We start from the raw sequence: 47152 nt of genomic DNA on the forward strand, positions 1-47152 counted from the left end.
TACCCCCCCCCCTCCCCCCCCTCCCCCCCCCCCCCCCCCCCCCCCCCCCCCTCCCCCCCCCCCCGCGCCCGCAGGGCGCCCGCCGCCGCAGGCGGTAAAACCGGCCCGCGGCCAAGGTCCCGCCGACGAGGCGAGCGGCGGCAAGACGGCCCGCGGGCGAAGGACCGCCGGAGGCACCGGCACCGCCGGGGCGGGTCGCTTCAGATCCAGCCCCGCTCGCGGGCCAGCAGCGCCGCGTGCGGCCGACTGGTCGCATCGAGGATCTTCAACAGGTCGGCGACGTGCCGACGGTACGTCCGCACGGAGATCCCCAGGTCACGGGCGCCGATCTCGTCCTTGCCGACCTTGCACATCGATTCGAGCACCTGCTGCTCGATCTCCGAGAGCCCGCCCTCGCCGTCGCCCGTCGCCTCGCCGTCCACCAGCGTGGCGAGATCCGTCGCCTCGTTCCAGATCTTCTCGAAGAGCGCCAGGATGTTGGCGACCAGGCCCTCCTCCTGGGCGACCAGCGCGCCGCGCGAGGTGTCCGCCGGATCGACGGGGACCAGCGCCGTACGCCGGTCGTAGACGAGGATCCGCTCGGAGATGTCGTCCGCCACTCTGATCATGGCCCCCTGCGCGGCGAGTTCGAGGAGATAGCGGACGGTCGGCGGATCGGTGAGCGCCTCCTTCAGCACGACGCTGCGCACCCGCACACCGCGTCGGAGACACCGCCGGTCGAGCGGCCGGGCGTGCTCGATGTTCGCCGGGGCGAGCGCGGCGTACGGCTCGACCGACAGGATCTCCTCCCGCGCGAAGAACGCGAGGTCGTCGATGCGGTCCCGGATCTCGGCGACGTTCTCCATCCGCTCCACCCCCTGCGGGGTCAGCGTTCTGGTGCCCTGTTCCGCGCGCAGGTCCGCGATCACGGTCCGGGACCGGGTGACTTCCTGGAGCTGGCAGTACAGCTCCGCCATCCGCGCCTCGGTGAGCCGGTCCACGGCCACTTCCGGGTCGGCGGGGGCGATGGTTCCGCGTTCCGTGCGGCGCAGCACGCCGAGGTCGGAGAGCCGGGTCACGGCTGCCTGAGCCTGGTCCTGTTCGACGTGCAGACGTAGATGGATATCGTCGGGCGCCGTATCAGGATTGCGCAGGAAATGTCGGTAAAGACTTTCCTCCATTGCCGAGATCCCGAATACGGCCAGACTGATGCCGCACATGTCCGCCCTCCCCCTTGTTGAGCACCGTGCGCGCGGGTCAGGCGGGCACGACATGAGTAACCGCTGGTTCCGGTCACCTCAAGGATGGTAATGCCGGGGCAAAGCCCCAGGTCAGAGGCGGAAGTATGGTTGTGACGCGGTTGTGACGCATGATCATTCGGCCAATTGCGGATGCGCGTCGTGACGGACGTTGATTGGTGGTTGATCGCTTCTTGACGGCACTGCGCGAGGGTGTGGCCGTCGGCGCGGGCGCACCGGGCTCGCGCGTGGTTCAGCGAAGCAGAGGTACGAAGTGATCACGTTTCCGCAGGACGCACAGACCCCCGTCGAGCCCTTCGCCCACACCCAGGAGGACGTCGGCGGCTCCTGCTCAACGGTGGCCGACGGGGCCGACGCCCGGCTGTGGCAAGCGCGCATCTACGCGTTGGTGAACGGCCACCGCGCCGCCCAGGGGCTTTCCCCCCTCCGCCCCGACGACCGGCTGGCCTCAGCCGCCTCGACGAGCAGCCGGGAGCAGGCCCGCCGGCGGAGCCAGGGCCACTACCTCCCGCTGCGGGCCGCGGCCGACCGGTACGGGTACCCGGTCGTCGGCATCGCGGAGAACACGGGCGGTTGCTTCGACGACCCCGAGAAGATCTTCGCGGACTGGCTCGGGGAGCCGGACCACGAGCGGGCCATGCTCAGCCCGGAGTTCACGCACATGGGGGCGGCCCTGACGGTATCCGACACCCCGTACTCGTCCCTGCTCATGGCCGGCATGTTGTGACGAAAGCCTGACGGTTGCCGCCTGCGGCGGCGAGCGCCCTGCGGGCGCGTCCTCAAACGCCGGACGGGCTGCTGTGCTGTGTCCTCAAACGCCGGACGGGCTTGAGGTGGCTGGGCTCAGCCAAAACCAGCCTGCCCGGCGCTTGAGGACACTGCCGCGCAGCGGTGGTTCGCGTCAGCCCTTGAGGCCCGCCATCCACGCCTCGACGTCGGCGGACGTCCGCGGCAGACCGTCGGAGAGGTTCCGGTTGCCGTCCTCCGTGACGAGGATGTCGTCCTCGATCCGGACGCCGATGCCGCGGTATTCCTCGGGCACGGACACGTCGTCGGCCTGGAAGTACAGACCGGGCTCGACGGTCAGCACCATGCCGGGCTCCAGGACGCCGTCCACGTAGGTCTCCGTGCGGGCGACCGCGCAGTCGTGGACGTCCAGGCCGAGCATGTGGCCGGTGCCGTGCAGGGTCCAGCGGCGCTGGAGGCCGAGCTCCAGAACGCGCTCGACCGGGCCCTCGACCAGGCCCCACTCGACGAGCCGCTCCGCGAGGACGCGCTGGGCGGCGTCGTGGAAGTCGCGGTACTTCGCGCCGGGCCGGACCGCCGCGATACCGGCCTCCTGGGCCTCGTACACCGCGTCGTAGATCTTCCGCTGGAGGTCGGTGTACGTGCCGTTGATCGGCAGCGCGCGCGTGACGTCCGCGGTGTAGAGGGTGTGCGTCTCGACGCCGGCGTCGAGGAGCAGCAGTTCGCCGGAGCGGACCGGGCCGTCGTTGCGCACCCAGTGCAGGGTGGTGGCGTGCGGACCGGCGGCGCAGATGGAGCCGTAGCCGATGTCGTTGCCCTCGACCCGGGCGCGCAGGAAGAACGTTCCTTCGATGTAGCGCTCCGAGGTGGCCTCGGCCTTGTCGAGGACCTTCACGACGTCCTCGAAGCCGCGGACCGTCGAATCCACGGCCTTCTGCAGCTCGGCTATCTCGAAGGCGTCCTTCACGAGCCGCTGCTCGCTGATGAAGACGCGCAGCTCCTCGTCGCGCTCGGCGGTGACCTTGTCGGTCAGGGCCGCCTCGATGCCCGCGTCGTGGCCGCGGACGCCTCGGACCGGGCCGGAGGCGTCGCGCAGGGCGTCGGCCAGCTCGCGGACGTCCTTGCAGGGCATGCCGTAGAGCTGCTCGGCCTCTGAGAGGCTGTGGCGGCGGCCGACCCACAGCTCGCCCATGCCGTCGAGCCAGAACTCGCCGTTCTCACGGTCCGAGCGCGGCAGCAGGTAGAGCGTCGCCTCGTGCCCGCTCTCACCCGTCGGCTCCAGGACCAGGACGCCGTCCTGGGTCTGGTCACCGGTGAGGTACACGTACTCGGTGGAGGCGCGGAAGCTGTACTCGGTGTCGTTCGAGCGGGTCTTCAGGTTGCCCGCGGGGATCACCAGACGCTCACCGGGGAACCGCGCGGAGAGGTCCGCACGGCGGCGGGCGGTGTCCGGTGCCTGGGCTATCGGCCGCAGATCGCGCAGCTCGGTGTCGGCCCAGCCGGACTTCATGTTCTCGGCAAGCTCGTCGGAGACGGCCGGATACAGACCGTTCTTCCGCTGCTTGATCGGCTCGTCACCCTCGGGGTTCTCGGGCGCGGGCTGCTGCTCGGTCACTGCATTCCTCCTCGGACGGGGCCGCTACCCATCGTAAGTGCGGAGGAAAGCGGCGGAGAAGGTTACGTCGGAAGGAAGGCCGTAGTGACTGTCATATGGATCAGCCGTGCGGTTCGGCGGTGGGGATCAGCGGTACGGATCAGTGGTTTTCGGACGCGGGAGGTAGGGGCTTCCGCACTCCTTCCGTACTCCTTCCGTACGGCGACGGCGACGTCACTCGAAGTGGGCGACGAGCAGGATCACGTCCTCGCCGCTGTCCCCGCCTGTCGCCGCCGCCGCGGCGGTCAGCGCCCCGGCGGCCCGGTCGCGCTCCGCGTCGGCCTCGGCGGCCCCCGCGAGGGGCTCCCCGAGGGATTCCCCGAGGGACTCCACGGGGCGCTCCGGCGGCAGCATGGCCCGCAGGACGTGGTCGGCGATGGCGTCCGGGTCGTGCCGCAGGGCCCGCGGCACGCTCGCCGCGGCCTTGTGCAGCCGGGTGAAGGCCCGGTCCATGGCCTCGCCGGTGCGGTGCAGCAGCCCGTCGCTGTAGAAGAGGAGCGTCTCTCCCGGCGCGGGCTCGATCTCCACGCTGGGGGCCTCCCAGCAGGCGAGCATGCCCAGCGGCGCGGACAGCGACGTCTCCACGTACTCGGTGCGGTGGTCACCGATGATCAGCGGCGGGCAGTGCCCGGCCCCTGCCAGGACGACCTTGCGCGCCCGGTCCCCGGTGAGGGGGTCCTCCACGGTCTCGCAGTAGGCGAAGAGCGCGGTGGCGGCCCGGGCGGGCTCGGTCAGCCGCAGCAGGAGTTCGAGGTCGGAGAGGACGGCGACCGGGTCCTCGCCCTCCATGACGGCGTACGCGCGCAGGGAGGCCCGCAGTCGGCCCATCGCGGCGACGGCACCGGGGCCGGAGCCGGTGATTCCGCCCACGGCGAGGCCGAGCGCGCCCTCGGGCAGCGGCAGCGCGTCGTACCAGGCACCGCCGCCGCGCGGCCCGGGCCGGTGGCGGACGGCGAGCCGGACCCCGGCGACCCGGGGGAGGCGGCTGGGGAGCAGTTCCTCGCGGAGGGTGGCGATGGTCTCGCGGGCGCGGGTCAGCTCGACGAGCCGGGCGAGGTGCTCGGTGGCGTAGCCGCAGTAGAGGCCGATCAGGTGCCGCTGGCGCTCGCTGGGTTCGGCCGGCTCGTCGTAGAGCCAGACGGCCGCGCCGAGCCTGCCCGTGGCGGCCTCCGGGCCACCCGGCGGGTCGGACTCCAGCGGTACCGCGTAGCTGGCGGCGTAACCCAGGCGGGCCGCGACCTCGCGGTGGCGTGGGTCGAGAGCCTCCTCGCCCGCGATGTCGGGGTGGGCGGTGCCGGACCGGTCGCCCACCGGGGGGAGGTCGTCGAGCAGTTGCCCGTAGGAGGGGGGCGCGCCGGGGGAGGGAGGCGCCGAGGAGGCGGGCCGCGGGATCGTCTCGATGTGACCGAGGTCGGAGCGGCCGAGGCCGAGGCCGACGGTGACGGGAGGGGCGAGCCCGTCGTCGGGCCGCAGGGTGACGAGGCCGCGGCGGGCGCCGACGAGCGTGGAGCCGGCGCGCAGGAGTTCGTGCAGGGCGTCGTCCAGCGTGCCGGTGCGGGCGAGCCGCTCGGTCAGCTCCTGGAGCGTGGTCAGGTCGTAGATCCAGCCGGCGAGGCGGTCCTGGACCAGGGCGTTCAGCGCGAGGGGAGAGAGCGGGGGCTCGTCGGGCGGGCCGGTGGCGGGCGCGGGGAGGGCGGACGCCGCGCGGGCCGGACCGGTGGTCTCACCGGGAAGGGCCGAGGGCGCGACTGGGGCGGAAGTGTGCGCGGGTGCGGGGACCGGTGAGTCGATTCCGGCCACTTTCGGCAGTTGGGGGGCAGTCATGGCCTGCTGCCCGGTGCAAGGCGTACGCCAGTGCGAGAGAAGTGGCGGCGGGGGACGGATCGGGGCACCCGGCCAAGCCATCGTGACCAGCCCAGCGGCCTGTGCGTGCTGCTCAATAGCATCGCAAACCCCCTGTCGTGTTGCGCGCTATCAATGCCTCCACATGTACACGCCCGGGTAAGGGAATGTCCAGCATTGGACCAGTGGGATTGGTGGTGTCTGGGAGGTTTCCAAGTTGGCCGGAAAATAGTCCTGAGGCCTCTGATTTGCGGTCGACTGGCGTTGCTCGACAGTGCGTCATGCCGACTGCGGCGGGTACGTACTCGGAGAAGGCCAGGGGTAGTTGGGGTCGCCCCGCAACCCGGCGGCGGGCCCTGGCGTCTTTACCGTCAACGGTCACGCCCGTCCCTCAGTGGCGAGGGGCAACCCACGCCGCAGGCGAGGGGTGCACAGCCCAGCACGAAGCGCCATGCGCGCGCCACCCCTCGCCAGGTTTCACGCTCGGCCCGCGGCGTGATGCGCTGCGTCGTACGCGCAGTGACTCGTGATCCATGTGGTGTGCAGGCCTCGAAAGGGCCACGGCGCGTCGCACGACGCGCCATGTAGTGCCCGTAGTGCCATGTAGTCCCATGAAGACGCAGTCCCACGAAGACGTAGTCCAGACGTAGTCCAGAGGTAGTCCCACGAAGGCTCAGGGAGTTCTCCAGCGGTTCTCCAGCGGTTCCCGTGCAGTTCCCATGCGGACCGTGCGAAGTGCCGTGTAGTGCGATTCAGGTAGTGCGATTCAGGTAGTGCGATACGGCCCCGGTCCAGGACCGGGGCCCCACCTTCGGCGTTTACGGAAAGGAACGAGCGCTCATGCGCGAGATCCTCGGAAGGCGACGCAAGCTCTCGCTTCGGCGCGGCGGCCGGTCGGCGGTGCTCACCGCGGCCCTGGCCTACGCCACGGAGTGGCAATGGCCCGTACTGCCCGGCGTCGGGCTGCGGCCGGGCGGCGGCCGGCCGCGCGAGTGCGGCTGCCCGCAGCCGGACTGCGTGGTCCCCGGCGCCCACCCGTTCGACCCGGGCCTGCTGGCCGCGACCACGGACGCGCGGATGGTCCGCTGGTGGTGGACCAACCGGCCCGACGCTCCCGTCGTGCTCGCCACGGGTGGCAAGGCGCCGTGCGCGGTGAGCCTGCCGGCGGTCGCCGGGGCCCGGGCGCTGGCGGCGTTCGACCGCGCGGGCGTTCGGATCGGTCCCGTGGTCGCCACCCCCACCCGCTGGTCCCTGCTGGTGGCCCCCTACTCCCTCGAAGTCCTCGGCGAGCTGCTGCACAGCCAGGACTGGGTTCCGGGGTCGCTGCGCTTCCACGGGGAGGGCGGCTATGTGGTCCTGCCGCCGTCGCCCACCGCCACGGGCCGGGTCCGCTGGGAGCGGCCGCCGGTGCAGCCGGGCCAGGAGCGCCCGGAGGGCCGGGGCACGGCCTTCGGCGGCAGGGTCGGCGCGGCCGTGGCGCTCCGCGTGGGCCGGACGACCGGAGCGCCCGCGGCGCGGCCGTGGTTGCCCGACGTGGCCACGGTGGTCGATGTCCTGGTCGAGGAGAGCGCGGGCACGCCCGGGGGCGGCAGCAAGCTCGCGTACTGACCGCAGAGCCGACGGGGTTCACGAGGTCGACGGGGTTGACGGGCTGACAGGGTGCGGGGCGGCGGGGTCGGGTGTCGCCGGTGTGCCGGGTGGGTCCTGTAGGCGGACGAGAGAGCGCGTACGGACGGGAGACGCACGCGCTCTTCACTCCTTGGAGTGAAAGCCGACAGGAGAACCACAGGAACGGCCGCGCGGTCGCCCTGCGAGCCCTACCGTGCCCGCTATCTTGCGGATGAGGGCCTGCGTCGGATGCCGTGCCGGGCGCCGTCGGTCCGGCGGGGGTGTGGGTCGAATCCGCTCCCGCGATCCAGCGTCCGCGGCGAGTTGCAGGTGGTCCCATGGAGCGTGCGTCCCGTCTGCCCGGAGAGCCCAGCGCGGCTCAGCAACGGGCGGCGAATCTGCGGATGGTCGCGCTCGCGAGCGCGGTGGCCCTGGCCGTCGTCCTGCCCCTGGCCGCCGCGACGGCGGGCCCGGCGGGCAGCGCGGGCCCACAGGGGCCGGAGAAGGCCCAGGACATGACCCGTGACGCCGCCCGGGGCACGTCCAGGGACGCGGCGCGCGGTGCGGGCGAGGCGAAGGAGCCTCTGGTGCCGGGAGCGCCTGCTGAGGCCCGTGGGGCCGATGAGGCCGCCGGGAGCGCCGTGATTCCGGAGAACGCCGACGCCAAGCCGCGGAACGGGCGCCCGGAGGGCGGCCCGTCGACCGACTCCGACGACGGGGTGGCGATCCTTCCGGCCCGCAGCTCCGCGCAGTGCGGCCCCGAACTCTCCTCGCCCGAGGGCGCCGAGGCCCAGACCTGCGTCCTGACGCAGGGGAGCGAGACGTGGGCGCGCACGTATTACCGCAACGCCACGGGCGAGGCTCTGACGGCCGTGCTGACCCTCATGGCCCCGGACGGGCGGACGGTCGAGGTGCACTGCCGGCTGAGCGTCTCCGATGATCCCGACGCCTGCGAGACGCCCCGCGAACCGACGGTTCGGGGACATGGCTCGTATACGGCGGTCGCGGAGCTCGCTTCAACGAAGGGGAACCTCATGCTCCGGTCCGGGAGCAACTCACCGGTGTCCGAGGAGGATTAGCGGCCCGAGGCCGTACGGGCGCGCTGTGCCCGTGCAGAAACCGCGGCGGAGGCCCTCGCGGGGGCTGGAAGGCGTCGTGGAAGGCCATGTGAACAGGCACGTGGGACGCGGTGCGGCCGCTCGACGGCCGGGCCGCGGAGCCGGCCGATCGGCGGGCCGGATTCCGGGCATGGAAACGCCCGGTCGCTGGCGACGGGGGATGCACCAGCGACCGGGCTCCTAGAACCGTAACAAGAGATCGGCGGTTCGCAAATTCGATCGCGGATTTCCGGACGCCGATTTCCGGGCTGACAGCGGGAGTTGTGACAGGAGTCACGTGAATGACGCCCTCCGGAGGCGGTTACGGATCCTCCTGAGGGCTCGGCGGGGTCCTCAGCGCGGACGGCTGGGCTTCCCGATGGGGACGGCTGGGGCCTCCGGCGGAGGCCATCGGGAGCCCGCTGGGGACCGCCGGGTGCCTCCGGCGGGCATCAACGGGGCTCCCACTGGTGACGCCCGGGGCTCACGGGTGGAGGCCACCGGCTTCCCCGGCGGGGGAGTCCGGGGCTTCCGGAGGGAGTCACCGGGCCCCCTGGGGACCGTCGGCCGTTCGAGGGGAACCGCCGACGGCCCCCGGTGGGTTCACCGGGGCTTCCGACAGGCGCGGGCAAGGCTTCCGGCAGGCGCCGCCGGGCTTCCGGCTTCCGGCTTCCGCTGTCGAAGCCGTCAGTTCAAGGTCACCTGACGGCTGGTGAGGCCGCCGCGGGCGCGCCGCTCCTCGGCGGTCAGCGGGGACTCGTCGGCGAGCGCCTCGGCCAGCCGCTCCGCGAAGGCCGCCGCCGGCTTCTCGACGTCCTGGGCGCCCATCTCGCTCGGCAGGTCCCAGACGGGGACGATCAGCCCGTGCGCGCGGAACGAACCGACCAGGCGCGTTCCCTCGCCGAGCGAGGTCGCGCCCGAGACGTGCAGCCGGGCGAGGGCGTCCAGCAGCTTCTCCTCCGGGACGGTCATGACCCAGCGCAGGTGGTTCTTGTCCGGAACCTCGCACCAGTACGCGGCGTCGACCCCGGACAGCCGGACGGTGGGGATCGCGGCGGCGTTGGCCCGCTCCAGCGACGCGGCGACGTCACCGGTGGCGTTCTCGGCGTTCTCGACCCAGAACTCGAAGCCCGTGTGGACGGCCGGCTCGAACGGGCCCTCCGGGTCCAGCAGGTCCTGCAGGCGCGGGCCCTCGGCCCCGGTGCGTTCGGCGGCGACGGGGCTGCCGGGGGCGGCCTCCAGGGCGCGCTGGAGGGTGGCGGCGAGGTCGCGGCTCAGGTCGCCGGACGGGGTGTCGTTCTGCAGACCCAGCAGCACGGCGCCGTTGTCGCGGCGTAGCGCCGGCCAGGCCATCGGCAGCACGGTGGCCAGCGTTACCGACGGCACGCCCTCGGGCAGCCCGCCCTTGAGCTTGAGCTCCACGGTCGCGGCGGGCACCAGCTCGCGCAGCGCGACCCAGTCGGCCTCGCCGGGCAGCCCCTCGAAGGGCCGCTGCACGAGCTCGACGACGGCGTGCGAGGCCTCGCGCCCGTGGCAGGCCTTGTAGCGACGGCCCGAGCCGCAGGGGCAGGGCTCACGGGCACCGACGACGGGGATGGTGCCGTCGCCGGCCGACGGCGTGGCGGCCTTGGTCTGAGGGCGGCGCTTCTTGGCCATGGCGTGTGCATCTCCCGTATCGGTCCTACCGGCTCGTACGGGCCGGCTCGTACGGGCGCGAGCCTAGCGCGGGGTCGCTCGCGCTCGGCGGCAGCGGGCGGGCGGCCACCGACGGCTCGAACCCGGTGAGCCCCTCACGGCTGCACCCGACCCGCGGCGCGGGTCCGCTTCGCGCGGGGCGGATGCGGGTGCGCTGACGCGGTTCGCGTCGTGGGGTGGCCCGCCGCGTCGGCGGGGTTCGTCCCGTGGCGCGGGCCCGCTCACGCGGATACCGTGCGCGGCTGCGCCGACGCGGTTCGCGTCACGAGGTCGAAGTGGCGTCGCCCGAGCGGAGGCCGGCCCGCCCGGCGTGCCCGGGCCGGGGCCGGCGAGGCCGTCACGGTCGAGCCGGGGGGTGGATCGTGCTGCGGCCCGGACGAGCCGTGTCCGTCGGTCGGCCGGTCGTCAGCAGGGGCGTCGGACCCCGCGTCGGTCCCGCACCGAACGGCTACCGCCGTCTACACGCGTCACATTTCTGCGTCAGATCGTCGATATCGGAGAAGACGAGCGCCGGGTCGAGAGCGCCCCGCATCGGGGCGAAGTCGTCACGCGTGGAGAGCGCGAGCGCGGCCCAGACGGTCACCTCGCCGGATCCGCCGGCGTCCCGGACGCCCCAGTCCTGGGAGATCGCGCTGATGATGTTCAAACCCCGGCCGCCGCGCGCGGTTACCGAAGGAGTGGCCGGAAAGGGCCGGGTCGGGCCGCCGCCGTCCGTGACCTCGACGGTCAGCCGGCCGCGCCTGTCCATGTGCCAGGCGGCGCGTATGCCGCCGTTCTCCACGCCGTCGCACTCGCCGTTCGACAGGCGGAGCGGTCGTCCGTGCCGGTACGCGTTGCTGAGCAACTCCGAAAGGACCAGCACCGCGTCGTCGATGACCGCATCCGGCACCCCGCTGACGCGGAGATCCTTCCGCATACGGTGTCTCGCCTCACCCACGCCGGCGGGACCATGGGGTACGGCCATGATCGACGACGTGGCCACCTCCTGTGCCACCATCAACGCCACCCCCGAGACCTCCTTTGCCCCACGTCAGGGGATGGATGCCCCAATGGCCTGGACCGGAAACCGGCCATCCTGGACGGGGTGAGGCACTTGTGGCGGCCGAATACGCACCGAACGCGCCGGTGCACTCCATGTAATGGGTAGGCACACCACCACTGCGCGGCCAAATCCAGCCCGTCCGGCGTGTGAGGACGCGCCCGCAGGGCGCCTGCCGCCGCAGGCGGCGACGACGGCCTGCGGCGGGCGGCTGAGGCCAGCCATATCCAGCCCGTCCGGCGTGTGAGGACGCGCCCGCAGGGCGCCTGCCGCCACAGGCGGCAACGACGACCTGTGGCGGGCGGCTGAGGCCAGCCAAATCCAGCCCGTCCGGCGTTTGAGGACGCGCCCGCAGGGCGCCCGCCGCCGCAGGCGGCAAGACGGCTCGCGGGGGAAGCCCCGCCGGTCAGGCGAGTGGCGGCAACAACGGCCCGCAGCCGAAAGATCCGCCGGTCAGGCGAGACGCGGCAAGACGGCCCGCAGTCGAACACCCGCCGGCCACCCCCTAAAGCCGCCCGAGTTGAGAAAGCACCGCCTTGGGCCGGTTCGTAATCACCGCATCAACCCCCAGTCGAGCACACAGCTCGACGTCCGCCTGATCGTTCACGGTCCAGACATGCACCTGGTGTCCCGCACGGTGCAGCCGCGCCACGTAGCCGGGGTTGTTGCGGATGATCCGGATGCTCGGGCCCGCGATGCGCACCCCCGGGGGCAGTCGTCCGTCGCGGTGACGCGGTGAGACGAACTGCATCAGATAGACGGTCGGAATGGCGGGCGCAGCCGCCCGCACCCGGTGCAGGGACCGGGCCGAGAAGCTCATCACCCGCACGGGCGAGGGCTGTCCCACGGGCGGGGAGGCGAGCCCGAAGCGGCCGAGGAGGTCGAGCAGCCGCTCCTCGACCTGGCCCGCCCAGCGGGTCGGGTGCTTGGTCTCGATGGCCAGCTCGACCGGTCGCCCGGCGTCGGCGACGAGTTCGAGGAGACGCTCGAGGGTGAGGACGGACGTACTGTCGCGGTCGGGCGCCTCGGCGTCGGTGGCCTGGCCCTTCCAGGATCCGAAGTCGAGGGCCGAGAGGACGGACAGCTCCATGGTGGAGACGGCCCCGCGCCCGTTGGAGGTGCGATTGACGCGGCGGTCGTGGACGCAGACGAGGTGCCCGTCGGCGGTCAGCCGCACATCGCACTCCAGCGCGTCGGCGCCGTCCTCGATCGCTTTGCGGTAGGCGGCCAGGGTGTGTTCCGGGGCGTCCTCGGAGGCCCCGCGGTGGGCGATGACGGCAGGGGGCTGGCGCTCGGGGGGAAAGTCCCGGGCGGGGTGCGCATGGGTCACCGCGTTATCGTGCCACCGCCTGGCACAATCGCGCATGCGGTCCATTTTGTCCGGGGTAAAGGACGATGGGCGAGGGCACAGTCTCCGCTTACGGCGGTCTGACGTGCCATGGGAAAAGCTGTTAGCGGAAAACTTTCTGTTGTTGATTGAGGAGACAGCTGTGAGCACCGAGAACGAGGGCGCCGCCGTTCCGCCTGCGGCTGGGCGGGGTACGGAGTCTTCGACGCCGGCCGCCGAAGCGGAGCGCCCGACTCCGGCCGCTCCCGAGGCTCCTCCGGTTCCGCCCGTTCCCACGGAGCCGCCCGCGGCGGAGCCGGTGCGGGACGCGGCTCCCGCCGCGGCGGACCACGGGCAGGCCGAGCAGACGACGCAGCTCCCGCCCGTGGAGCAGACGTCGCAGCTTCCGGCCGTCGAGCCGAAGCCGATGACGGGCCCGTCGTCCGCACCGGCGGCGCCGATGGCGGCACCCGAGCACCAGACACCCGAGCACCAGGCCCCCGCGCCCCAGGCGCACCCCCAGCAGCAGCCGCAGGCTCAACCGCAGCACCCGTACCCCATGTACGCGGAGACGGGAGCCGCGGGCCAGGGCGGTGCCGGTTGGTACGGCGGTGGCGGCGCGCAGCAGCAGCCGCAGCAGCCGTACGGCGGAGCCGGTGGCGCCGGGCCCGTGGGCCCGGGCATGGCGTGGGGCGCCCCGCCGCCCCCGCCGGCGCGCAAGCGCTCCGGCGGCCTCGTGGCGGCCGTGCTCGCGGCGGCGCTCGTCGCGGGCGGTGTCGGCGGTGGCATCGGCTACTGGGCGGCCGACCGCAATGAGTCGGGTGACTCGACGACGGTCTCCGCTTCCGGCGACCCCAAGGTGGAGAGCCGCTCCCCGGGTTCCGTGGCGGCCATCGCGAACAAGGCCCTGCCGAGCGTCGTCACCATCGAGGCACAGAGCAGCAGCGGCGAGGGCGGTACGGGCACCGGCTTCGTGTACGACAAGGAAGGCCACATCCTCACCAACAACCACGTCGTCGCCTCGGCGGCCGAGGGCGGCAAGCTCCGCGCCACGTTCTCGAACGGCAAGAAGTACGAGGCCGAGGTGATCGGCCGGGCCCAGGGCTACGACGTCGCGGTCCTCAAGCTGAAGGACGCGCCCGCCGGTTCGCTCAAGCCGCTGCCCCTCGGTGACTCCGAGCGGGCGGCGGTGGGTGACGCGACGGTCGCGATCGGCGCGCCCTTCGGTCTGTCCGGCACGGTCACCACGGGCATCGTGAGCGCCAAGAAGCGCCCGGTGGCCTCCAGTGACGGCGGCGGCAGCGGAAACGCCTCCTACATGAGCGCGCTCCAGACGGACGCGTCTATCAACCCGGGTAACTCCGGCGGCCCGCTGCTCAACGCCCAGGGCGCGGTGATCGGCATCAATTCCGCCATCCAGTCGGCCGGTTCCGGCGGCGGCTTCGGCGGTGGCCAGCAGCAGTCCGGCAGCATCGGTCTGGGCTTCGCGATCCCGATCAACCAGGCCAAGAACGTCGCGGACACGCTCATCAAGACCGGTAAGCCGGTCTACCCGGTCATCGCCGCCACGGTGAACATGAAGGACACCGGCGCGGGCGCCAAGATCGCCCCCACGGGCGCCAAGAACACCCCGGCCGTCACCCCTGGCGGCCCGGCCGACAAGGCGGGCCTCAAGCCGGGCGACGTGATCACCAAGCTCGACGACACGACGATCGACAGCGGCCCGACGCTGATCAGCGAGATCTGGACGCACAAGCCGGGCGACAAGGTCCAGCTCACCTACACCCGCGACGGCAAGTCGTCCACGGTGGAGATCACCCTGGGCGAGCGCGACGGCGACAACTGACGCGATCGGCCGCCGTCCCCGCGTCGCCCCGTCGGGCGGCGCGGGGACGGCGTACGGCTCACTCGCCGGAAAGGCGGCTGCTGAGCCACCTCAGTGAGGGCGGTATCTCCCGGTTCCAGGTCTTGAAGTTGTGGCCGCCGTTGTCGAGCGTGATCGACGAGACGCGTGCGGGGGCCTTCACCTTCGCGATGAACTGCTGGGTCGCCTTGAAGTTGGACTCCCCCTGCTTGGACGTGGTGACCAGGAAGGACGAGTTGCCCTGCGGCAAGTGGTCCAGGCTCCACAGCAGGTCGGACCGCTTCTCCTCGCGCTTGTTGCCGTGGAAGAGGTCGCCGGAGTCCTTGTCTATCTCGGGCTTGTAGTCGGCTGACAGGCCCACGCTGGCCGCGTAGGTCTCCGGATGCTGCAGGCCGATTTTCAGTGCGCAGTAGCCGCCGGTCGAGTCACCGATGAAACCCCAGTTGCGCGGCTTGGTGCCGGTCCGGTAGGTGCCGGCCAGAGCCTTCGTCAGGTCCTTGGCGAAGAACGTCTCCGTCTGCGGGCCGCCGGGAATGTCGACGCACTGGGTGTTGCGCGGCGGCGCGACGGTGGGCCGCATCATGACCAGGATCATCGGCTGCATCTTCTTCTGCTTGGCCTGTGTCCATGCCGTCTTCGGATACCGCAGCCCCTTGAGCAGGTTCTCGGCGGTCCCGGGGAAACCGGTCAGCACCACGGAGGCGGGGAACGTCTTCTTCTCGTTTCCCTTCTGGAAGTACTCCGGCGGCAGATAGACATAGGCCGGGGTGGCGATCCGGGACCGCTCTCCCTGCACGTTGATTTTCTGTATCTCGCCGCTGATGTGAGGCTTTCCGGAGCCCGGCACATCGGGCTTCTGCTTCCCGAGCAGCTGCACACCCGAGCCCCCGGCCGACTTCTCGTCGAAGTCCACGCCCTTCTCCCAGCCGAAGAGCTCGTCCCAGGACCCGTAGATGAGCATTTCCCTGTTCACGGCGAGGCCCACCGAGGAGAACAGCAGCGCCTGAACCGCGCAGACCAGCCCCACCCGCCCCAGGACCGGCCCCCAGCCCTGCCGTGCCAGGCGCGGCCAGCACCAGACGCTGAGCGCGAATAACAGCACGGTGCCGAGTACGGCCAACACCACGACGTTGGTACTTGTCATTCCCATGGTTCAGGAATCTCTCTGCCGGACCTCGTCCCGGGCGCATCGCCCGGACACACCACCAAGGGGTGTGCACCGAAACAGATTGAGATCCCACCCAATCCGTTCCACGGACGGCAAAGAGGGCGTAGAGCTACCGTCGGCGGTCAAGGACCTCAGGGTTGGGGGCGGCCATGCTGGTGCCGTTCCCTGCGTCACCACTCGAGGCACGGGGGTCGACGGCGCGGATCCGGGCCGCCAGGTCCGAATAGGGGACCGGGCCCCCGGCCAGAGCTCGGACGGAATTCAGGACCAGGCTCTTCGTGCCTTTGGCTGCGATTGCGGGGCTGGGAACGACGTAGAACTGCCACTGGCCGACGTCCAGGGGATCGTAGTCTTCGTGGCTGGTGGCGGTGTGCACGGCGAAGACGTACACGTCGGCGTTGAAGCTGGGCTCGGCCGCGTCGCCGGTCCGCGGACTCCAGGTACGGGTTCTCAGCCGATCGAAGACGATCCTTGTGACGTCGCGCTGGCCCCATGCCTGCAGATAGGCGCTGCTCTTGACCTCGATGCGCAGCCCGTCAGTAGTCAGTACATCGAAGCTCTCCCACTCCTGGTTCCTGTGCTGTGCACCGACCGCGCGGTGTACGAGGAACTCCGCGAGCATGCCCCGGGTGGTGTTGGTCTTCAGATCCGGAAAGGCGTACCGCCAGAAATCGAGGATCGTTGCTCCTTCCGTGCCGATGAACAGTTCTTCGCCGCGTAGCGGCGCTCCAGGAGGCGGGGTGTGCTGCAGAGGCACGAAGGGGTCCACACACCGACCTTTACACGGCCGACGGCCCGATCGACAAGCCGCGTTCACCCATGGTGCGTTGTGGCTCGGCAAGGCCTTTCTCGGAACAGGCCGCTGCCGGAGTCGACCGGGGCATGTGTACCGCGCTCGTGGGCAGGGTGCTCGGATAGAGGCCGAGGTATGAGCGGACTGGGGGGCAGGGATGACTGTGCGGGAGCCGAGGGGCACGGCAGCGCTGATCGTCAACGGACGGGGCGAATACCTGCTGCATCTGCGGGACAACATCCCGGGCATCTGCGACCCGGGCACATGGTCCCTGATCGGCGGGAACCGCGACAGCGAGGACGAGCGCCCCGACGAGGCCATCGTCCGTGAGCTGAAGGAAGAGGCGGGTCTCCTTCTGCCCGACCTCAGGCGCTACACCGTGGTCGACCTGCACGGGCCGGACGGGAAGCCGGGGCAGGCCACGGTATTCCTGGGGCACTGGGAGGGCGACGTGCGCGATCTGGCCCTGACCGAGGGCGTGATGCTGCATTGGTTCCCCGCCGCGATGGTTCCCCGGCTGGTCATGGCGCCGTGGGCGAGGGCGGTCATCGACCGGCATGCCGGTGAGACGGCGGCGCGCAGGTCTTCCGCCTGACGCCGATCGGGACGCCTGCCGCCCCCACCCCCGACCAGGGCCGCACAGCGGATTCGTCGACCCGGTAGGCTGTCCACGCGTCGCCCAGCGGGTGGCGCGGGGAGGCTTGCCCGAGCGGCCTAAGGGAACGGTCTTGAAAACCGTCGTGGCAGCGATGTCACCGTGGGTTCAAATCCCACACTCTCCGCCAGGTCAGCATATGCGCTGGTCAGAAGGGGTGTCTCTCACTGAGAGGCACCCCTTCTGACGTCACCCTGTCTCACCCTGAGTCGGCCGTGTCCCGAGGTAGACCACTGTGTGCGGCCAACCTGTGGCCACGCAACGTGGTGCCTAAGCCCTGGTCAGGTGCTCTTCAAGGCGTTGTCGATCTGCTGATTGGCCACGGCTTGCTGCCCTCGAAGGATCCTGGCGTAGAACCGGAACAGGACGGCGACACTGTGGCCCGCCCGCCGTGCCACTTCCACCGGGTCGGCACCAGCTTTGATCCAGAGGGATACGCCTGCGCTGCGCAGAAGGCGGGGAACTTCGGCAAGCGGGGTCCGTACTTCCTCGGCCGACAGCACCATGGCGCGGGCGTCGGCCCACACATTGCAGTACTCGGTGGAGCTGACGCGTCCACCGCGAGCTCCCCGGAAGATCCGGCCGTCAGGGGCTGTTCCGAAGGCGGCAATGTGGGCCCGGACCATCCTCACGAAGACTGGAGGAATCGGTACGGATCGATACGCCTTCCGTGTCCGGTGCTTGAGTCCGCGCTTCTCATAGGGGGTCCCGTCGTTCGTCCAGCCGCCCCCTACTTCGGGGCGGCTTTCCTCCACCAGGACTTCCCCCCACATCTCTGCTGCCTCAGGGGTGTCAGGGGGCAGTACGAAGTCCCACTCCTTCAGGGCGGCAGCCTCGGAGGGGCGGGTGGCCGCGTAGTAGATGGAGCCGAAGAAGGTCTCCAGATGCTCACCGCGCACACCCTGGTGCCGTACCGCCGCGATGAGGGACCGCGCTAGCGCCGGGTCCGGGACGTACCTGAAATCGATCTCGCCGTCCGCTTCGGGCGTCGTCCAGTCCAGCCGCAACAGCGGGTTGAACGGCAGCAACCCCTTCTCGTCCACGGTGTATCGGAGGAAGTTGCTCAGGACCATGACCTTCCGACGGACGGTGTTCTCAGCGGCAGGGGTGCCATCCAGGAGCAGTGATAGCGCATCCAGCGTGGGCCTGAGCAAATCCGGATTCTCCAGCTCGTTCACCTTCCGGGAGTTCGCTGACAGCCATGCCAGCGCAGACCGGATGTCCGCCGGCGCCTCCTCTATTTCATGGCGGGAGACCAATGCGCCGTCTGCGTTCCGTACCGCGCGGAACGCCCACTGGTAGAGAGCCGTCCGTAGCGTCGCCTGGCTCGGAGCCCCACGACGTGTGCTCACGAGCGTAGGGACCGCGATCGCGAGCGACTCGCCGATGCTGGCCCGGTGCTTAGCGGCAGCGCGCGGCCACTTCATCAGGACATATGCGCGCGCGTGCTCGTACCAGGTCGGGGAAGTTGCCTCACGTAACTCCGACACCGGTACCCCGGTCGCCACGTCGAACGGCTCCCCGTTCTTGGTGGCGGTGATGAGTTCGGAGCGGCGCGCATCCGCGAGGGTCTTGGTCGCGAACGGCTCCTGAAACTCCGCGCCGTTGACGAGCCACCGCAACTGGTAGGGGGCTGACTTGCTATCGCGCTTCCGGATGCTCCAGATCCGCACGTTGTAGGTCTTCAAGTTCTCTCCTCAAAGAAAGGGGCCCGCCGGTGGCGGGCCCCTCGGTGCAGTCGTGCGGAACGTCAGGCGGTGGCGCGCTGCTCGCAGGAGGCCCACCAGGTGTCCAGGTCAGCGCGACTGACGCGGAGCTGGCCGTTGGGAAGCTTCTGGATACGGGGGGCCTGGCCACGGGCGCGCATGCGGTAGAAGGCGGCGCGGCTCATGTCGATCTCTTCGAGCACTTCCGGGAGCTTGAGCATTTTGGGGCGTGCCACAGTGCAACTCCTTCAGAAGGGGGGTGGGCATGGTGCCTGTGCTGTCCGAAGCGCGGATTTGTGCGTCATTGCGTCACCCACGTCATTTGCGGGTCTGGCCTGCGGCTTTTTGGTGACGTAGACCGCCCGGGGTGTGTCACAGGGAGGGGGCAGCTCCCGTCACCCGTGACGCTGGTGACGCCGGATGACGCAAGTTCCGGCCGTCTGCGTCACTGCTGTAGGCCCTGGTCAGGGGCGGTCTTGAGGTCGGTGGTGACGCGGGTGACGCAGCATCTCTCTTCTTAGGACAAGAAGGGGGGTGTCTGTGGTGGTGCGGTGCGACTCAAGGCGTGAAGAAGGAGCCGCTTCGCGCGCGACCTGTGCCAGGCGGCAAGCCGCCGGAACAGCAAGAGGAGCACGTCTGGCCCGGGGTGCTCCTCTTGCTTGTTCGGACCGGCGCTGGTGCCGCAGGTCAGAACGCCGCTGCCTGTTGAGGCGGCGGCGGTGCGGCGGGCCGGGTCATCTCGATGTAGCGGGCGGCACTGGTGCGGCCCCAGTCGATGAGGACGCCACGTGCGGCGAGGGTCGGTTGGAGTCGCTTGAGGCGGTCGGAGAGGACTTTGCCGGTGGTGGGCCAGCCCTTGGGCAGGGGACGGCACTCCTCCCCGCTGTAGAGGCCGGTGAGGCAGTGCAGCCACTCGGCCGACGTCATCCGCACCTCTGCGCCGGCGTCAAGGCCGGCGGCGTGCTGCAGAACGGTCTGGGCGAGAAGGTCACCCTCGATGACATCGTCATTGAGGTCGTCCAGGCTGGCCCGGTAGGCGCTGAGCGCTCCGAGACCGGTCGCCGCATCGAGCTGCGCGCACAGGTGTGCGAAGTCGGCCATGCGCAGGTCGGTCGGGATGTCCGCGTCAGCAGCGCGCACCTTGACGGTGAGATCGAGGAGGGAGCCGAGAACGACGGGCAGGATCTCTTCGTACTCCGCCCAAAGCTCCGCCTCGGTCCGCCGCACCTGGGGGCGTTCCAGGCGGAGCGGGAGCAGGCGTTCGGCGAGGTCGGGCCGGATGACGCCGACGTCGATGCCGGTCAGGAGCAGGGGGCGACGGTAGCGGGCCCGTACGACGTCGCCGTCGGTGTACAGGGCCCGCTTGACGGTCTCGGCCCCCGTCACGATGCAGCACATGGCATCGGACAGGTCCGGGGCCAGGTGAGACAAGTTGTCCAGGGCGGTGACCCACCCGGCGGCCACCGCCGCGATCAGGTTCTCCTCATCCTTCGGTGCGCGGCGTAGGTCGCCGCTCATGCCCTCGATGATCCGTACGAGCATCCGGCCACCGTTGGACTTGCCCGCGCCCTGGGGGCCGGTGAGGAAGGGGGCGGGGACGGGCACGGACGGTCCGAGGCAGCCGATGAGCCAGGCGATGGCCAGGCACTCGGTTGCCGCGTTGGCAAAGTTGCACAATCGCAGGATGAGATCGATGCCCTTGCCGTCGGTGTCCCTCGCCGGGAGCGGGAGTTCGCCGGTGAGCTGGGTGCGCCGCCAGCACACCTCCTGCGGGTCGGGGGTGAGGATGTCCCAGCCGGTGGGGTGGATGCGGACGGACTGTCCGTCGTTGCGGCCCAGGTCCAGCCACGTCGCCCCGTCGAATCCGGGGGCGACGCGGATGTGCACAGGCTGTACGTCCTCGGTCATGGCGAGGGCTTCGATCAAGTCCAACGCCTCTTTGAGCGCCGTCCCGTTGAACACGCCGCGTCCGTCCCTGAACAAGCCGACCATGAGTTCCTGGCGGTGGCTGCCCGAGGTGCCCTGGGAGCGGATCGGGCGCGCGACGGGGTGGCCGTTCTTCTGGGCGTACACGGTGCCGTCGGCGGTGCGGAAGTACCGGAAGTGCTGCTGTGCGTAGTCGGTGATGATCTCGCGGGCCGGGGTCTTCTCGTCGTCGGACACGGCTACACCCCCAGTGCGGTACGGGCGTTGGCCCATGCATCTGCGCAGTGCCGCAGGGTTTCCCCTTTGGCCTGCGCGGCGGTGAACAGTCGCGTCACGTGGGCATCGGTGAGGCAGCCGCACCGGCCATGCGCGGACAGCACGGCGAGAAAGGTCCGGTACACCGTCGTGTGGACCGCACTACGGGCCTCCGTAATGCGCTGTTCCGCCATGCAGATGCCGCGCTCCAGGTAGGCGGGCGTGCGGTGGCGGCACTCCCCGCCCCCGGTCAAGGCGGGCACGGCGCTGGCCTGCGGCGCAGGCCGAACCGTGGAGGCGCCTCTCCTGGCCAGCGCGCGGACGACCGCCGGCAACGCCGTAGCGGTGCCGGTGCCGTGCCCGCGCCATCGCACGTAGGCCATCGTGGACTTGATGTCGACACCGTCACGGACGGCGTTCGCAGAGCGCATGGTGCCCTGGTAGATCCAGTGCTCCCCGCGTGTCGTGGCCACCGTCCGGGTGGGCGGCAGGGTCTCGTGTGCCCATGCGACGGCCGCCGGGGTGTCGAGGTCGACCACGGTCAGCCCGGCCCCGGCGGGGTGGTAGGCGACGGCCACGGCCTGTCGCCACACCGGTGCCCATGCGGGGGAGGTGAGGACGCGGGGGTCGGTGGTGGCGGCTGCCCATGCGTGGCAGACGGCGGGGCACTGGCAGGTGCCCGCACTTTTCATGTTCGGCCTGCCGCCGCAGACGTTCCTGGCACAGGCGCGGCAGTTCCCGAAGGGGATTTTGCCTTTCCGCAGGGGCAGCACCGGCACACCGGCCGTAGCCAGTGCCAGCGCGGTTCGCAAGCGGTCCCCGGTGGGGTGATTCGTCAGGTGCGTGAGCGCGGTCTTGCAGTCAGATGTCATGCTGGGATTTCTCCTGTTTCTGCGAAGGGACGGGGAGCCGGGGCGGTCGCGACTTGTGGTGAGAGGCGACCGCCCCGGGCGTATCTACGCGGCGGTGGCGTGTCCTTCGACGCCAGCCGGGTGGAGCAGGGACCGCAGGGCGTAAGAGGCCTGTTGGGGGACCACGCCGTTGCCGAGTGCTTTGAGCTGGGCGGTGCGGGACAGCCCGGGGGTGTCGGTGACGTGCCCGGCGGGCAGGCCCATGAGCCATTCGACGAACGGCGGGTTCAGTCGTCCCAGAGCGTCAGTTGGCCCGGGGGCACGTCGCTGGAGGACGCGTTCCCAGCGGGCGATGGCGCCGGCGTAGTCGCCCCAATCCGGTGCGCCGCCGACGGGAGCGTCAGATCCCCCTTGCTGCCCCGCTGGTTCGGGCCGCCCTTCGTGCCGTCCGCCGCCCGCGGCGTCGGCAGGAGAGCCCCGGTGAACGCGAGGTCCGTCAGAGTCGAGGAGGTGCTGCGCGGATTGGGGGCGGTCGACTGCCGGGCTCCCTTGGAGTCCCCGACCACAGGTGTCGGCAGCAGCGAGACGACGTGCCGCAGGTTCATTCCGCCCTGTGCCGCATGCCCCGCTCCGGTCGCCTCGGACGTCGATGGCGTCGGCAGCAGCGAGGTGACGGCCGTCGGGAGCTGACCCGACTGTCCGCCCCCACTCCAGTCCCGGGCCGCCGGAGTCGGCAGGCCACGCGAGGACGAAAAGGCGTTTGCGCTGGTGGGCGGCGCCGATGTCGGACGCGCGAAGAGTGCACCACTGCGCATCGAACCCGAGGGCGGCAAGGTCACCGAGGACGGCGTCGAATCCGAGAGAAAGGTGCCCTGCGACGTTTTCAAAGACCGCGAAGCGGGGTCGTAGAACGCCAAGGGCACGGGCGATATGGGGCCAGATGTGCCGGGCATCTTCGGTTCCCTTCCTCTTGCCGGCGGAGCTGAACGGCTGGCACGGATACCCGCCCAGCAGCACGTCGACCGGTGCGACGCGGGCCCAGTCGACGGCGGTGATGTCGCCCAGGTTCGGCGCCTTGGGGTGGCGGTGGGTGAGAATGCGGCTGGCTCCGGGGTCGTTGTCGGCGACCCAGGCCAGCGAGCCGCCGAACACGTCCTGTACGGCCATGTCCAAGCCGCCGTATCCGGTGCACAGCGAGCCGAGCCGCAGCACTTCGGGAGGACTCATGGGGGTTCTCCTGTTTCTGCGAAGGGACGGAGAGCCGGGGCGGTCGCGGTCTTTGGAGAGAGGCGACCGCCCCGGGCATAGCTACTGGTCAGCCAGCCAGCGGGCGTATTCCTGGCGGACGTAGTGGCAGGGCTCGCAGGTGGCCTCTGTGTCGTCGAGGTCCATCAGCCGTAGGGCCGCCTCTGTCGCCGCCTCGTCCACGTCGCTGGGGACGTTCTGGGCGGCGTCCGCGAGGGCGATGCGGTCGAAGAGGGCGGCTTTGCGGAGCCAGAACTCCCGGCCCATCCGGGTGCCGAACGGCCTGTTGGCTGCCTGCTGGGCGACCCATCCGCTCTCGCTGACGATGCTCAGGGACGCGGCGTAGGCGACCTCCAGCACCGACCACCCCCCGTTCTCCGGGCGGTGGTCGGCGGTGATGTACAGGCGCACCCGTCGCCCGTCGCGGGTGGGCTGCTGGCGCACCACGCCGGTGGTGAACGCGGTGTTCAGGGCTTTGGTGATCTCGGGGGCGTCGGGTTCGGTGCAGATGACGCGGATCTTGAACATGGCTTCCTCTCGGGTGCTTAGAACGGAGGTTCGTCGCTGTAGCCCGCGCGCTTGCGGTGCCAGCCGTGGGGCTGGTGCGGCAGGGGCAGCAGGACCCATCGCAGGTCCTCGTTCCAGCAGTCGCAGGGCTCCCAGTCGGAGCCGTCGTATTCACCGGTCTCGGGGTGGCCGTAGGGGTGCTCGATGCCGCCGGTGCCCTCGCAGGTGTGGCAGTCGGGGCGGGGCGTGTCGGTCAGGATCAGCACTGGGCGGGGCCAGATCGCTCGCTGGACGCGCAGCCGGATTCGCAGGCGGCGGCTCATACGGACTTCCTTTCAGTGGCGGGCAGTTCGGGCAGGCCCGCTCGGGTGAGCTGAACGGCGTCGAAGCCGGGCAGCGCGGCCCGGGCGGTGAGCGCGGCGGCGAGGGCTTCGGCGTAGGCGGCGCCCTCGCGGGCGACCTGGATCTGTGCTCCGGCGCGCAGGGCTTCGACCCGCTCCACGTGGGCGTGTTCCTCGCGGCGTGCGGTGGTGTGCCGCTCGTGGGCGAGGTTCTCGCGGCGGTCGGTGCGCCAGTAGCGGGCGGCGAGTCCGTAGGCGACGGCGGTGGCCACCGCCCACAGCAGCAGCGGCAGCGACCAGCCGTCGGCGTACCCGGCGACCCCGGCGAACGCGAGGGCGCCGGAGGTCGCGAACGCGGTCCCGGCGATGACGTTGTCCCCCGCGTGCCCGGCGGAGGCGAAAGCGCCGGCCGTCGCGGCTGCGGCGGCGAGGGTGACCATGAGGGCGGCGTTGCCGGTGGAGTGTTCGGCGCCGTTGGCGTTCCAGATGCGCCCGAGGATGAGCACGGTGGACGTGGCCACGGCCGGGGCGGCTTTGGGTGCGGCGGCGGTGAGCCAGTGGCGGGTGACGAGAGGTTCGTTCACGGCCAGCTCCTACAGGTTGCCGAGGGCGTTGACGACGGCGGTGGAGAGGTTGTTGACGGGTCCGGCGGCGCCGGTGGAGGCGAGGTGGAAGCCGAACATGATGGCCACGAACGCGGAGCCGTAGCCGAGGGACTTGGAGCGCAGGAGGAAGAAGAGGACCAGGCCGAACAGGAAGACGAGCGAGATGGTGATGGCCACCGGGCTATCCCTTCGAGGCGGGGTGCTTGGGGTTGGGTGTGCCGTCGCGGTAGAGGCGCAGCCACAGGTTGTAGAGGTGGCGGCCGACGCGTATGCGCTTGCCGAGCCCGTCGCAGCGGCGGCAGTGCTTGCCGCGCTTGAGGCGTCCGCGCCGGTCGGTCTTCATCGCGTAGCCGAAGCCGCGGCACTTGCGGCAGTCGCCGAACGGCGAGGACGCACACACACTCACGTAACCGAGCGTAACGATGAGCAGGCAGGCGCTAGCAAGGAGCAGGAGGGTCATGGGGGTGCCTCTCGGGCAGGGTTCCGGGGTTTGCGCAGGTGGGGTGCTAGGTGCGAGGTGCCTGATCAAGTACGGTTTTGGGTGCTAGTAGGGGTGCTAGGCCTAGCAGTGGCGGGTGCTAGGCCTAGCACCGTCGCGAGGTCAGCCTCCGGGCCGCTTTCCGTTACGTTCAGTGATGGCTTTGGTGATGTCGGCGCGGGCGATGCCGCGGCGGGTGGTGCCTTTGCCCTTGTCGGTGGTGCCCCAGACGTCCTGCGCGGTGATGCCGTGCGGGCGCAGGTTGGTGGTCACCGTCTCGGCCCTCCACCCGCCGTAGACCTCCGGGCGCAAGGTGGCCAGGCGGGCGGCGACCTTTTCGTTCCAGACCTTGTCCTCGTCGGCGGAGACTACGTTGAGGATGTCGGCGAGGAGGTCGTAGGCGGCTTCGTCGCTCTGCGGTTGCTGGCCGATGGCGTGGCCGGTGACGTTGCCGTACTCCTCGCGCATCTTGCGCGCCCGGATGACGACCTGCTCGGCTTTGAGGGCGTCGACGAACGCGGAAGCGACGATGCGCGGATCGTCGCCTTCGCCGGCCATCCAGCAGATGCCCCGGTCGGTGCGGGAGAACATGGTGGCCCGGTACCCGGCCTTGTAGGCGCCGGTGCCGAGGACCATGTCATTGGCGGTGTGGCCCATGACTTTCAGGCAGAACCGCAGCACCGCGTTCGCGCTGATGCCCGGGGGCAGCGACTTGGCGTCGGGGCGTTGCGTGCCGAACATGCCGACGATGCCCAGGGCCGGTCCGCGCTTGGCGATGTCGGTGCAGATTTCCTCGATCTCCGCCCCGTACTTCTCGTGCTCGAACCCCTTTTGGCACTCGTCCAGGCCGACGACGATCGGATGCAGCCCAAGGGCCTTGTCGCTCGCCAGCTCGGGCGTGACCTTCGACTCCGGGCAGCGTGAGCGCGGCAGGGACTTGATGACCTTCGCCCGGCGGCGCAGTTCTTCCTTCAACTCCCGCAGTGCGTGAAGGGTGTAGAGGATGTCTTCATCCTCCTCACCTGCCCGGTAGCGGTGGCAGACCGGTTCCAGGGCGCCGAAGTCGCCGGTTCCCTTGAAGTCGAACGCGTAGAGCTCCGCGCGCGGGTCCAGGGCTGCGATCAGCAGGAAGAGGCGCATCAGGAACGTCTTGCCCATGCGCGGGATCGAGCCGACCACCACACTGGCGAACATCAAGGTCACGGCGACGTCGCCCATGCGCTGGTCGTTGCCGAAGACGACGGGCTTGAACAGATCCACGGTGCCGGATTTCAGCAGCGGCCACTCGGGCTTGGTGGTCTCGTTCATGGGCTTGTCGCCCACCCACAGGATCAACCGCCCCTCGTGCTCGGTGGGGTCGGCCGACGGCCACACGCAGCCGACCTTGCGGCGCAGGCCGGAGGCGAGGGGCTTGCGGGCCTCCATGATGTCCTCCGGGGTGACACCCCAGGGAAGGTCGAGATCAGCGCGGTAGCCGGGGCCATCGCGGGTGATCTCGGAGGTGAAGCGCATCCCGTTCATGTCGCCGCCCTTCTTGATGGCGGCCGACAACTTCGCGTTGCCGATGTTGTCCAGGGCCCGCAGCACGATCGGGCCGGTCAGCTTCTGGATCTCGGTTTTCAGCACCGCCGGCCCGATGACGGGGTGGTCCTGCGGGGTGCCCCAGAACCCGGTCACCAGCACCGCAGCCGCAGCCATGACACCGAGCCAGCCCGGGGCCATGACGTACAGGGTGAGAGCGAAGGCGGCGCCGAAGACGATGCCGACCAGGGTGACCAGGGTCCGCAGCCGCACCCGCCCGTCGCGCTGGCGGGACAGCTTCAGGTACTCCGCCGTGTTCTCCCTGCGCACCTCATACGCCCGCAAGGGGGCGCCTTCGGCGTCCCAGACCCACCGGCCGGTCTCCCGCACCAGGCGGGCCGTGCCGCGCGGGGCGTTCAGGCCGAGCTGGAGCGCGTACCAGGGGGTGCGGATGCCGTGGAAGACGGTGGCATAGAAAGCGTTGCTGGACGCCCGCTGAACGGTCGAGACGAACCCCGGCCTCGAGGTCAGCCAACTCGGCACGATCGGCCGCCGCTTGTACGTCGTGATACCCGGGGACGGCAGGCTGGGCGAGTCGACCGGCCGCAGCGCCGGCGCCTCTCCCTCCTCCTCGTCGTCCGGCACGGCCGGAGCAGCGGTAACGGAAGCTTCGGCAGGTGCGGGGGGCGGGCTGGTGGGGCGTTTGGTGGTGATGTCGAAGACCTCAGCGCCAGAGCGCTCGGGCTCTTCGGGCTGGTCAACGGTGTAGATCTCGGACACGGTGGGTCTGCTCCCTCATGTCGAGCGGGGTAGCGGGGCCCGGCCGGGCCGTAGGAAGCGGGCCGGGCCCCGCGCTGGACGGGTACTCAGTGGCGCCGGGTGAGCGCGTGGGCGGGGTGAGCAGCGGCGACTTCCTGCCACCGGCGGCTCTCGCCCGGGTCGCTGGTCCGTATCCGCACCCGGAACGAGCACCCGTAGACGCGGCACCGGTGCGTAGTCGCGGTCGCGGCCTCGAAGAGCTGGCGCACTGCCGCCGTGACCGTGGCGAAGATCGCCAGGACACACGCCGCAACGTCCATAACAGGGACCTTGCAGGCGTGGAGGCGGACCGCGTAGGAGACGGCGACACCCGCGCCGACGGTGGCGGCAGCGGGAAAGAGGAGGCGGCCGAGTCGGCGCTTCAAGTTGGCCCCCCTCAGAGCTGGTTGGGCTCCAGGGAGAAGAACATGGTGTTGGCTCCGGCCAGGTCCGGGTTGGCCGAGGTGATGTGGTTCTTGATGGCCGTGAAGACGTCGTGGCGGGTCGCTCCGGCCGGCGGGGTCCACGTGCCGTAGAGGCTGGAGGTCAGACGGCCCGGCAGCTCCAGGGTGATGATCCAGTGGTGGGACCCCTGCGTCTGGGCGGCCGGGATGCCGCTCTGCTCGGTCTGGGTGGTCACAGCAGAACTCCTTGAACGGTTGAGGTGGTCAGGTGGCGCTCTGTTCCTCGGGGTAGGCGCAGGTCACGCACATGCCGAGCGAGGTCGGGATGCAGTACCCGGCGTCGGCACGGCAGTTGGGGCAGGTGCGGCGGGCCGTCATGGCCCGGTCGAGGGCGGCCCGCCGGCCGGGGGTCATCGGCCGGACGGGCTTCGCCCCGGTGAGCGGGTAGAGGTAGGCGACCTGCACCCCGCCCCGGCGGCGGTTTTGGCGCATGATCTGCGCCGCGATCGGCTGACCGCCGGGGCGTAAGCCGCGGGCGCGGAGCTGGCGGCGGGTGGCCAGGCCGTCCGGGGCCAGACGCCACGGATACGTCGGTATCCCGTACCGGGCGCCGGTGGGGTCGTAGCACCGGCCGAACGTCGGCGACATCAGCCGACCTTCGTCCGGCTCGTGTCACGTCGGCGGTCGGCCTTGAGGGTCTCGCGCAGGGCTCGGGCCTTGGCCGGTGCGGTGTGCAGCGCCTTGCGGATCGCTTCGGCCGTCAGCTCCTCCTCTGCCCACCCTGCGGTGGCCTCACGGGCTTCGGTGAGGAGTTCGGCGTCGGTGCGGGTCGGCCTCGGGGTGCGGGCCGATTCCGGCACGCGGCCCGTGGCGCGGCGCGGTGCACGGGCGTCTGCGGCAAGGGCGCGGATCGATCGGACCGGCTCCGGCCCAGTGGCCCGATCGGTCGACTGACCGGCTGGTTGATCGGCCGGTGGGAAAGTCGATTCTTGCTGGTCAGCCCTAGATTGATTTGAGTCGGTAGACGGTGTTTCCTCCTGGTTTGTGAACCAAACGGGAGACGTGGGTCCGAGGAGAGGAATCGAGTCGTCCCCGGTGGTCCACAACCGGGCGGTGACCCGTTGCGGACCGGTGTCGGCGGCCGACTCGATGACCGAGCCGAGCCTCGACTCGGCGGCGAGTCGATCGGCCACCAGTCCGGCGGTGAGGCCGGGTGCGGCGCCGTGGCGGACCTGCCACGCGGCGGCGAAGGCGTTCTCGGCGGGCAAGGCTCCGTAGGGGGCGGCGGTGATGAGCCGGTCGGCGGTGCGGCAGACCTTTCGGTGGTGCCGTCGGCGCCGGCGCTCGTGCCGGGCCCGCTCCCGCTCCTGGCGGGTGGGTGCGTGGGTGCCGTGCAGGTGGAGTTCCCACATGCCGACGGCGAACAGCGACGCGGTGGCCAGGACGACACCGAGCCAGAGACCGTAGTCACGGCTGCCGTGCCAGAAGTTCACCCCGGCGGCCACGAGGGCGCTGGCCCATGTGGCGGCCCGGTAGCGGCCGGTCAGCTGACCCTCGTGGGCGGCTTTCGCCGCACCGAACGTCGCCGCCCACGCCCCACCCTCCAGCATCGCCGCCAGCAGCGCGGCGAGCAGCGGCCCGAGACCGGCGGTCGACAGGGCGGTGAACTGTGCCGCGAGGGCGGGAACGATGGCGCAGCCCATGACGACACCGGTGCAGATCAGCGCCCCATTCGCCACCACCCACGCACGGGTATCCCGCCAGCGGGCGGCGCGTTCCGCCTTGTCCTGCCGCTTCTCACCCCGGGCTGCGGCCCGGTCCGCCCGGTCCTGCTCACGCTCCAGACGCCGCGCTTCCCGCCGCGCCTCAGCCTGCGCGGCCTTATCGGCCCGATCCTGCTCCCGGTCACTCAACCGGTCCTGCCGACGCTGCTCCCGCCACACACCGAGGTCGCTCATGCCGCCACCTCCTCTGTCTCCTCGCACGGGACAGCAACGAAGGTCAGGTCGGCGTAGTGGGCGGCTTCGTGGCCGGTGAGGTGGCCGTGGTTGTCGATGGCTTCGGCCAGACGCAGCGCCCGGTCCCAGAGGTGGGAGAGGGCGGAGTCGGCGACGACCTGGACGGTGCTGTACTGCACGCCCGGCTTGTTGGCGCCGAAGTGCAGGTCCCTTCCGCACGCGGTGCGCAGCGTCTGGGCGAGGTTGTCGCGGTCGTCTCCGGCGCCCCGTTCGGCCGCCCACGCGCGCTGCGGGGTCCACAGACCCGCCTCACGCATCCAGCGGTCCTGGGCCCGCTCACCGGCCGCGCACATCGCCGCGTAGCCCATGTAGGAGACGCTCCATTTGCGGCCGTTCTTCACCCAGGCCGCGCCCCCTTCACCCGGGGTCTTGCCGAGGTCCTCCCGGATGTGGATCTCCACGACGGGGATGCCGAACGCCATGCACAGCACGGCATGCCCGGCCTCGTGGACTGCGATGGAGCGCCGCAGCGTGGCGTCCGGGAAGTCCAGGCACTCATAGAGGCTGGCGCCGGCCAACCAGGCCGCAGGTTCGGGATGACGGGTAAACACGGGGTGATCAAGGGCCCCGTCGGAGTTCACGTGCCAGGTCATCGGGCACCCCCTGCCGGGGACGCGGCACCGGGACGGCCGGTGCGGCGTCCGTTCGTGGTCGTCAGCACCGGGACCAGGCCGTCCGCGATGCACCAGCCACCGGTGGGCTTCGCCTCGTACATGGCCTCATCCGCCCGCCGCATCAGCGCCGACAGATCCACCGCACCCCGCTTGCCGTCCCAGATCGCGCCGAGGGAAGCACCCACCCGCACCGAACGCCCCTCAAAGTCGACCGGCGCGCAGAGCAGTTCGTGCAGGTCGAACAGTGCCCAGCTCAGGTCGGAAGGGCTGGTGCAGCGGAACACGGCGACGAACTCATCACCGCCCAGCCGGGCCACCGCCCCCGGCCGCCGGAGCGACTCGATCAGCCGCCGCCCAGTCGCCTGGAGAACCGCGTCACCAGCAGCGTGCCCGTGGGAGTCGTTGAGCTGCTTGAACCGGTCCAGGTCAATGACCACCACCGCAACAGCGCCCCCGCGCACCAGCTTCCGGGCACGGCGCCCGAAGATTTCGCGGGTCAGCAAACCGGTCAGCGGGTCACGCCGGGCTGCCTCGATCCGGCGCCGGAGCCACAGGCCGTGGAACGACCATCCGGCCGCCAGCGGACCGGCGGCGGCGACAGCGGTCAGAAGCTCGCTCATGCCGCGTCCTCCTTGGTCGACCCGGTGGCACGCAGACGGCGGTCAGCGGCAGCGTTGGCGTACCGGCACGCGTCGCAGGCGCTTTCCCCGTTGCGGCGGTGCTTCCGGTAGCCGCGGCGGGTACCGCACCGCACCGCACCGGTTCGCGCCTCGCCTTGGCGCCTGCGGGGGCCGCCACCGGCGCGGCCACGGGCAGGGCAGTCTGGGCGGTGCGCTGGTAGATCTCGTAGCGCTCTTTCGGGCTGGCCCCGCCGCGGATGCCGAAGCGGCGACGGTGGCTGGCGTTGCCCTCTTCCTTGAGGGCATTCGCCAGGCACCTCTCGATCACGGGGCAGTGAGCGCAGATCTCCCGTGCGAGCGCCGCCGTGCGGTGGTCACCGCGCTCGGGGTAGAACAGTTCGGGCTCAATCGCCTTGCACAGCGCGTTCTTGAGGCCGGGGTCCGGCGTCGGGTCGAAGCCCAGCGTCCCGGCCGCAGAGCCGCGCGGCAGGTGCGCGGAACGCCTCCCTGTGATGACGGATGTCGACTGCGGGCGGCCCATCACGCCACCGCCCTGCGAACGGTCCGCGCCTTGCCCCTGGCGGGCAGCCGGCGGACGATGAACAGGTCCGGGGCGTGCTCCTCGATCGCCTCGGCGGCAGCCCGCGCCACCCGGTCGACCAGGCCGGGGTCCTCGCCCAGGATGTCCCGGGCCGCGTCCAGACGGGCCGCCCGCTCCTCCTTGGACTCCCCCGGCTCCCCGAGCCACAGTTCAACCGGGGTGCCCAGTGCCAACTCGATGAAATCGGTACCGCTGACGACCTGATGGCCGCCTATGTACGCACGCATGGATCTCTCCTGACTCGAAGGGACGGAGGGAACCGAGCGGTCGCGGTCTTGGAGAGAGGCGACCAGCTCGGCATGGAGCCCTGTGATTCCGGCTCCCCTCAGCCCCGCCCGTACGGCCACGACGGCCGGACGGGCGGAGGAGGCAACCGGCCGCAGCGCACGGCGGCGCTGCGGAAGGCTGAGCAAGTGCTGTGCATGTCTCCTTCGGGACTGCCGCGCCCGTATCAGGTAGCGCAGCCATGGCCCGTTTTAGGCAGAGACGTGACCTTTCGGTCTGTGCCCTCCGGACTGCAAAGGCGCCGGGTACCTCCCCCCGTCCAGTGCGGGGCCCCTGAGCCTGATCTCCCGGGCCCGTCGGGTCGTGCAGGTCTTGCGGCGCAGTTCGGCGGTTTCGCTCCGCCTAACTGGTGCGCACCAGAAGGATGGCATCTGGTGCGCACCAGATGCAAGCCCTTCGTTCGAGCGAGTCATGAACTGCCGCTCTGTGCACGCCTCTAGGGAAGCCCGACGGACAACGAGTCGGTAGCCAACAGGGGTTAACAGCGGCGCTGTTAACCCCTTGTGAGCTGCGGTGATTGCGGAGGGCCGATAGTTGCGCTCAACTGGCCTTCCAGCAGGAGGAGGTGCCTGAGTGAATGAGCGCATGAGGCAGGCGCGGATAGCACGCGGTTCTCAGGAGTGGCTGGTGCGAGCGATCGAGCGCTATGCACAGGAGCACATGATCGAGGTAGCTTCCACTCGCAGCCTCCGCGTGTACGTGTCGGAGTGGGAGAACGGCAAGCGCGCGATCAAGGGGCGGTATGCGGAGGTGTTACGCAACATCCTGGGGCTGACGGATGAGGAACTGACATCCAGGCCAGTGGCGGAGGCTGCCCCTGCCGTGGATGGGTACGACGAGTTGATCGGCCGGATCGACTCCGCCAGGAACGTCAGCATGACCTTGGTCCAGACGTTCCTGGACCAGACCGAACTCCTGCGAACCTTCGACCGCCAGATGGGCGCTGCGGGCCTCGTGGACCAGATGGCCGGCCACCTGGCGAAGCTTGAGGATGCGCTGACCTTCGCAGTGCTCCCTGAGACCCGCCGACCCGTGGCCGTTGCACTGACAGGCGCCGCGACACTCGCTGCGTGGCAGGCGCTGGATGTAGGCGCCGTTGAGCGCGCATGGCGGCACTACGAATTAGGGAAACGAGCTGCTCAAGAGGCGAACGAACCCATGTACCTGGCGCACGCCATGGCGGAGCAGGCCTACGTGCTCTGCGACGCGGGGAGGCCCGCGCTGGCGGTAGAGCTTGTGCGCGACGCATGGCGGGCAGGGGGTGATCACCTGTCTCCGCGACTCCAGGCGTGGCTACACGCGGCGGAGGCTGAGATCTGCGCCCGAGCGGGAATGGGGGATGACTGTCGGCGCTCGCTCGACAAGGCCGCGGCTTGCCTCCCCGATGGCCCTGAGGACCGCGACCCCGACATGCTGAGCATCTTCCTGAACACGGGGCACCTGGCCCGTTGGCGCGGGAACGCCCTGGCCATGCTCGGCGACGACGATGCCGTCGGCAGCCTCTACACGGCGCTCGACGCCCAGGACCCGACGTTCATCCGAGCATCGGCCGGGCTGCGTTGTGAGCTGGCGCAGGCACACCTTGCTCGGGAAGAGTTCGATCAGGCTCGGGAGCACCTGCGACATGCCAGGTTGCTGGCGGGCCGCACCGGCTCGGTGCGGCACCGCCGAAGGATCGAGCAGATTACCGGGCGGCTCTAGGGGCCCCCTCGCCACGAGTGGCGAGCAGGTGCAAGAGGGCAACCAGCGTGCCTGACCCCATCAGCTCATCGCGGGCCATAAGCCCCGGAACATCGGCCAACGGTACCCATTCGACGTGGCCGGCTTCCTCAACGTCCGTTGGGTCGCCGACATGCTGAGCCCCGCGCCCGACGAAGATCTCATGAGGAGAGTCCACCATGCCGACCATGGGCTGATAGGTGACTACGTGCTCCAGGACGTCCGGTCGCCAGCCCGTTTCCTCCTCCACTTCCCGTAGAGCGGTGGAGAGGGCGTCTTCCCCAGCGTCCACGATGCCCCCAGGGAGTTCCCAGCCCCACTTGTCCGGCACAAAGCGGTACCGCCAGAGCATCAGGACGCGGTCCCGGTCATCGAGAACTGCGGCGATGGACACGTGCTGTAGCCGCACGACATGGTGTTCGAACCGCTCGACACCCGGAGGCTCGACGTCGACCAGGTCGAGCTTCACCCACCGGTTGTCGTAGACGGTGCGCTCGCCGTGAATCTGCCATTGCTCCAGTACTCCGGGGGAGCTGACGCTTACGCCTTCGTCTGCCGGCGCGGCGGGCACGGTGTACGAGCTGCGGCCGCGAACTTCCAGCACGCCTTCGGCGACGAGCCGGGCCAGCACTTGCCGGAGGGCGGTCCGGCCAATGTCGAGCTGCTCCACTAGCGTGCGCTCCGACGGGAGCTTGTCCCCGGGGGACAGCTCTCCAGACTCGATCCATTCCCGGAGCGTCTTGTCGACCCGCGCGGTCTTCGGTCCCATCCCCTGAGCACACTCCCGAGTCGTCGTCTGGCGCCTACCAGCGTAACGACCCGGTTCTGTGCTCGTACCGATGGTGGCTTTCGGAGCGCTGACCAAGGTGAAGTCCTTCGGCTAGGCGAATACGACCCTCCACTACATACCCGCTGCTGCGGTGCTCAGCGGCAATCCAGGCGTCGGCCGCCTGAGATCCAGAGACGGGTGCGTGGCCAACCTGCGGCCAAGGCAAGCGGGTGACGTCGCTATCCGGTCGGGGCGGCGGGGCGGTGATCGCCCGTCTGGCGACGACCGGGGGGACCGTCGGTCCCTTCCCGTGACCAGGGCCGCACGCCGGATTCGTCGACCCGGTAGGCTGTCCACGCGTCGCCCAGCGGGTGGCGCGGGGAGGCTTGCCCGAGCGGCCTAAGGGAACGGTCTTGAAAACCGTCGTGGCAGCGATGTCACCGAGGGTTCAAATCCCTCAGCCTCCGCCGTGTGGCCGTCCGGCCAGGTGAGAAGGGGTGCCCCGATTTCGGGAGCACCCCTTTCGCACAGCCGGGCGCGCAGGTGTCGCCAGGCAGGTGACGCTGTGTCGGATGGCTCAAGTCCGCTTACTGCGCGGACCTTGCCCCGGTTGGCTCAGTTCCACGGGTCCGTGAAGGAACGGCCGGGGACGGGCTTGGCTATGAGGGCGATGGAGATGAAGAAGTTGACCTGCCCGATCGCGATCATCAGGGTGGTGAGCGCCTTGGGGTCGTAGTGCTCGGCCACCTGCGCGTAGAGCTCGTCGGACACCCGCTCGCCCTGCGCCGAGGGCTGGAGCACGGCCTCCACCAGGGCCAGCGCGGCACGCTCGGCGGGGGTGAAGTAGGGCGAGTCCTGCCAGGACGCCACCGAGGTGATGCGCTCTTCCGACTCGCCGGCCTTGCGCAGGAAGCCCGTGTGCAGGACGGTCAGGTAGGTGTTGGCGACGATCTGGCCGGCGCGCAGGTGCATCAGGCTGATCGTGGTGCGCGGTACCGAGTGGTTGCCGGCGGCCTTGAAGAGTGCCGCCGACACCTCCGCCATCTCGGGGACGAGCTCCACCGGGTCCTGGGTCAGCCGCGGAGCCATCGGGGGCTGTGCGGTGATCGAGTGCGCGTTCATGGGTGTCTCCTCGGGTCTTTCGCGTTGCTGTCACTGCCCTGACGGATGCCGTCGGGTGAATGTGACAGGTGGGGCGACCCGAATCGGAAAAAGTTTCAGCCGGTGACCGTGGCCTTGTACACGTCCAGGGCAGGCCGGGGCTCGCGGCCCAGGAGGGTGCGCAGGGCGTTGCCTTCGATCGCGTCGCCGTCGAGGAAGCCACCGGCGATCGCCGAGTACGTGCTGACCAGCATCGGCACCTGGTAGGGCAGTGCCTCGCCCGCCTCGGTGATCGCCGCGCGGGTCACGCCGAGCGAGGCGGGTTCGTACGAGCCTCCGATGGCGGCGGCCAGTTCGGCACCACCCAGGGCCCGCTCGCCGACGAGTTCGTACACCCGCCCCGCGTGCCGTTCCGGCTCGGTCACGACCCGGGCCGCCACCGTGGCGAGGTCGGCGCGGGCCACCGCGGCCAGGCGGCCGTCGCCCAGCGGTGCCGCGATCGTCCCGTCGGGCCCCGGGGCGGCGATGGCGGCGAGGAACTCGGCGTAGAGCCCGTTGCGGAGGATCGTCCACGCCAGCGGGCCGCGCTGGAGGCGGCGTTCGGTCCAGCGGTGGGCCAGCGCGTACGTCAGGTGGTCGCCGTCGCCGCTGAGGCTGGTGTAGACGACGTGCCGCACGCCCGCCTTCTCGGCCGCCGATATCGCCGCGTCGTGGCGGGCGATGACGACGTCGTCCTCGCCGTATCCGGCGGAGACGATCAGCAACGTGTCCACGCCGGTGAAGTCGATCGAGGCCGGGTCGTCGAAGTCGACGCGCCGTTCGGCGGTGGTGCGGGGGGTGCGGGTGCCGAGCACGACGTCGTCCCGCCCGGCCAGTTCGCCGACGATGAGCTGACCGAGCGCGCCGCCCGAACCGGTGACCAGAATCATTTCAATCTCCCTGCTGAGCTGTGTGTTTCCATCATCGGGAGCGAGTTTCGATCGCGTAAGGAGGCACATTGATGTCAGTAGGGAACACGGCGGTAACCACCCCCGTGCATGACAGCCCCGTGATTGTCTGCGAGACGCCCCAGGACGAGTGCGGCGTGCGGGACGTGCTGGACCGGCTGGGCGACAAGTGGTCCGTCTACGTGGTGGTCGAACTCGCCTCCGGCCTCAAGCGGTTCAAGGAGTTGCAGCGCGCCATCCCCGGCAACATCTCGCAGCGCATGCTCACGCTCACCGTCCGGCGGCTGGAGCGCGACGGCCTGGTGAAGCGGACCGTGTACCCCACCGTGCCGCCCCAGGTCGAGTACGAGCTGACGGACATGGGCCACAGCCTCACCCACCTCGTGAAGTCCCTGGCCGACTGGTCGATCGCCCACCGGCCGGTCATCGCTGCCTCGCGGGCGGCCTGGGACGCCGCCGCGGAAATCTGACTACCGTGCTGAAACTACACGCCGTATAGTTTCCCCGCACCGTATTGGCGGTAGGGGGCGCAGCCATGCACATCGGAGTCATCGGGGCCGTGGGCGGCATCGGCAGTCGCGTCGTCACCGAAGCCCTGGGGCGGGGCACATCGCCCCCGGCGAACGCATGGGCCGCTTCCGCGTCGGCGGCGACCAGTTGATCCTGGACGCGGACGGACGCAGTCGCATCTCCATGGAGGATGCCGCGGTCGCACTCGTCGACGAGGCGGAGCTGCCGCGGTTCGTGCAACGCCGCTTCACGGTCGGCTACTAGGGCGCACCACCGCTGCGCGGCGGTGTCCTCAATCGCCGGAGGGGCTGGTTGGCTGAGCCCAGCCACCACCAGCCCGTCCGGCGTTTGAGGACGCGCCCGCAGGGCGCCCACTCGCCGTAGGCGGCAACGACGGGCCCGCAGCCGACGGGCTGGGCGCGCACCCCGCATCAGCCCAACCAAGCCCGTCCGGCGCTTGAGGACGCCTGTTCGCCGCCGCAGGCGGTAACGACCCCACCCCCAAAGGCGTCAGCCCTTCGGCTGGGTGAAGCGGATGCGGTTCCCGAACGGGTCCCGGAGGCCGCAGTCGATTCCGTAGGGCCGCTCCGTGGGCTCCTCGGTGAATTCCACGCCCCGGGCCAGCAGCGTCTCGTACGTCTTGCGGCAGTCGTCCGTGGTGAAGATGAGCCAGCCGCCCATCGCGCCCTTGGTCACCAGCTCGCGGACCTGCTGCGCCGTCTCCTCGGACATCGCCGGGGCGCCCGGCCGCTCCAGCAGGATCTGGCGCTCGGGGTGGCCGGGGACGCTGACGGTCAGCCAGCGCATGAAGCCCATGTCGACGTCGGCGGCGACCTCCAGGCCGAGCTTGTTGACGTAGAAGTCGTAGGCCTCGTCCTGGTCGAGGACGTATATCTGCGATTGCGTGATGGCGTTGAACATGTGCATCACGCTACGGCGCGGGCCGCCCGAAAACTTATCCAAAACTGCTCAGTGCCGACGGCCGGGACGGGCAGTCACGCGCTCGGCCGCGTCCACGCCATCGTGAAGCACGTCGGTACGCCCGTGGGCGTCGCCTCCTTGCGGTACGTCCTCGGCGACCGGCCGACGATGTCGCTGAACGTACGGCTGAACGTGCCCGTGCTGCCGAAGCCGACCTCGAAGCAGATGTCCGTGACACTGCGGTCGGTCTCGCGCAGCAGGAACATCGCCCGCTCGACCCGGCGGCGCTGGAGATAGCGGTGGGGCGTCTCGCCGAACGTGGCCCGGAAGGTGCGCGTGAAGTGCGCCGGTGACACATGGGCGATCCGTGCCAGGGCCGGGACGTCCAGCGGCTGCGCGTACGCGCGGTCCATCGCGTCCCGGGCCCGCAGCATGCGGCGGTTGGTGTCTTCGGCAGCGCTGCGCATTGGCGCGGTCTCCTGGTGGTTCGACGGCCTGTCAGCTGAACCTAGCGGCTGCCCGGTTGGTCTTCGGCTGCGGGCCGTCGTTGCCGCCTGCGGCGGCGGGCGCCCTGCGTGGATGTGGCCGAGGCCAGCCACATCAAGCCCGCTGGGGGCACCTCCCAGCGGTGGCTGGGGGAGTTCGAGGACGCCGCCGCGTAGCGGTGGTGCACCCCGGCGGGCCTTCGGCTGCGGCCGGTCTTGCCGCCTGCGGCGGCGGGCGCCCTGCGGGCGCGTCCTCAATCGCCGGACGGGCTGGATGTGGCTGACCTCAGCCGCTAGCTAGCCTTCGCCGGGAGGCGTCCCGCAGGACGGGCCGCCCGGGCCGTCGAACTGCACCGAGCTGAAGAAGTCCCGATAGTCAGGGAAGAAGTTGCCCTTGCCGGTCGGGCCGGAGGAGGTGACGGCCGTGCAGCCGGAGTAGTGCGCGTCGGACCAGAGGTAAATGGTCGAAGGGGTCCGGTTCCAGTCCGACTTGGCCCTGTCGTTCATACCGAGCGCCGCGAGGTCGGGCGCGTTCCCGCGCAGCATGATCATGTCGCCGGTGCCGTCGAGCCCCGAGAACATGCAGTAGTAGCCGTCAAGGCACCGGTCGTACCCGTCGGCCGCATGGGCCGTGGAGACCGGCAGGACGCCCGCCGCCGCGACGGCCACCGAGACGAGCAGGGTACGAAACGTGTTTCTCATCTGCTGCCACTCCTTGGCCTGGTTCCCGAAGATGCGTCGACTGTCGCACCGCACGCACCGCACAGTTCAGCCGAAGCCTTCCCCACCAGTGCCTCAGCCCTACACAGACCACAGGTAGTGCGGGAGCCGTCAGGAGCGCGCACAGCAGCCTCGCACTACTCCGCACTACTCCCGCACGCGGGAGAGCGCCGGTGCTCACCGCTCCGCACCGGCGCCCGTGCGCTCCCGCGCGCTGAGCTACGACCCCTCCGCCGCCCCTACAGCGGGACAGGCACCTGGAGCGGTCCTGTCCCCTTCTGCGCGCCCGGCACCTTCGCCGCCACGCCCTTGAGGTCCGCGGCGAACGTGTTGGCGGCGGCCGTGGTCCCTGCCGAGTCCTTCTTCGCCACCTCGTCGACGATCTTGGTGACGTCCTTGATCAGCTTGTCCAGCGCCTGCTTGAGCTCGTCGAGGGGGTCCGGGGCCGCCGCGGACGACTCGAGCAGCTGTCCCGCTGACGTCTCCAGCTGCTGCTGGAGGGCGGTGAGCTTCGCCGCGTCGGGAGACGAGGACCGCGCTTCCTGGACGATCCGGTGGCCCACGGCGACGGTCTCCGCCAGGGCGCTCGGGGCGTGGGCGGCCACGGCCGCGTGGCCGGTCTCCGGCGCTGCGGCCAGTGCCGGGGCGGTGACGCCCAGGACGAGCGAGCCGCAGACAGCGGCCATGGCAGTGGATGCGAGCGTGATGCGCATGCTGGGCGCTCCCCATCGGTTCGGTGTGCTCGGGTGACTGTCTGCCCAACCTGCGTGGGTGCCCCCTGCCCCGCAACCCGGTCCTGGCCCCGGATGGGCGAGCCGACGAGCTGACGTCACCCCACCGATGCGGCTCTGACCTGGGGCATCAGCATTTGGAGCCGGCATCGGCACAAATCACCGCCGAAACCGCCGTCCGGACGACGGACGACCGACAGCCGTTTTGGGTTGGTTTGTATGCCTGTGGAAATTTTCACCGCGCGGATCGGGAACGCGACGGCCTGATTCAGCCATCCCCTAGGGCACATCAGGTTGTCATGAGCCCTCCTCCAAGGGCCGCCGAACCATGCGGAGCGACGCGGATGACGTATTCACCTTCTGGCCACCACACGCCCCACGGGCGCCGCCGGCCGTCCCGCGCCAGGCGGTGGATCATCGTCGTGGCGTCCGTGGTCACGCTCGGGCTGATCGCCTGGCCCGTGATGAGCCACTACGAGATACCCCCCTTCACGGACAAGGGCGACCCCGTGAGCTACGGCGAGGTCGCGCCGCAGACCCCGGACGGCAAGGGCGGTGGCCAGGAGCCCGCGAAGGACTCCCCGGTCCTGATGCCGACCGGCCCGCAGGCCAAGTTCAAGAACGCCCGGACCCTCAAGGACGGCTCCCACGTCAGCCTCGTCACCCTGGACGGCAAGAAGTCCGGCTTCAAGGGCAAGGTCTGGGTCTGGGCACCCAAGGAGTACACGGACGACCCGAAGTACGCCAAGCACGGCTTCCCCGTCATGATCGCCCTGCCCGGCGGACCCGGCTTCGGCACCAACTACTGGTGGGCCGGCTTCAACTTCCAGGAGAACATGGCCAAGTGGTACAAGGAGGGCAAGAGCAAGCCCTTCCTCCTCGCCATGCCGGTCCTGAACCCCGGCCCCGACGACAAGGGCGTCTACTGGGACGGCAGTGACATCCCCGGTCAGCCGAAGATGGGCACCTGGCTGACGGAAGACGTCCCGGACCTGATGAAGGCCAACTTCCGAACGATCAAGTCGCGTGACGGCTGGGCGTTCATGGGTTCGTCCACCGGTGGGTTCGCGGGCCTCAAGGCCGTTCTGAAGCACCCGGACAAGTTCAAGGCCGCCATTGCCAACGGTCCGGACTTCGTCCCCGACTCCCCACTCTGGCGCGGCCACGAGAAGGAGCAGCGGGAGAACACCCCCGCGGTGCTGGCCAAGCAGCTGATCGACACCAAGGGGCCGGACGTCTATCTCGCCTTCCAGGTCGGTACGCGGGAGGGCGCGGCGACCATGAAGGGCGTGAAGGACTTCATGGCCCAGTCCGGCAAGGGCCCGGTCCACACCTACCTGCGCCCGATCGAGGGCGGCAGGCACGACGGCGCTTCGTACGCGCCGAACCTGGGCCTCGGGCCCATCCAGTGGATCAGTGAGCAGATTTCGGGCCCGATTCCGGCTTCCTGACGTCAGGCGTTACGTACTGCTGTTTGGCCAGCTCGGCGTTGAACTGGGCCCCGAGCAGCAGCACCAGGTTGGCGATCCACAGCCACACCAGGAACACCACCGCCCCCGCCAGCGAGCCGTACAGGCGGGGGTAGGTCCCGGCGTGGGACACGTAGAGGGCGAAGCCGGCCGAGGAGGCCAGCCACAGCAGGACGGCCAGCGCCCCGCCGGGGGCCATGCGCCGCACGGGCCGGGCCTGGGCGGGGCCGGAGCGGTAGAGCACCAGCACCAGGGTCACGGCGATGACCAGGAGGACGGGCCACCGCAGGGCGTCCCAGACGGTGACCGGCCCGCTGCCGAGGTGCAGTGCCTCACCGAGCCTGCGGGCGAGTCCGCTGGTCAGGACGAGCGCCAGGGCGCTGACGACGAGCAGCACCACCAGCACCAGGGCCGTCAGGACGATGCGCGGCGCGGTGCGCAGCACCGGCCGGTCGCTGTCGGTGCGTTCCATGGCGTAGACGGCGCGGCGGAAGACGCTCAGATAGCTGCTTCCCGACCACAGGGCGCCGATCGCGCCGAAGGTCGTCAGCAGCCAGGCCGCCGAGTGCTGCCCGGCCATCTCCAGCAGTGTGGAGCGCAGCAGCTCGCGGCTCTGAGCGGGTACGACGTCGGTGATGTCGTCGATCAGCCCGGTGGTGGAGGCCGGCTGGGAGAGGCCGAAGACGGACAGGATGACGAGCATCACCGGGAACAGGGCCAGCACGGTGTAGTACGTCAGCGCGGCGGCCCAGTCGGTGATGTTGTCGTCCCACGCGGTGACCGGCGTGCGCCGCAAGGCCGTCGCGTACGTGTCGTACCAGGCCCGGCGGGTGCGGCCGGACCGTTGCGAACGGTCGCTGTGACGTCCCATGGCCACCACCTTCGGAAGTCGCTTGTCCCCTGAAGGTCGGCTACCCCCGAGCCGCCACCGCGCACGCGTCGGGCGTACGTGCGTTACGCGGCGGCCGGTGCGCCCAGCAGGGCGGACGCGTTCTGCATGGGGCTGAGCTTCCGCGCCGGTACGAGCGTGGGGGTCGCGACGTCGCAGGTGAAGCCGAGGCGGGTCAGCGCCCGGGTGACCTCGCCGGCGGTGAAGTCGCGGCGGTCCTGCCGGGTGATCACTTCGCCGACCTGCTTGACGGGGTAGGCGCGGCGGCCGATCTTCACGGAATCACCCGTGACGGGCTCGGGCTTGATGCCCTTCATCGAGGCCTGGACGTCACTCTTGACCAGGTCGAAGGGGAAACGGGCGATGACACAACGCATGGTGCCTCCAGGGGAGGAGAGGGGTCGTGCGAGAGGGTTCAGCGCGACAGGGTGAGGATGCCGAGGGCGTAGCCGTCCCCGTCGATCACGGGTGAGGCGTCCAGCGCCCGGTCACGCAGTGCGCGTTCCGCGTGGGGCAGCGGCGCGTCCGAGGCCGTGAAGGGCCCCCGGTCGTAGCCGACGTCCCGCAGGCGGGTGCTTTCGGTGTACCAGGAGCCGCTGCGGTGCGCGGTGAGCTGCTCCCGGGTGACGAGCCCGGCACACCGGCCGTCGTCGTCCCGAACCAGAAGGTGCCCGACCCCGGCGCCGATGAGAACGGACAGGGCCAGGTCGACGACCATGTCTTCACCGACTTGCGGACCGGGTGAGGCCATGGCGTCACCCGCCGTCGAAGTGGTGCTGTCCGTCAGTATCGGTTCCGCCAGAATCAGGCTCAAAGGACACCTTCGTGTTCGAGGTCAGAGGACGGCAATTCAGCCCGTCCGGCGTTTGAGGACGCGCCCGCAGGGCGCTCGCCGCCGCAGGCGGCAACGACTGCCCGCGCCGGGCGGCTGAGCTCAGCCAAATCCAGCCTGTCCGGCGTACACCGGTCCGCGCCGGGCGGCTGAGGCCAGCCAAATCCAGCCCGTCCGGCGTTTGAGGACGCGCCCGCAGGGCGCTCGCCGCCGCAGGCGGCAACGACTGCCCGCAGCCGAAGAGCCGCCGGCCAGGCCTACGCGGCGCTACTCGCCGAAGGCATCCGGTGCGAGCCGGAGCGAGCCTGGGCAGAGGCGGCGGAGCGACGGGCCTGCGCCGGCCGACTCCGCTGCCCCCGCGACGAAGACCCCCGCCGCTTGGACCGCTCGGCCACCGGCGCGGAGATCGTCACCGGCACGCCCGACGGCGCCTGCGCACCCGTAATCCGGCTCAGTTCCGCCTCACCCGACCGCACCTGCGCCGACTGCGGGGTGATGCCGGCGTCGGCCATGAGGCGGGTCATGTCGCGGCGCTGGTTGGGCAGCACCAGAGTGACGACACTGCCGGACTCACCGGCGCGAGCGGTACGTCCGCCACGGTGGAGGTAGTCCTTGTGGTCGCTCGGCGGGTCGACGTTGACGACCAGGTCGAGGTTGTCGACGTGAATACCGCGGGCGGCGACGTTGGTGGCCACGAGCGCCGTGACGTGCCCGGTCTTGAACTGGGCGAGCGTCCGCGTCCGCTGGGGCTGCGACTTCCCCCCGTGCAGCGCCGCCGCCCGCACCCCGGAGTTGAGGAGGTGGGTGGTGAGCTGGTCCACGGCGTGCTTGGTGTCGAGGAACATGATCACCCGCCCGTCGCGGGCTGCGATCTCGGTGGTCGTGGCGTACTTGTCCGCGCCGTGCACGTGCAGCACGTGGTGCTCCATCGTCGTCACCGCACCGGCGGAGGGGTCGACGGAGTGCACGACCGGGTCGTGGAGGTAGCGGCGGACCAGCAGGTCGACGTTGCGGTCCAGGGTCGCGGAGAACAGCATGCGCTGTCCGTCGGGGCGGACCTGGTCGAGGAGCTCGGTGACCTGGGGCATGAAGCCCATGTCGGCCATCTGGTCGGCCTCGTCCAGGACGGTGATGTTCACCCGGTCCAGACGGCAGTCGCCGCGCTCGATGAGGTCCTTGAGCCGCCCCGGGGTGGCCACGACGACCTCGCTGCCGCCACGCAGCGCGCTGGCCTGCCGACCGATCGACATCCCGCCGACGACGGTGGCAAGGCGCAGCTTCAAGGCGCGGGCGTACGGGGTGAGCGCGTCCGTGACCTGCTGGGCAAGCTCACGGGTGGGAACGAGCACCAGGGCGAGGGGCTGCCTCGGCTCGGCGCGCAGTCCGGCGGTACGGGCCAGCAGCGCCAGCCCGAAGGCGAGGGTCTTGCCGGAACCGGTACGGCCACGACCGAGCACATCCCGGCCCGCCAACGAGTTCGGCAACGTCGCACCCTGAATCGGGAACGGAACGGTCATGCCCAGGGAGCCGAGCGCCGCCAGCAGGGGAGCGGGCATGTCCAGCTCGGCGAACGTCGTGACGGCGGGCAGACCCGGAGTCGTCCCGACGGGGAGCGCGAACTCACCCTGACGGGCTGCGGGCCGACGGCCGTAGCCACCGGAACGGCCGGAGCCGCCGGAACCCTGCGAACGGAAATTACGGCCGCCGCCTGCGGAACCGCTCTTCGCGGTACGGGCGTAACGGTCGTTTGAACGTACTGTGCGGTTCATGTGAACCTTCCTCGATACGGCACGTATCGAGGAATTCCCAGCGGCAATAACCGCATCACGGGGAATCGCAAGAACGAACCGTAGAAAAGGCGGCAGCGAGGCCCGATTATTAAAAGATCGGCCGTCGTCGGCGCTCTGTGATGACCGCTGCGCGCGGACCGTTGTGGTCCGGGCCGGTCAAGGGAACTCGGGCGGGATCGCTGTCCGGCCGGGGAGTTTTAGGCGGTTATGTCCGCCGGGTGGTGCGGGGGGCCGCAGTGCCGCTCGTCGGCGGTCGGGCCCGGGAAATGCAACGAGCTGGGGCCCGCACCCAAGGTGCGGGCCCCAGCTACGTCATGCGTCAGCGCGATTAGGCGGGGACGATGTTCTCCGCCTGCGGGCCCTTCTGGCCCTGCGTGACGTCGAAGTTCACCTTCTGGCCTTCCTGCAGCTCGCGGAAGCCGGAGGACGCGATGTTCGAGTAGTGGGCGAACACGTCAGCGCCGCCACCGTCCTGCTCGATGAAGCCGAAGCCCTTTTCCGCGTTGAACCACTTCACGGTGCCAGTAGCCATGTCATATCTCCTTCGGGGGTGCGGGGACCCGCACTGTGCCGGTCCCGCGTCGCCGCGATGATTACCCCGTCCGGAGAACAAACGCCGGAAAAGCAAAAGCGCTCCTGCCGACGTAAAGCCGACAGGGGCACTTGAAGTCTGGGAACCACAACTGCAACTGAAATCAACAGTAGCACGGTGCCAGCGGCCGGGCACAAGAAGTAATTTCACTCCGCCCGCTGTCCCATAAACCCTCACCGTGCGCGGCGCCAATTTCTGTGCTTGCGGAAATAGATATTCGCAGTCACCGGCTCCCGTCCTCGGTCGGTCAGCCGGCCGGGGCCCGGCGCAGCTCCTCGTTGATCCGCTGGGCCTCTTCGAGCTGGTCCTCAAGGATCACGATGCGGCAGGCGGCCTCGATGGGGGTGCCGGAGTCGACAAGCTCACGGGCGCGGGCCGCGATGCGCAGCTGGTAGCGGGAGTAGCGGCGGTGCCCGCCCTCGGAGCGCAGTGGGGTGATCAGTCGCGCTTCACCGATGGCCCGGAGGAAGCCGGGGGTCGCCCCGATCATCTCGGCCGCACGGCCCATCGTGTACGCGGGATAGTCGTCGTCGTCGAGACGGTCGATGGTGGACAGTTTGGTCTCAGCTTGCACTGGCACCTCTGCTTTCGGGAACGCGTCGAGGGGCCCTGGTGCCGTACGGCACCAGGGCCCCGATGAAACCAGCGCCACTCGCCGGCGCCGGACACATACTCTGCGGCCCCTGCCGGGCCGCCCGACCCGGCAGCCAGCCTCGGGACCTTCCTGCACTTCCCGGCCCCGGGGCTCCACTGCCGTGCCATACAACATGCGCGCCAGTTCGTGTCTGCCGCGCCGTCTGACTTCCTTGGCTACGTGAAAAACATAGCGCCCGACGTCCGAGGATGTCTACCGCAACGGCGATAGATTTTCGTGCGTCGCGGGCGAGGCGGTTCCGCGTCAGCGGTTCAGGGCGGTGACGAAGGCGGCCCAGGCCGTGGCGGGGAGGGCCAGGGCTGGGCCGTGGGGTCGCTTGCTGTCCCGGACGAGGACGGTGCCGGGTATGTTGTCGGCGATCTCGACACAGTCGCCGCCTTCGACGCCGGTGTAACTGCTCTTGCGCCAGATGGCGATGCTCAGGTTGGGTCGAGTGGCGAGCATGGGTACTTCTCCTCCATCACTGTGCTGATCAAATCCACAGACGCGACTGGCGATAGAGCGTTTGCCTGGACGCGATCGTAGACAGTTGCGTACTTGGCAACCTCTTCAGGCTCTTCGATGAGGGCACCGGCCCGGATTCCCTCCGTGTACGCCACCTCGTCTCCCTTGGGGAGAGTCAGCAGGGTCAGTGAGCCGGTCACTGCGGCTGGTTCCGTGTTGTCGAACGGGAGGACCTGCACGTGGATGCGTGGCCGCTCGGTCAGGGCCAAGAGGTGTGCCAGCTGCCCCCGCATGACCTCGCGACTGCCGATGACCCGGTACAGCGCGGCCTCGTCCAGGACGATCCACAGCCATGGAGGTTCCGGCCTGTCGAGCGTGGCCTGTCGCTCTAGACGGGTGGAGACCTTCGCCTCCAGACTCCCCTCGCCGTAGATCTCCCCAGCTTGGAACAGGGCCCGTAGGTATCCCTCTGTCTGGGTCAGTCCCGGAATGAGCTGCGAGAACTTGTACATCCTCGTCGCTTTGGCTTCGCACTCGATGAACTGCTGGGACCACTTTGGATAGGGCGGCACGTAGCCGATGTGCTCCCAGAGGTCGCACAGATCGCCGTCCGCGCCGAGGACTTCGTCCAAGGCGTTGGACAACTGTCTAGGGAGGGACTCCGCCCCCAGCTCGATCTTCGCGATCCGGCTGTGCGTGACGTGGACCTTCTCGCCCAGCTCGCGCTGGGTCCACCCGGCGCGGATACGAAGCTTGCGGACCTTCTTGCCGTAGAGGGCGGCGAGGGAGGTCGTTGGATCAAGTTCCTTGGGTGCGGGCATCGTTCCTCTCTTTTTCGATAAAAAACGTCTCAAGCCATTACCCCTGGTCACCGTACTGCTACGGACCGATGCTCGTAAGGAAAAGCCGAGTCAGGGCATACGGAGGTGGGACGTGGTGATGTCGTACCGGGAAGGTGCGTACGTGGTGGATACGCGCAACGGGACGTTCGCGCAGGTGATGGGGCGGGTGGGGCCTCGGGTGCAGGTGCGGCGGCCTGGGGGTGGTCGGGAGTGGGAGGTGCCGCCGACCGCGTT

The 47152-nt window shown here is 70.1% G+C and carries 52 protein-coding genes, 2 tRNA genes and 1 pseudogene; 13 read left to right on the plus strand and 42 right to left on the minus strand.

Going from position 1 to position 47152, the window contains the following annotated elements; all coding sequences use genetic code 11:
- Positions 1-200: 200 nt before the first annotated feature.
- Entirely contained in the window at positions 201-1199 is a 999-nt protein-coding gene (locus ACZ53N_RS25270; protein WP_469143067.1) for a helix-turn-helix transcriptional regulator, read from the minus strand.
- Between the two features lie 292 nt (positions 1200-1491).
- Between ACZ53N_RS25270 and ACZ53N_RS25275 the strand changes: the two genes are divergently transcribed.
- The gene (locus tag ACZ53N_RS25275) at positions 1492-1965 is read left to right on the plus strand and encodes a CAP domain-containing protein (RefSeq protein ID WP_469143068.1); all 474 of its coding nucleotides are present in this window, start codon (positions 1492-1494) and stop codon (positions 1963-1965) included.
- Positions 1966-2139: 174 nt separating this feature from the next.
- Here ACZ53N_RS25275 and ACZ53N_RS25280 read toward each other — a convergent pair whose 3' ends face one another.
- Together ACZ53N_RS25280 and ACZ53N_RS25285 are read right to left on the minus strand one after the other, a co-directional pair.
- Positions 2140-3600, minus strand: a complete 1461-nt coding sequence (locus tag ACZ53N_RS25280) for an aminopeptidase P family protein (RefSeq protein ID WP_469143069.1) — start codon at positions 3598-3600, stop codon at positions 2140-2142.
- A 213-nt stretch (positions 3601-3813) separates the two neighbouring features.
- Positions 3814-5463: a PP2C family protein-serine/threonine phosphatase gene (locus ACZ53N_RS25285; protein WP_469143070.1), complete on the minus strand. Its 1650-nt coding sequence runs from the start codon at positions 5461-5463 to the stop codon at positions 3814-3816.
- Positions 5464-6321: 858 nt separating this feature from the next.
- On the opposite strand from ACZ53N_RS25285, the gene ACZ53N_RS25290 reads away from it, so the two are divergent.
- Both ACZ53N_RS25290 and ACZ53N_RS25295 read left to right on the plus strand, forming a co-directional pair.
- Positions 6322-7089: a bifunctional DNA primase/polymerase gene (locus ACZ53N_RS25290; RefSeq protein ID WP_469143071.1), complete on the plus strand. Its 768-nt coding sequence runs from the start codon at positions 6322-6324 to the stop codon at positions 7087-7089.
- Positions 7090-7427: 338 nt separating this feature from the next.
- Positions 7428-8168: a hypothetical protein gene (locus ACZ53N_RS25295; RefSeq protein ID WP_469143072.1), complete on the plus strand. Its 741-nt coding sequence runs from the start codon at positions 7428-7430 to the stop codon at positions 8166-8168.
- Positions 8169-8873: 705 nt separating this feature from the next.
- On the opposite strand, the gene ACZ53N_RS25300 is transcribed toward ACZ53N_RS25295, so the two are convergent.
- Positions 8874-9842, minus strand: coding sequence for a DUF5926 family protein (locus ACZ53N_RS25300; RefSeq protein WP_469143073.1), 969 nt, complete (start codon positions 9840-9842; stop codon positions 8874-8876).
- A 5-nt stretch (positions 9843-9847) separates the two neighbouring features.
- Here ACZ53N_RS25300 and ACZ53N_RS25305 point away from each other — a divergent pair, with 5 nt between their 5' ends.
- Positions 9848-10039: a hypothetical protein gene (locus ACZ53N_RS25305; protein WP_469143074.1), complete on the plus strand. Its 192-nt coding sequence runs from the start codon at positions 9848-9850 to the stop codon at positions 10037-10039.
- 290 nt (positions 10040-10329) lie between these two features.
- Here ACZ53N_RS25305 and ACZ53N_RS25310 read toward each other — a convergent pair.
- A pseudogene (locus ACZ53N_RS25310) lies at positions 10330-10974 on the minus strand (ATP-binding protein).
- A 451-nt stretch (positions 10975-11425) separates the two neighbouring features.
- Positions 11426-12250 (minus strand): glycerophosphodiester phosphodiesterase, encoded by an 825-nt coding sequence (locus ACZ53N_RS25315; RefSeq protein ID WP_469143075.1) that lies wholly within the window; start codon positions 12248-12250, stop codon positions 11426-11428.
- Positions 12251-12410: 160 nt separating this feature from the next.
- Here ACZ53N_RS25315 and ACZ53N_RS25320 point away from each other — a divergent pair, with 160 nt between their 5' ends.
- Entirely contained in the window at positions 12411-14093 is a 1683-nt protein-coding gene (locus ACZ53N_RS25320; protein ID WP_469143076.1) for a S1C family serine protease, read from the plus strand.
- A gap of 58 nt (positions 14094-14151) precedes the next feature.
- Here ACZ53N_RS25320 and ACZ53N_RS25325 read toward each other — a convergent pair whose 3' ends face one another.
- Positions 14152-15261, minus strand: a complete 1110-nt coding sequence (locus tag ACZ53N_RS25325; protein WP_469143077.1) for an alpha/beta hydrolase — start codon at positions 15259-15261, stop codon at positions 14152-14154.
- 127 nt (positions 15262-15388) lie between these two features.
- The gene (locus ACZ53N_RS25330) at positions 15389-16036 is read right to left on the minus strand and encodes a hypothetical protein (RefSeq protein WP_469143078.1); all 648 of its coding nucleotides are present in this window, start codon (positions 16034-16036) and stop codon (positions 15389-15391) included.
- 193 nt (positions 16037-16229) lie between these two features.
- Between ACZ53N_RS25330 and ACZ53N_RS25335 the strand changes: the two genes are divergently transcribed.
- Together ACZ53N_RS25335 and ACZ53N_RS25340 are read left to right on the plus strand one after the other, a co-directional pair.
- The gene (locus tag ACZ53N_RS25335; RefSeq protein WP_469143079.1) at positions 16230-16667 is read left to right on the plus strand and encodes an NUDIX domain-containing protein; all 438 of its coding nucleotides are present in this window, start codon (positions 16230-16232) and stop codon (positions 16665-16667) included.
- Positions 16668-16765: 98 nt separating this feature from the next.
- Positions 16766-16857: transfer RNA gene (locus tag ACZ53N_RS25340), tRNA-Ser, on the plus strand.
- Between the two features lie 151 nt (positions 16858-17008).
- Here ACZ53N_RS25340 and ACZ53N_RS25345 read toward each other — a convergent pair.
- From ACZ53N_RS25345 to ACZ53N_RS25435, 19 genes are all read right to left on the minus strand, one after another.
- Positions 17009-18415 (minus strand): site-specific integrase, encoded by a 1407-nt coding sequence (locus ACZ53N_RS25345; protein WP_469143080.1) that lies wholly within the window; start codon positions 18413-18415, stop codon positions 17009-17011.
- A 62-nt stretch (positions 18416-18477) separates the two neighbouring features.
- Positions 18478-18669 carry a helix-turn-helix transcriptional regulator gene (locus ACZ53N_RS25350; protein ID WP_469143081.1) on the minus strand — a complete coding sequence of 64 codons (192 nt, stop codon included), beginning with the start codon at positions 18667-18669 and terminating at the stop codon, positions 18478-18480.
- A 451-nt stretch (positions 18670-19120) separates the two neighbouring features.
- Positions 19121-20596, minus strand: a complete 1476-nt coding sequence (locus ACZ53N_RS25355; RefSeq protein WP_469143082.1) for an ATP-binding protein — start codon at positions 20594-20596, stop codon at positions 19121-19123.
- Positions 20597-20598: 2 nt separating this feature from the next.
- On the minus strand, positions 20599-21486 hold the full coding sequence (locus ACZ53N_RS25360) for a bifunctional DNA primase/polymerase (RefSeq protein ID WP_469143083.1): 888 nt from the start codon (positions 21484-21486) through the stop codon (positions 20599-20601).
- Positions 21487-21570: 84 nt separating this feature from the next.
- Positions 21571-22692 carry a DNA cytosine methyltransferase gene (locus ACZ53N_RS25365; protein ID WP_469143084.1) on the minus strand — a complete coding sequence of 374 codons (1122 nt, stop codon included), beginning with the start codon at positions 22690-22692 and terminating at the stop codon, positions 21571-21573.
- Between the two features lie 81 nt (positions 22693-22773).
- Complete coding sequence (locus ACZ53N_RS25370; RefSeq protein ID WP_469143085.1) at positions 22774-23238, minus strand: hypothetical protein; 465 nt, start codon at positions 23236-23238, stop codon at positions 22774-22776.
- Between the two features lie 17 nt (positions 23239-23255).
- Positions 23256-23540, minus strand: coding sequence for a hypothetical protein (locus tag ACZ53N_RS25375; RefSeq protein ID WP_469143086.1), 285 nt, complete (start codon positions 23538-23540; stop codon positions 23256-23258).
- Positions 23537-24142, minus strand: a complete 606-nt coding sequence (locus ACZ53N_RS25380) for a hypothetical protein (RefSeq protein WP_469143087.1) — start codon at positions 24140-24142, stop codon at positions 23537-23539. The genes ACZ53N_RS25375 and ACZ53N_RS25380 overlap by 4 nt, the downstream gene beginning before the upstream one ends.
- A 9-nt stretch (positions 24143-24151) precedes the next feature.
- The gene (locus tag ACZ53N_RS25385) at positions 24152-24340 is read right to left on the minus strand and encodes a hypothetical protein (protein WP_469143088.1); all 189 of its coding nucleotides are present in this window, start codon (positions 24338-24340) and stop codon (positions 24152-24154) included.
- A 4-nt stretch (positions 24341-24344) separates the two neighbouring features.
- Positions 24345-24623, minus strand: coding sequence for a hypothetical protein (locus ACZ53N_RS25390; RefSeq protein WP_469143089.1), 279 nt, complete (start codon positions 24621-24623; stop codon positions 24345-24347).
- Positions 24624-24764: 141 nt separating this feature from the next.
- Positions 24765-26876 carry a cell division protein FtsK gene (locus ACZ53N_RS25395; RefSeq protein WP_469143120.1) on the minus strand — a complete coding sequence of 704 codons (2112 nt, stop codon included), beginning with the start codon at positions 26874-26876 and terminating at the stop codon, positions 24765-24767.
- A gap of 152 nt (positions 26877-27028) precedes the next feature.
- Positions 27029-27346, minus strand: coding sequence for a hypothetical protein (locus ACZ53N_RS25400; protein WP_469143090.1), 318 nt, complete (start codon positions 27344-27346; stop codon positions 27029-27031).
- 11 nt (positions 27347-27357) lie between these two features.
- The gene (locus ACZ53N_RS25405) at positions 27358-27600 is read right to left on the minus strand and encodes a hypothetical protein (RefSeq protein ID WP_469143091.1); all 243 of its coding nucleotides are present in this window, start codon (positions 27598-27600) and stop codon (positions 27358-27360) included.
- Positions 27601-27628: 28 nt separating this feature from the next.
- The gene (locus ACZ53N_RS25410; protein WP_469143092.1) at positions 27629-28012 is read right to left on the minus strand and encodes an RRQRL motif-containing zinc-binding protein; all 384 of its coding nucleotides are present in this window, start codon (positions 28010-28012) and stop codon (positions 27629-27631) included.
- Entirely contained in the window at positions 28012-29322 is a 1311-nt protein-coding gene (locus tag ACZ53N_RS25415; RefSeq protein ID WP_469143093.1) for a hypothetical protein, read from the minus strand. Before ACZ53N_RS25415 ends, ACZ53N_RS25410 begins: the two co-directional genes overlap by 1 nt.
- The gene (locus ACZ53N_RS25420) at positions 29319-29900 is read right to left on the minus strand and encodes a hypothetical protein (RefSeq protein WP_469143094.1); all 582 of its coding nucleotides are present in this window, start codon (positions 29898-29900) and stop codon (positions 29319-29321) included. Before ACZ53N_RS25420 ends, ACZ53N_RS25415 begins: the two co-directional genes overlap by 4 nt.
- Before the next feature lie 71 nt (positions 29901-29971).
- Complete coding sequence (locus ACZ53N_RS25425; RefSeq protein ID WP_469143095.1) at positions 29972-30616, minus strand: GGDEF domain-containing protein; 645 nt, start codon at positions 30614-30616, stop codon at positions 29972-29974.
- Positions 30513-31157 carry a WhiB family transcriptional regulator gene (locus ACZ53N_RS25430; RefSeq protein WP_469143096.1) on the minus strand — a complete coding sequence of 215 codons (645 nt, stop codon included), beginning with the start codon at positions 31155-31157 and terminating at the stop codon, positions 30513-30515. The genes ACZ53N_RS25425 and ACZ53N_RS25430 overlap by 104 nt, the downstream gene beginning before the upstream one ends.
- Entirely contained in the window at positions 31157-31444 is a 288-nt protein-coding gene (locus tag ACZ53N_RS25435) for a hypothetical protein (protein WP_469143097.1), read from the minus strand. The genes ACZ53N_RS25430 and ACZ53N_RS25435 overlap by 1 nt, the downstream gene beginning before the upstream one ends.
- Before the next feature lie 718 nt (positions 31445-32162).
- Here ACZ53N_RS25435 and ACZ53N_RS25440 point away from each other — a divergent pair.
- The gene (locus ACZ53N_RS25440) at positions 32163-33203 is read left to right on the plus strand and encodes an XRE family transcriptional regulator (protein WP_469143121.1); all 1041 of its coding nucleotides are present in this window, start codon (positions 32163-32165) and stop codon (positions 33201-33203) included.
- Here ACZ53N_RS25440 and ACZ53N_RS25445 read toward each other — a convergent pair.
- Complete coding sequence (locus ACZ53N_RS25445) at positions 33187-33990, minus strand: NUDIX domain-containing protein (RefSeq protein WP_469143098.1); 804 nt, start codon at positions 33988-33990, stop codon at positions 33187-33189. The two genes, ACZ53N_RS25440 and ACZ53N_RS25445, sit on opposite strands and share 17 nt — an antisense overlap.
- Before the next feature lie 380 nt (positions 33991-34370).
- Between ACZ53N_RS25445 and ACZ53N_RS25450 the strand changes: the two genes are divergently transcribed.
- Positions 34371-34457: transfer RNA gene (locus tag ACZ53N_RS25450), tRNA-Ser, on the plus strand.
- Between the two features lie 148 nt (positions 34458-34605).
- On the opposite strand, the gene ACZ53N_RS25455 is transcribed toward ACZ53N_RS25450, so the two are convergent.
- Both ACZ53N_RS25455 and ACZ53N_RS25460 read right to left on the minus strand, forming a co-directional pair.
- Positions 34606-35112: a carboxymuconolactone decarboxylase family protein gene (locus ACZ53N_RS25455; RefSeq protein ID WP_469143099.1), complete on the minus strand. Its 507-nt coding sequence runs from the start codon at positions 35110-35112 to the stop codon at positions 34606-34608.
- 95 nt (positions 35113-35207) lie between these two features.
- Positions 35208-36020 (minus strand): NAD(P)H-binding protein, encoded by an 813-nt coding sequence (locus ACZ53N_RS25460; protein ID WP_469143100.1) that lies wholly within the window; start codon positions 36018-36020, stop codon positions 35208-35210.
- A gap of 71 nt (positions 36021-36091) precedes the next feature.
- On the opposite strand from ACZ53N_RS25460, the gene ACZ53N_RS25465 reads away from it, so the two are divergent.
- On the plus strand, positions 36092-36508 hold the full coding sequence (locus ACZ53N_RS25465; protein ID WP_469143101.1) for a winged helix-turn-helix transcriptional regulator: 417 nt from the start codon (positions 36092-36094) through the stop codon (positions 36506-36508).
- A gap of 157 nt (positions 36509-36665) precedes the next feature.
- Positions 36666-36812: a hypothetical protein gene (locus ACZ53N_RS25470; protein ID WP_469143102.1), complete on the plus strand. Its 147-nt coding sequence runs from the start codon at positions 36666-36668 to the stop codon at positions 36810-36812.
- 246 nt (positions 36813-37058) lie between these two features.
- On the opposite strand, the gene ACZ53N_RS25475 is transcribed toward ACZ53N_RS25470, so the two are convergent.
- From ACZ53N_RS25475 to ACZ53N_RS25490, 4 genes are all read right to left on the minus strand, one after another.
- Complete coding sequence (locus ACZ53N_RS25475; RefSeq protein ID WP_469143103.1) at positions 37059-37469, minus strand: VOC family protein; 411 nt, start codon at positions 37467-37469, stop codon at positions 37059-37061.
- Positions 37470-37543: 74 nt separating this feature from the next.
- Positions 37544-37936 carry a helix-turn-helix domain-containing protein gene (locus ACZ53N_RS25480; RefSeq protein ID WP_469143104.1) on the minus strand — a complete coding sequence of 131 codons (393 nt, stop codon included), beginning with the start codon at positions 37934-37936 and terminating at the stop codon, positions 37544-37546.
- Positions 37937-38251: 315 nt separating this feature from the next.
- Positions 38252-38656: a peptidase inhibitor family I36 protein gene (locus ACZ53N_RS25485; RefSeq protein WP_469143105.1), complete on the minus strand. Its 405-nt coding sequence runs from the start codon at positions 38654-38656 to the stop codon at positions 38252-38254.
- Positions 38657-38913: 257 nt separating this feature from the next.
- Positions 38914-39387 carry a hypothetical protein gene (locus ACZ53N_RS25490; protein WP_469143106.1) on the minus strand — a complete coding sequence of 158 codons (474 nt, stop codon included), beginning with the start codon at positions 39385-39387 and terminating at the stop codon, positions 38914-38916.
- 440 nt (positions 39388-39827) lie between these two features.
- Between ACZ53N_RS25490 and ACZ53N_RS25495 the strand changes: the two genes are divergently transcribed.
- A complete protein-coding gene (locus ACZ53N_RS25495) occupies positions 39828-40856 on the plus strand; it encodes an alpha/beta hydrolase (RefSeq protein ID WP_469143107.1) in 1029 nt (342 codons plus the stop codon).
- Here ACZ53N_RS25495 and ACZ53N_RS25500 read toward each other — a convergent pair.
- From ACZ53N_RS25500 to ACZ53N_RS25535, 8 genes are all read right to left on the minus strand, one after another.
- Positions 40819-41745: a YihY/virulence factor BrkB family protein gene (locus ACZ53N_RS25500; RefSeq protein WP_469143108.1), complete on the minus strand. Its 927-nt coding sequence runs from the start codon at positions 41743-41745 to the stop codon at positions 40819-40821. The two genes, ACZ53N_RS25495 and ACZ53N_RS25500, sit on opposite strands and share 38 nt — an antisense overlap.
- An 83-nt stretch (positions 41746-41828) precedes the next feature.
- Entirely contained in the window at positions 41829-42140 is a 312-nt protein-coding gene (locus ACZ53N_RS25505) for an SCO5918 family protein (RefSeq protein WP_469143109.1), read from the minus strand.
- Between the two features lie 38 nt (positions 42141-42178).
- Complete coding sequence (locus ACZ53N_RS25510) at positions 42179-42577, minus strand: CBS domain-containing protein (RefSeq protein ID WP_469143110.1); 399 nt, start codon at positions 42575-42577, stop codon at positions 42179-42181.
- Positions 42578-42852: 275 nt separating this feature from the next.
- Complete coding sequence (locus tag ACZ53N_RS25515) at positions 42853-44364, minus strand: DEAD/DEAH box helicase (RefSeq protein WP_469143111.1); 1512 nt, start codon at positions 44362-44364, stop codon at positions 42853-42855.
- Positions 44365-44713: 349 nt separating this feature from the next.
- Positions 44714-44917 (minus strand): cold-shock protein, encoded by a 204-nt coding sequence (locus ACZ53N_RS25520; RefSeq protein WP_362221645.1) that lies wholly within the window; start codon positions 44915-44917, stop codon positions 44714-44716.
- 307 nt (positions 44918-45224) lie between these two features.
- Entirely contained in the window at positions 45225-45485 is a 261-nt protein-coding gene (locus ACZ53N_RS25525; RefSeq protein WP_469143122.1) for a MerR family transcriptional regulator, read from the minus strand.
- Positions 45486-45875: 390 nt separating this feature from the next.
- Positions 45876-46076, minus strand: a complete 201-nt coding sequence (locus ACZ53N_RS25530) for a DUF397 domain-containing protein (RefSeq protein WP_469143112.1) — start codon at positions 46074-46076, stop codon at positions 45876-45878.
- Positions 46052-46897 carry a helix-turn-helix domain-containing protein gene (locus tag ACZ53N_RS25535; RefSeq protein ID WP_469143113.1) on the minus strand — a complete coding sequence of 282 codons (846 nt, stop codon included), beginning with the start codon at positions 46895-46897 and terminating at the stop codon, positions 46052-46054. Before ACZ53N_RS25535 ends, ACZ53N_RS25530 begins: the two co-directional genes overlap by 25 nt.
- Between ACZ53N_RS25535 and ACZ53N_RS25540 the strand changes: the two genes are divergently transcribed.
- The coding region (locus tag ACZ53N_RS25540) for a hypothetical protein (protein ID WP_469143114.1) at positions 46884-47152 on the plus strand (269 nt) is incomplete at its 3' end. The two genes, ACZ53N_RS25535 and ACZ53N_RS25540, sit on opposite strands and share 14 nt — an antisense overlap.

The organism is Streptomyces sp. NPDC033229 (genome assembly GCF_055576875.1).

What these genes read in the sequence shown, in the direction of transcription:
- ACZ53N_RS25440 (WP_469143121.1), top strand. Translation starts at nt 32,163, where the DNA reads ATGATCGAGGTAGCTTCCACTCGCAGCCTCCGCGTGTACGTGTCGGAG.
- ACZ53N_RS25515 (WP_469143111.1), bottom strand. Translation starts at nt 44,364, where the DNA reads ATGAACCGCACAGTACGTTCAAACGACCGTTACGCCCGTACCGCGAAG.
- ACZ53N_RS25475 (WP_469143103.1), bottom strand. Translation starts at nt 37,469, where the DNA reads ATGTTCAACGCCATCACGCAATCGCAGATATACGTCCTCGACCAGGAC.
- ACZ53N_RS25520 (WP_362221645.1), bottom strand. Translation starts at nt 44,917, where the DNA reads ATGGCTACTGGCACCGTGAAGTGGTTCAACGCGGAAAAGGGCTTCGGC.
- ACZ53N_RS25525 (WP_469143122.1), bottom strand. Translation starts at nt 45,485, where the DNA reads ATGGGCCGTGCGGCCGAGATGATCGGGGCGACCCCCGGCTTCCTCCGG.
- ACZ53N_RS25480 (WP_469143104.1), bottom strand. Translation starts at nt 37,936, where the DNA reads ATGCGCAGCGCTGCCGAAGACACCAACCGCCGCATGCTGCGGGCCCGG.
- ACZ53N_RS25285 (WP_469143070.1), bottom strand. Translation starts at nt 5,463, where the DNA reads ATGACTGCCCCCCAACTGCCGAAAGTGGCCGGAATCGACTCACCGGTC.
- ACZ53N_RS25430 (WP_469143096.1), bottom strand. Translation starts at nt 31,157, where the DNA reads ATGGGCCGCCCGCAGTCGACATCCGTCATCACAGGGAGGCGTTCCGCG.
- ACZ53N_RS25470 (WP_469143102.1), top strand. Translation starts at nt 36,666, where the DNA reads ATGGGCCGCTTCCGCGTCGGCGGCGACCAGTTGATCCTGGACGCGGAC.
- ACZ53N_RS25415 (WP_469143093.1), bottom strand. Translation starts at nt 29,322, where the DNA reads ATGAGCGACCTCGGTGTGTGGCGGGAGCAGCGTCGGCAGGACCGGTTG.
- ACZ53N_RS25485 (WP_469143105.1), bottom strand. Translation starts at nt 38,656, where the DNA reads ATGAGAAACACGTTTCGTACCCTGCTCGTCTCGGTGGCCGTCGCGGCG.
- ACZ53N_RS25365 (WP_469143084.1), bottom strand. Translation starts at nt 22,692, where the DNA reads ATGAGTCCTCCCGAAGTGCTGCGGCTCGGCTCGCTGTGCACCGGATAC.
- ACZ53N_RS25335 (WP_469143079.1), top strand. Translation starts at nt 16,230, where the DNA reads ATGACTGTGCGGGAGCCGAGGGGCACGGCAGCGCTGATCGTCAACGGA.
- ACZ53N_RS25300 (WP_469143073.1), bottom strand. Translation starts at nt 9,842, where the DNA reads ATGGCCAAGAAGCGCCGCCCTCAGACCAAGGCCGCCACGCCGTCGGCC.
- ACZ53N_RS25435 (WP_469143097.1), bottom strand. Translation starts at nt 31,444, where the DNA reads ATGCGTGCGTACATAGGCGGCCATCAGGTCGTCAGCGGTACCGATTTC.
- ACZ53N_RS25445 (WP_469143098.1), bottom strand. Translation starts at nt 33,990, where the DNA reads ATGGGACCGAAGACCGCGCGGGTCGACAAGACGCTCCGGGAATGGATC.
- ACZ53N_RS25270 (WP_469143067.1), bottom strand. Translation starts at nt 1,199, where the DNA reads ATGTGCGGCATCAGTCTGGCCGTATTCGGGATCTCGGCAATGGAGGAA.
- ACZ53N_RS25360 (WP_469143083.1), bottom strand. Translation starts at nt 21,486, where the DNA reads ATGACATCTGACTGCAAGACCGCGCTCACGCACCTGACGAATCACCCC.
- ACZ53N_RS25465 (WP_469143101.1), top strand. Translation starts at nt 36,092, where the DNA reads ATGTCAGTAGGGAACACGGCGGTAACCACCCCCGTGCATGACAGCCCC.
- ACZ53N_RS25425 (WP_469143095.1), bottom strand. Translation starts at nt 30,616, where the DNA reads ATGAGCGAGCTTCTGACCGCTGTCGCCGCCGCCGGTCCGCTGGCGGCC.
- ACZ53N_RS25325 (WP_469143077.1), bottom strand. Translation starts at nt 15,261, where the DNA reads ATGGGAATGACAAGTACCAACGTCGTGGTGTTGGCCGTACTCGGCACC.
- ACZ53N_RS25460 (WP_469143100.1), bottom strand. Translation starts at nt 36,020, where the DNA reads ATGATTCTGGTCACCGGTTCGGGCGGCGCGCTCGGTCAGCTCATCGTC.
- ACZ53N_RS25295 (WP_469143072.1), top strand. Translation starts at nt 7,428, where the DNA reads ATGGAGCGTGCGTCCCGTCTGCCCGGAGAGCCCAGCGCGGCTCAGCAA.
- ACZ53N_RS25375 (WP_469143086.1), bottom strand. Translation starts at nt 23,540, where the DNA reads ATGAGCCGCCGCCTGCGAATCCGGCTGCGCGTCCAGCGAGCGATCTGG.
- ACZ53N_RS25530 (WP_469143112.1), bottom strand. Translation starts at nt 46,076, where the DNA reads ATGCTCGCCACTCGACCCAACCTGAGCATCGCCATCTGGCGCAAGAGC.
- ACZ53N_RS25370 (WP_469143085.1), bottom strand. Translation starts at nt 23,238, where the DNA reads ATGTTCAAGATCCGCGTCATCTGCACCGAACCCGACGCCCCCGAGATC.
- ACZ53N_RS25390 (WP_469143089.1), bottom strand. Translation starts at nt 24,623, where the DNA reads ATGACCCTCCTGCTCCTTGCTAGCGCCTGCCTGCTCATCGTTACGCTC.
- ACZ53N_RS25290 (WP_469143071.1), top strand. Translation starts at nt 6,322, where the DNA reads ATGCGCGAGATCCTCGGAAGGCGACGCAAGCTCTCGCTTCGGCGCGGC.
- ACZ53N_RS25410 (WP_469143092.1), bottom strand. Translation starts at nt 28,012, where the DNA reads ATGTCGCCGACGTTCGGCCGGTGCTACGACCCCACCGGCGCCCGGTAC.
- ACZ53N_RS25455 (WP_469143099.1), bottom strand. Translation starts at nt 35,112, where the DNA reads ATGAACGCGCACTCGATCACCGCACAGCCCCCGATGGCTCCGCGGCTG.
- ACZ53N_RS25535 (WP_469143113.1), bottom strand. Translation starts at nt 46,897, where the DNA reads ATGCCCGCACCCAAGGAACTTGATCCAACGACCTCCCTCGCCGCCCTC.
- ACZ53N_RS25505 (WP_469143109.1), bottom strand. Translation starts at nt 42,140, where the DNA reads ATGCGTTGTGTCATCGCCCGTTTCCCCTTCGACCTGGTCAAGAGTGAC.
- ACZ53N_RS25490 (WP_469143106.1), bottom strand. Translation starts at nt 39,387, where the DNA reads ATGCGCATCACGCTCGCATCCACTGCCATGGCCGCTGTCTGCGGCTCG.
- ACZ53N_RS25500 (WP_469143108.1), bottom strand. Translation starts at nt 41,745, where the DNA reads ATGGGACGTCACAGCGACCGTTCGCAACGGTCCGGCCGCACCCGCCGG.